The sequence below is a fragment of the Mycoplana sp. 10N416 genome (assembly GCF_056394765.1).
In genome coordinates, this window is sequence record NZ_JBFTIM010000002.1 from 280,544 (window position 1) to 338,214 (window position 57,671).

Annotated in this window: 51 protein-coding genes and 1 tRNA gene (2 of these 52 running past the window's edge); 21 read left to right on the plus strand and 31 right to left on the minus strand. The window is 63.7% G+C overall.

Annotation, left to right across the window (positions count from 1 at the left end; genetic code table 11):
• From AC1DDS_RS05640 to AC1DDS_RS05680, 9 genes are all read right to left on the minus strand, one after another.
• Positions 1–758, minus strand: partial view of a dihydrodipicolinate synthase family protein gene (locus tag AC1DDS_RS05640; protein ID WP_477477985.1) — the 5' portion only. 205 nt of this gene lie to the left of the window's left edge; 758 of the gene's 963 nt are visible here — the first part of the coding sequence; it begins with the start codon at positions 756–758; the stop codon falls past the left edge of the window.
• Between the two features lie 124 nt (positions 759–882).
• The gene (locus tag AC1DDS_RS05645) at positions 883–1,587 is read right to left on the minus strand and encodes a GntR family transcriptional regulator (protein ID WP_477477986.1); all 705 of its coding nucleotides are present in this window, start codon (positions 1,585–1,587) and stop codon (positions 883–885) included.
• A gap of 252 nt (positions 1,588–1,839) precedes the next feature.
• Entirely contained in the window at positions 1,840–2,571 is a 732-nt protein-coding gene (locus AC1DDS_RS05650; protein WP_477477987.1) for an ABC transporter ATP-binding protein, read from the minus strand.
• 2 nt (positions 2,572–2,573) lie between these two features.
• Entirely contained in the window at positions 2,574–3,320 is a 747-nt protein-coding gene (locus AC1DDS_RS05655) for an ABC transporter ATP-binding protein (RefSeq protein WP_477477988.1), read from the minus strand.
• Positions 3,317–4,297: a branched-chain amino acid ABC transporter permease gene (locus tag AC1DDS_RS05660; protein WP_477477989.1), complete on the minus strand. Its 981-nt coding sequence runs from the start codon at positions 4,295–4,297 to the stop codon at positions 3,317–3,319. Before AC1DDS_RS05660 ends, AC1DDS_RS05655 begins: the two co-directional genes overlap by 4 nt.
• Positions 4,297–5,175: a branched-chain amino acid ABC transporter permease gene (locus AC1DDS_RS05665; protein ID WP_477477990.1), complete on the minus strand. Its 879-nt coding sequence runs from the start codon at positions 5,173–5,175 to the stop codon at positions 4,297–4,299. The genes AC1DDS_RS05660 and AC1DDS_RS05665 overlap by 1 nt, the downstream gene beginning before the upstream one ends.
• Positions 5,176–5,231: 56 nt before the next feature.
• Entirely contained in the window at positions 5,232–6,368 is a 1,137-nt protein-coding gene (locus AC1DDS_RS05670) for an ABC transporter substrate-binding protein (protein ID WP_477477991.1), read from the minus strand.
• A 440-nt stretch (positions 6,369–6,808) separates the two neighbouring features.
• Positions 6,809–7,555 carry a DUF5677 domain-containing protein gene (locus AC1DDS_RS05675; RefSeq protein WP_477477992.1) on the minus strand — a complete coding sequence of 249 codons (747 nt, stop codon included), beginning with the start codon at positions 7,553–7,555 and terminating at the stop codon, positions 6,809–6,811.
• 147 nt (positions 7,556–7,702) lie between these two features.
• A tRNA-Gly gene (locus AC1DDS_RS05680) sits at positions 7,703–7,777 on the minus strand.
• A 291-nt stretch (positions 7,778–8,068) separates the two neighbouring features.
• Between AC1DDS_RS05680 and AC1DDS_RS05685 the strand changes: the two genes are divergently transcribed.
• The 5 genes from AC1DDS_RS05685 (at position 8,069) to AC1DDS_RS05705 (ending at position 10,997) form a co-directional block, all read left to right on the plus strand.
• Positions 8,069–8,590, plus strand: coding sequence for a prolyl-tRNA synthetase associated domain-containing protein (locus AC1DDS_RS05685; protein ID WP_477477993.1), 522 nt, complete (start codon positions 8,069–8,071; stop codon positions 8,588–8,590).
• A gap of 59 nt (positions 8,591–8,649) precedes the next feature.
• Positions 8,650–9,603 (plus strand): thioredoxin, encoded by a 954-nt coding sequence (gene trxA / locus AC1DDS_RS05690; protein WP_477477994.1) that lies wholly within the window; start codon positions 8,650–8,652, stop codon positions 9,601–9,603.
• 111 nt (positions 9,604–9,714) lie between these two features.
• Positions 9,715–10,395: an LON peptidase substrate-binding domain-containing protein gene (locus AC1DDS_RS05695; RefSeq protein WP_477477995.1), complete on the plus strand. Its 681-nt coding sequence runs from the start codon at positions 9,715–9,717 to the stop codon at positions 10,393–10,395.
• 9 nt (positions 10,396–10,404) lie between these two features.
• Complete coding sequence (locus AC1DDS_RS05700; protein WP_477477996.1) at positions 10,405–10,593, plus strand: Trm112 family protein; 189 nt, start codon at positions 10,405–10,407, stop codon at positions 10,591–10,593.
• 32 nt (positions 10,594–10,625) lie between these two features.
• Positions 10,626–10,997 (plus strand): nuclear transport factor 2 family protein, encoded by a 372-nt coding sequence (locus AC1DDS_RS05705; RefSeq protein WP_477477997.1) that lies wholly within the window; start codon positions 10,626–10,628, stop codon positions 10,995–10,997.
• A 16-nt stretch (positions 10,998–11,013) separates the two neighbouring features.
• Here AC1DDS_RS05705 and AC1DDS_RS05710 read toward each other — a convergent pair whose 3' ends face one another.
• Entirely contained in the window at positions 11,014–12,234 is a 1,221-nt protein-coding gene (locus AC1DDS_RS05710; RefSeq protein WP_477477998.1) for a ubiquinone biosynthesis hydroxylase, read from the minus strand.
• Positions 12,235–12,318: 84 nt separating this feature from the next.
• Here AC1DDS_RS05710 and tesB point away from each other — a divergent pair, with 84 nt between their 5' ends.
• The 6 genes from tesB to AC1DDS_RS05740 all read left to right on the plus strand — a co-directional run bounded on the left by tesB (position 12,319) and on the right by AC1DDS_RS05740 (position 19,718).
• Complete coding sequence (gene tesB / locus AC1DDS_RS05715; protein WP_477477999.1) at positions 12,319–13,203, plus strand: acyl-CoA thioesterase II; 885 nt, start codon at positions 12,319–12,321, stop codon at positions 13,201–13,203.
• Positions 13,204–13,425: 222 nt separating this feature from the next.
• Positions 13,426–13,764 carry a P-II family nitrogen regulator gene (locus AC1DDS_RS05720; protein ID WP_477478000.1) on the plus strand — a complete coding sequence of 113 codons (339 nt, stop codon included), beginning with the start codon at positions 13,426–13,428 and terminating at the stop codon, positions 13,762–13,764.
• Positions 13,765–13,790: 26 nt separating this feature from the next.
• Positions 13,791–15,152: an ammonium transporter gene (locus AC1DDS_RS05725; protein ID WP_477478001.1), complete on the plus strand. Its 1,362-nt coding sequence runs from the start codon at positions 13,791–13,793 to the stop codon at positions 15,150–15,152.
• 259 nt (positions 15,153–15,411) lie between these two features.
• Entirely contained in the window at positions 15,412–18,051 is a 2,640-nt protein-coding gene (locus AC1DDS_RS05730) for an FtsK/SpoIIIE family DNA translocase (protein ID WP_477478002.1), read from the plus strand.
• A 91-nt stretch (positions 18,052–18,142) separates the two neighbouring features.
• Positions 18,143–18,790: an outer membrane lipoprotein carrier protein LolA gene (locus AC1DDS_RS05735; protein ID WP_477478003.1), complete on the plus strand. Its 648-nt coding sequence runs from the start codon at positions 18,143–18,145 to the stop codon at positions 18,788–18,790.
• A gap of 121 nt (positions 18,791–18,911) precedes the next feature.
• Positions 18,912–19,718: an exodeoxyribonuclease III gene (locus tag AC1DDS_RS05740; protein ID WP_477478004.1), complete on the plus strand. Its 807-nt coding sequence runs from the start codon at positions 18,912–18,914 to the stop codon at positions 19,716–19,718.
• Between the two features lie 17 nt (positions 19,719–19,735).
• Here AC1DDS_RS05740 and AC1DDS_RS05745 read toward each other — a convergent pair whose 3' ends face one another.
• Positions 19,736–20,191, minus strand: a complete 456-nt coding sequence (locus tag AC1DDS_RS05745; RefSeq protein WP_310413508.1) for a cyclic nucleotide-binding domain-containing protein — start codon at positions 20,189–20,191, stop codon at positions 19,736–19,738.
• Between the two features lie 109 nt (positions 20,192–20,300).
• On the minus strand, positions 20,301–20,984 hold the full coding sequence (locus tag AC1DDS_RS05750) for a response regulator transcription factor (protein WP_310413511.1): 684 nt from the start codon (positions 20,982–20,984) through the stop codon (positions 20,301–20,303).
• A gap of 157 nt (positions 20,985–21,141) precedes the next feature.
• On the opposite strand from AC1DDS_RS05750, the gene AC1DDS_RS05755 reads away from it, so the two are divergent.
• Positions 21,142–21,690 (plus strand): L,D-transpeptidase family protein, encoded by a 549-nt coding sequence (locus AC1DDS_RS05755; RefSeq protein WP_477478005.1) that lies wholly within the window; start codon positions 21,142–21,144, stop codon positions 21,688–21,690.
• Between the two features lie 57 nt (positions 21,691–21,747).
• Here AC1DDS_RS05755 and AC1DDS_RS05760 read toward each other — a convergent pair whose 3' ends face one another.
• The 5 genes from AC1DDS_RS05760 to rplS all read right to left on the minus strand — a co-directional run bounded on the left by AC1DDS_RS05760 (position 21,748) and on the right by rplS (position 26,550).
• Complete coding sequence (locus AC1DDS_RS05760; protein WP_477478006.1) at positions 21,748–22,266, minus strand: SixA phosphatase family protein; 519 nt, start codon at positions 22,264–22,266, stop codon at positions 21,748–21,750.
• Between the two features lie 246 nt (positions 22,267–22,512).
• The gene (gene leuC, locus AC1DDS_RS05765) at positions 22,513–23,922 is read right to left on the minus strand and encodes a 3-isopropylmalate dehydratase large subunit (protein WP_477478007.1); all 1,410 of its coding nucleotides are present in this window, start codon (positions 23,920–23,922) and stop codon (positions 22,513–22,515) included.
• 239 nt (positions 23,923–24,161) lie between these two features.
• Positions 24,162–24,983 (minus strand): amino acid ABC transporter permease, encoded by an 822-nt coding sequence (locus tag AC1DDS_RS05770; RefSeq protein ID WP_477478008.1) that lies wholly within the window; start codon positions 24,981–24,983, stop codon positions 24,162–24,164.
• An 8-nt stretch (positions 24,984–24,991) separates the two neighbouring features.
• Positions 24,992–25,789, minus strand: coding sequence for a transporter substrate-binding domain-containing protein (locus AC1DDS_RS05775; protein ID WP_310413527.1), 798 nt, complete (start codon positions 25,787–25,789; stop codon positions 24,992–24,994).
• Between the two features lie 242 nt (positions 25,790–26,031).
• Positions 26,032–26,550, minus strand: a complete 519-nt coding sequence (gene rplS, locus AC1DDS_RS05780) for a 50S ribosomal protein L19 (RefSeq protein WP_310413530.1) — start codon at positions 26,548–26,550, stop codon at positions 26,032–26,034.
• Between the two features lie 293 nt (positions 26,551–26,843).
• Here rplS and AC1DDS_RS05785 point away from each other — a divergent pair, with 293 nt between their 5' ends.
• Complete coding sequence (locus tag AC1DDS_RS05785; protein ID WP_477478009.1) at positions 26,844–27,590, plus strand: sulfite exporter TauE/SafE family protein; 747 nt, start codon at positions 26,844–26,846, stop codon at positions 27,588–27,590.
• Here the strand turns inward: AC1DDS_RS05785 and trmD are convergent.
• The 5 genes from trmD to ffh all read right to left on the minus strand — a co-directional run bounded on the left by trmD (position 27,572) and on the right by ffh (position 31,307).
• Complete coding sequence (gene trmD, locus AC1DDS_RS05790; protein WP_477478249.1) at positions 27,572–28,270, minus strand: tRNA (guanosine(37)-N1)-methyltransferase TrmD; 699 nt, start codon at positions 28,268–28,270, stop codon at positions 27,572–27,574. The genes AC1DDS_RS05785 and trmD overlap by 19 nt on opposite strands.
• A 1-nt stretch (position 28,271) precedes the next feature.
• Positions 28,272–28,844 carry a ribosome maturation factor RimM gene (gene rimM, locus AC1DDS_RS05795; protein WP_477478010.1) on the minus strand — a complete coding sequence of 191 codons (573 nt, stop codon included), beginning with the start codon at positions 28,842–28,844 and terminating at the stop codon, positions 28,272–28,274.
• A gap of 149 nt (positions 28,845–28,993) precedes the next feature.
• The gene (rpsP, locus tag AC1DDS_RS05800) at positions 28,994–29,356 is read right to left on the minus strand and encodes a 30S ribosomal protein S16 (protein WP_477478011.1); all 363 of its coding nucleotides are present in this window, start codon (positions 29,354–29,356) and stop codon (positions 28,994–28,996) included.
• Positions 29,357–29,392: 36 nt separating this feature from the next.
• Positions 29,393–29,716 carry a chorismate mutase gene (locus AC1DDS_RS05805; RefSeq protein WP_477478012.1) on the minus strand — a complete coding sequence of 108 codons (324 nt, stop codon included), beginning with the start codon at positions 29,714–29,716 and terminating at the stop codon, positions 29,393–29,395.
• Positions 29,717–29,729: 13 nt separating this feature from the next.
• The gene (gene ffh, locus AC1DDS_RS05810; RefSeq protein ID WP_477478013.1) at positions 29,730–31,307 is read right to left on the minus strand and encodes a signal recognition particle protein; all 1,578 of its coding nucleotides are present in this window, start codon (positions 31,305–31,307) and stop codon (positions 29,730–29,732) included.
• A 319-nt stretch (positions 31,308–31,626) separates the two neighbouring features.
• Here ffh and dapF point away from each other — a divergent pair, with 319 nt between their 5' ends.
• The 4 genes from dapF to AC1DDS_RS05830 are packed head-to-tail and all read left to right on the plus strand — an operon-like array spanning position 31,627 to position 36,163.
• Entirely contained in the window at positions 31,627–32,544 is a 918-nt protein-coding gene (dapF, locus tag AC1DDS_RS05815; RefSeq protein ID WP_477478014.1) for a diaminopimelate epimerase, read from the plus strand.
• Positions 32,541–33,818, plus strand: a complete 1,278-nt coding sequence (gene mtaB, locus AC1DDS_RS05820) for a tRNA (N(6)-L-threonylcarbamoyladenosine(37)-C(2))-methylthiotransferase MtaB (protein WP_477478015.1) — start codon at positions 32,541–32,543, stop codon at positions 33,816–33,818. Before dapF ends, mtaB begins: the two co-directional genes overlap by 4 nt.
• A 12-nt stretch (positions 33,819–33,830) precedes the next feature.
• On the plus strand, positions 33,831–35,510 hold the full coding sequence (gene ftsY / locus AC1DDS_RS05825; protein ID WP_477478016.1) for a signal recognition particle-docking protein FtsY: 1,680 nt from the start codon (positions 33,831–33,833) through the stop codon (positions 35,508–35,510).
• Positions 35,507–36,163 carry a septation protein A gene (locus AC1DDS_RS05830; RefSeq protein ID WP_477478017.1) on the plus strand — a complete coding sequence of 219 codons (657 nt, stop codon included), beginning with the start codon at positions 35,507–35,509 and terminating at the stop codon, positions 36,161–36,163. The genes ftsY and AC1DDS_RS05830 overlap by 4 nt, the downstream gene beginning before the upstream one ends.
• A 229-nt stretch (positions 36,164–36,392) precedes the next feature.
• On the opposite strand, the gene AC1DDS_RS05835 is transcribed toward AC1DDS_RS05830, so the two are convergent.
• The 5 genes from AC1DDS_RS05835 to ccmA form a co-directional block, all read right to left on the minus strand.
• Entirely contained in the window at positions 36,393–37,004 is a 612-nt protein-coding gene (locus tag AC1DDS_RS05835) for a DsbE family thiol:disulfide interchange protein (RefSeq protein ID WP_477478018.1), read from the minus strand.
• Complete coding sequence (gene ccmD / locus AC1DDS_RS05840; protein WP_477478019.1) at positions 37,001–37,162, minus strand: heme exporter protein CcmD; 162 nt, start codon at positions 37,160–37,162, stop codon at positions 37,001–37,003. The genes AC1DDS_RS05835 and ccmD overlap by 4 nt, the downstream gene beginning before the upstream one ends.
• Entirely contained in the window at positions 37,159–37,935 is a 777-nt protein-coding gene (locus AC1DDS_RS05845; RefSeq protein ID WP_477478020.1) for a heme ABC transporter permease, read from the minus strand. Before AC1DDS_RS05845 ends, ccmD begins: the two co-directional genes overlap by 4 nt.
• Before the next feature lie 60 nt (positions 37,936–37,995).
• Entirely contained in the window at positions 37,996–38,655 is a 660-nt protein-coding gene (gene ccmB, locus AC1DDS_RS05850) for a heme exporter protein CcmB (RefSeq protein WP_477478021.1), read from the minus strand.
• 184 nt (positions 38,656–38,839) lie between these two features.
• Positions 38,840–39,487, minus strand: coding sequence for a heme ABC exporter ATP-binding protein CcmA (gene ccmA, locus AC1DDS_RS05855; protein ID WP_477478250.1), 648 nt, complete (start codon positions 39,485–39,487; stop codon positions 38,840–38,842).
• Positions 39,488–39,754: 267 nt separating this feature from the next.
• Between ccmA and acnA the strand changes: the two genes are divergently transcribed.
• From acnA to AC1DDS_RS05870, 3 genes are all read left to right on the plus strand, one after another.
• Complete coding sequence (acnA, locus tag AC1DDS_RS05860) at positions 39,755–42,448, plus strand: aconitate hydratase AcnA (RefSeq protein ID WP_477478022.1); 2,694 nt, start codon at positions 39,755–39,757, stop codon at positions 42,446–42,448.
• 173 nt (positions 42,449–42,621) lie between these two features.
• Entirely contained in the window at positions 42,622–43,389 is a 768-nt protein-coding gene (locus AC1DDS_RS05865) for a DUF1223 domain-containing protein (protein ID WP_477478023.1), read from the plus strand.
• Positions 43,390–43,887: 498 nt separating this feature from the next.
• Positions 43,888–44,283, plus strand: a complete 396-nt coding sequence (locus AC1DDS_RS05870) for a DUF2794 domain-containing protein (protein ID WP_477478024.1) — start codon at positions 43,888–43,890, stop codon at positions 44,281–44,283.
• Positions 44,284–44,391: 108 nt separating this feature from the next.
• On the opposite strand, the gene AC1DDS_RS05875 is transcribed toward AC1DDS_RS05870, so the two are convergent.
• From AC1DDS_RS05875 to AC1DDS_RS05885, 3 genes are all read right to left on the minus strand, one after another.
• On the minus strand, positions 44,392–44,946 hold the full coding sequence (locus AC1DDS_RS05875; protein ID WP_477478025.1) for an N-acetyltransferase family protein: 555 nt from the start codon (positions 44,944–44,946) through the stop codon (positions 44,392–44,394).
• Between the two features lie 100 nt (positions 44,947–45,046).
• Positions 45,047–48,502 (minus strand): pyruvate carboxylase, encoded by a 3,456-nt coding sequence (gene pyc / locus AC1DDS_RS05880; protein ID WP_477478026.1) that lies wholly within the window; start codon positions 48,500–48,502, stop codon positions 45,047–45,049.
• A 111-nt stretch (positions 48,503–48,613) separates the two neighbouring features.
• Entirely contained in the window at positions 48,614–49,339 is a 726-nt protein-coding gene (locus tag AC1DDS_RS05885) for an autoinducer binding domain-containing protein (protein WP_477478027.1), read from the minus strand.
• Positions 49,340–49,629: 290 nt separating this feature from the next.
• Between AC1DDS_RS05885 and AC1DDS_RS05890 the strand changes: the two genes are divergently transcribed.
• Positions 49,630–51,387, plus strand: a complete 1,758-nt coding sequence (locus tag AC1DDS_RS05890) for a glucan ABC transporter ATP-binding protein/ permease (protein WP_477478028.1) — start codon at positions 49,630–49,632, stop codon at positions 51,385–51,387.
• Between the two features lie 641 nt (positions 51,388–52,028).
• Here the strand turns inward: AC1DDS_RS05890 and AC1DDS_RS05895 are convergent.
• Positions 52,029–57,671: the 3' portion of a glycoside hydrolase family 94 protein gene (locus AC1DDS_RS05895; protein ID WP_477478029.1), read on the minus strand. 2,847 nt of this gene lie beyond the right edge of the window; only the last 5,643 of its 8,490 coding nucleotides appear in the window; the start codon falls outside the window, past its right edge — the gene reads right to left on this strand; it ends in the stop codon at positions 52,029–52,031.

Here is a 57,671-nt window from a genome sequence, read left to right on the forward strand (position 1 = left end):
GAGGAGAGGACGGCGAGCGCCTGTTCCAGCTCCAGCGCGCGCTGGCGGGCTTCCACGTCGCCAGCGGCGGCGGCGCGTGCCAGGTTGCACATGTGCAGGACTTCCTTCGGCAGCACGACGCCGATGCCGGTGATCGCACCGACCGCGCCGCAGTTGACGAAGCCCTGGAACACGCAGGTGTCGACGCCGACCATCAGGATGACGTCGTCATCGCGGCTGGTGATGTGCTCGGCCGCATAGCGCATGTCGGCCGCACCGCCGAACTCCTTGAAGCCGATGAGGTTCGGGTGCTCTTCGCGCAGAGCGAAGAACAGGTCGGCGCGGGTGGCGTAACCGTAATAGGGGCTGTTGTAGATGACCGACGGAAGGTCCGGAGCGGCCGCCAGGATCGCCTTGAAATGGTCCTTCTGGGCGGAGACGATCGAAGCGCGCGACAGGATGCGCGGGATGACCATGAGGCCCTGTGCGCCGACCTTCTGGGCGTGAGCGGCATGCGCCACGGCCGTCGCGGTGTTGACGGCACCCGTGCCGACGACGACCGGAACGCCGGCCTTCACCAGACGCTCGACGCCTTCCATGCGCTGCGCATCGGTCAGCAGCGGCCAGTCACCCATGGAGCCGCAGTAAACGACGGCCGACATGCCCTTTTCGATCAGTTCCTTGCCCTTGCGGACGAGCGCGTCGAAGTCGGGGGTGCGGTCTTCCTTGCAAGGGGTCATCAGCGCGGGGATCACGCCGAAAAAAATCTCGGTCTTCATTGTAAACTCCTCTTTAGGCTGTCGATCGGGCAACTTTGGCGCGCCAATGGCGTCGGTGTCTCATCGCCTTCGACAGGGATAATAGCACTTGTATTTTATTTGTCGACAAGAAATGCACAAAACATCAGAGCGTGATGTTCAGCCGTTCCTTGCGGGTAAAAAGCTTCTGGATTTGAGAGACGATCTGGTCCGCATGTGCCTTCGCCAGGCGGTCGGCAGCCTCCATGTCACGCGCGGCGATCACCGCAATCATCTCGGCATGCTCGTCAATGAAGCGCTGCGGAAATTGCTCTTCGTAGGACTGGTAGTAGAGGCGCAGGATCCGCCGCCCCTCATCCAGCAGCCGGCGGAACAGGCTCGTGAAATAGGGATTGCGGCCCGCATCGGCGATGGCCGAGTGGAAGGCGGCGTTGGTGGCGATCATCGCCAGCGCATCCCTCGCCTCGACCGCCGCGGCATATTCCTCGTGGAAGCCGCGAATCACGACCAGGTCCTCCGGGCGATGGTATTGTGCCGCCAGCCGCGTCGTGACCCGGTACATCAACACCAGCGCATCGAAGAAGGTGTGCATATTGAGGAAGTCGATGTTCGACACCATGGTCGACCGGTTGGGCAGCGTATCGATCAGCCCCTCGCCCGCCAGGCGCACCAGCGCCTCGCGAATCGGCGTGCGCGACATCTCGAAGCGCTCCGCCAACTGCACCTCGTCGATCGGGCTGCCGGGCGGCAGCACGAGATCGAGTATCTCGTCGCGCAAGATGTCGTAGACAAGTTTTACGCCAGATCCGCGCTTGCGTTCCAGGTTTGGTGTCGCCAGTTTTTCAGTCATTTGTCAAACTCTGTGTCGACAAAAGAAATACACACATTGGCTGCGAATTCAACGCCCGCCGCCGGAAACTATTTTCACAGGCTATGCCGGTCACGAGCGCGCCACGGCCCGACGAACAACGGATCCAAGGAGCCGCGCCCCTACCTTGTGGCGCACACCATCGCCGGCTCTGGGAGCCCAAAAGGCCGGGGCAAACACATCCGCCCACCAGGGGCCCGTCCGGCTCCCTTGCACCTGGGCATCCGCCGTAGTTCAGCTCTCGGCAGTCTCCCCACCGACGTGGCCACCAAGGAAAAGCTGTCCTACACGCGGATCGGCAAGTAGCTTTGCCGCCTTGTCGTGCATGCGCGTCTGCCCGAGTTCCAGGACCAGACCGTAATCGGACATCGCCAGCGCCGACTTGGCGTTCTGCTCAACCATCAGAATGGTGACGCCTCGATCACGCAGGCGGATAAGCGTCTGGAAGACTTCCTGGACGAGGTTCGGCGACAAGCCGATCGAAGGTTCGTCGATCAGGATCAGCTTCGGATCGAGCAGCAGCGCGCGCGCCACTTCGAGCTGCTTTTGCTGCCCGCCCGATAGCTCGATCGCCTTGCGGTCGCGAAACTGCCGCAGCATCGGGAACTGGTCCATGACCGTCTCGATGCGCTGACGCACCTGCGCCTGATCCGGCGCGGTGATGCCGCCGAGTTCCAGGTTGTGGTAGACGGACAGTTGAGGCACCACATTGCGTCCCTGCGGCACGTAGGTGACGCCATGGCCGATCATCTGCCGCGGGGTATTTTTCGTCACGTCCTTTCCGTCGAGCAGAACCTGCCCGGACTGGATGTTGAGCAGGCCGAAGATGGCCTTGAAGACGGTGGACTTACCGGCCCCATTCGGTCCGATCACCGTGGTGATGGAGCCCTTCGGGATCGAAAACGACACGCCGTTCAGGATCGTGATCTTGCCGTAACCGCCGTGGACATTCTTCAGTTCAAGCATCGTCAGCCCCCCAGATAGGCGTCGATGACGGTCTGGTTGGCGCGGATTTCCTCCGGCGTGCCTTCCGCGATGATGCTGCCTTCGGCCAGCACGATGATGCGGGTGCAAAGGCTCATGACAAACTCCATGTTGTGCTCGATCACGACAAAAGTCGTGCCATGCTCGGCATTGTAGGCCGTCAGACGCTCCTTCAGACCGGCGAGCATGGTGAGGTTCACGCCGCCCGCCGGCTCATCGAGCAGCACGAGGCTCGGCCCCGCCATGAAGGCCATCGCCGCATCGACCAGCTTCTGTTGGCCATAGGACAGCGAACCGGCCAGCGTGTCGCGGAGATGGGAAAGGCGGAAGAAGGCGATCAACTTCTCGGCCTCGGCGGTCAGGCCGGCATCGCCAGGCCCGAAGAGTCGCGACAACATGCTGCCGTGGTGTTCCTGGCCGGCAAGTATGACGTTGTCGAGGACCGACATCTTCGGGAACACCGACAGCTGCTGGAAGGTCCGACCGACGCCGAGCTTGTTGAGCTCGGAGGCGCGCATCCCGGAAACGTTCTTGCCGTTGACCGCGACGTCGCCGCCATCGGGCGGGAGTTGACCGAGGATGCAGTTGAAAAGTGTCGACTTGCCCGAGCCGTTCGGGCCGATCAGGCCAAGGATTTCCCCCTTGTGCACGTCGAACGAGACACCGTTCACGGCCGTGATGCCGCCGAAGCTCTTCTTGATATCGCGGACGGATAGGACTGGCGCATTCATTTCAGGCCCGCCCCCTCTTTCATGTCGGCCCGAACCTGGTGTCGAGGCCAGAACTTTTCACGCAACCGCCCCCACACGCCGATCAATCCGGAAGGCACGAACACCAGCATCACGATGACGAGCGCCGAGTAGATGATCAGGTAATACCCCTCGGTGAAACGCAGCACCTCCGGCAGCAGGATCACCACGGCCGCGCCCAGGAATGGTCCGAAGAAATAGCCGGAGCCGCCGACCACGACCATCAACAGGATGCGAAGCGAATGGGCAAGTCCGAACGATCCCGGCTCGATGAACTGCACGAGCGGCGCAATCAGGGTGCCGGCCAACCCGCCGAAGGCCGAGCCGATGGCGAAGGCGAGCAGGGTGATGCGTCGCGTATCGACGCCGAGGCTTTCGGCGCGGATGGGGTTTTCCCGCAGCGCCTTGAAGGCGCGTCCCCACGGCGAACGGACGATGCCCCACATTGCCAACGCGGCCAGCACGGTTACGCCCAGCGTGAAGTAGTAGAAGTGCAACTGCTTCATCGTCGAGAACAGGCCGAAATCCGGCCGCGGCATGCCGACGAGCCCATAGGAGCCGCCGGTCAGCCAGTCCTCGTTTCGCAGCACCAGGAAGACCAGCGTGTTGAAGRCGAGCGTGACGAAGGCCAGGAAGTGACCCTTCACCCGCAAGGCCGGGTAACCGAGCAGGAGGCCAACGACGAAACAGGCTATGAGCGCGAGTGGCAGCGTCAGGAGCCAGTGCCAGCCGGCAAGCGTCAGCAGCGACGTCACATAGGCACCGATCGCCATGAACGAGGCCTGTGCCAATGAGATTTGGCCGGCATATCCGAGCGTGAGGTTGAGTCCCATGGCGGCGATGGCAAAAACGAGCCACGAGGTCAGCACGTAGATGATGTAGTTGCCTTGCCCGATTGGCGCCGCGATGGCGAGGGCGAGAAGTCCCAGAATGAAGAGAGTGCGCCTGCGATCGTTCATCAGACAGCCCTGCCTTCCGATGTCCCCATGATCCCTTGTGGCCTGACGAGGATGATGCCGATCAGAAGGACAAGCGGCAGTGCCGCACGATATTCGGCCGTGATGTAGGCTGCGGTGAGATTGTCGAGGACGCCGATCAGCAGGCCGCCCACAAGCGCGCCGCGAATCTGGTTGAAGCCCCCCACGATTGCAGCGATGAAGGCGATCAGGCCAAGTGTCTCGCCGTTCGAGAATTTGGCCAGATAGACCGGGGTGATCAGGAACGAGGCAAGTGCCGCCAGCGCCCCGTTGATCAGGAAGGCGTAGAGGATCATGCGCTTCACATTGACGCCCAGAATTTCGGCGACGGCGGGATTCTGTGCGGTGGCCTGCATGCAACGGCCCGTGCGCGTCCGGTTCAGGAACAACGTCAGCGCCACGACAATCGCAAGCGACAGCACGAGATTGAGGATATCCTGCATCGAGAGGACGGCACCGAAGACATCGATCGGGTCATTCGGAAAGATTGACGGGAACGGCTGTGCTTCCGCGGAGTAGAATTCCTTCACGCTTTCCTTCAGCAGGATGCCGAGGGCCATCGTCGCAATGATCAGCGTAATGCCCCCGTGCGGCAGGATCGGCTCCGCGACGAGCTTCTTGAACATCAGCCCGAGCACCACGACCGAAACAGCAAGACCGAACAGCAATGCGGTCCAAAAAGGCAAGCCGAAAAGGCTCATTCCCGCCAGCACGAAAAAGGCCGGCAGCATGACGAATTCCCCCTGGGCGAAATTCACCGTCTGTGCCGCCTGCCAGACGAGGGTAAAGCCGATCGCGACAAGCGCGTAGATGGAGCCGGTCGCCAAACCGGACAGAAGGACCTGTAGGAACTGGGACATCGCGTCTTCTTCCGAAGGCCGCGGCGAGCGTGCTCGCCGCGGCGGGAAAGGGTTGATCAGTTGGCCGGAACCGTACCGATGACCGCCGGCGCGCCGTCCTTGACCTGAACCATGAAACTCGGACGGGACATTTCGCCCCTGTCATCCCAGCAGGTGTCGAGCAGAATCTTCGGGTGGTCTGCCGCAGTCAGGCAAAGTCCGCGCATCTTTTCGGAGAAGGCCTCGCCGTTGAGGTCACCCACCATCTCGGTGACGTACTTGGTCGTCCAGGCACCGACATAGCCCTTGATGGCATCATGGGTCGGCTTGCGCTTGAAAGTCTCCTCGAACTTCGTCGTGAAGGCCGCAATGCCCGGCACTTCGGTCGCAGTCGCGGTGACGCCGACATGGGCGATTGCGCCGTCGGCGGCGGCCCCCGCCAGTTCCACGACCTTGGCCTCGGTCAACGTGACTTCGCCGACGAGCGGCATGGCCAAGCCCTGCTTCTTCGCCTCGATCAGGAAGCGTGCGGATTCCTCCTGGTTCATGTAGACAAAGACGGCCTCGGGGTTGGCTTCCTTGAGCTTGGCAACGTCGGCGGCATAATCGGTCTGCGCCTGTTCCGAAGCGACGTCGACGACGACCTCGATGCCAACCTTCTTCATTTCTTCAACGAAGACGTCATGACCGCCCTTGCCGAACTCGTTGTTGAGCCAGGCCACGCCCACCTTCTTCGCCTTCAGCGTGTCGGTGAAATAATTCGTCAGCGCCGGAACCCCCTTCTGCGCGCCGGACGACGTGCGGAAGACGAACGGATTGCCCTTCTCCACGATGCTCGGCGCCTCCGAGCCAACGAACTGGGGAATGCTGTTCTGCTGCGCAACCAGCATGTTGACCATCGTCGAGCCGGAATAGATCGTGCCGAGGATCGCATAGGCGCCGTCATCGATCGCCTTCTGGACCATGGCGCGCGAAACCTGCGGATCGGTCTGGGTATCGTATTCGCCGACCTCGACCTGCTTTCCGAGAATGCCGCCCTCGGCGTTGATTTCCTCGGCTGCGATCTTGATACCATCACGCCAGTTGGTGCCGGCGGGCGCGCCTGGTCCGGAAAGTTCGGCAACCATGCCCAGCTTAATCAATTCCTGCGCATGGGCCGCGCTGACAGTTGCCAGAAGCGCGGTCGATGCTGCGAACAAGTATTTGCGGTACATTTAAGTCATCCCCTAAAAATTATGCCTTGGATCTCCGGTGGCTCGGCCTCCTGCCGGAGTCGCCAACGCATTGAAAATACTAGGAGACAAAAGTCAAATTCATCGCTCCCCATCTGCGACGGAATTGGAGGTTTCCACCAATGTTTCCGCTTGGGGCATCGAACTTCCGGCGACCAACATCGCGCAACGACGCGCAGCCAAGTCGTGTCGATAGCGGCGAGAACTGCGGCCCGGAGATGATGCAGGCGACGAACTGCGTCGACCATTGGCCAAATAGCAGTTCGAAAAGCGCTTCCGCCTAAGCAGGTCGCAGAGGGATGGAACCGCATGACTATCGCCCAAGCGCGAGAGAAGGTGTACGGCGTGGACAGCACGTACCCAGAAGACATGCGCGCCGGCATGAGCAGCGGGGAATATTTCTCGCTGGCGACTGTGCGTGGCTAAACCACCAAGTCATCCACCCACGACAATCCCTTCTCCTCGCGATGGCGGCGGTAGCAGTCCATCTCCTCGACTACCTCAGGTTTGGACTTGAAGTAGTCGTGCATAAGCTGGTTCGAGGTGCTCAAGGTGACGATGAACGTGTCAATCGTGGCCGCAAGGTCTTCACGGGTCGGTTTGTCGAATATCACCAAGTCTAGAGTTCCGCCCTCGCGCGGCCGGAAATGCCTGCTGGTAAGCGAACGTAGGTTATTATGGCTGTCGTTGCAAAGGCTGTTGTAGATGGAACGGTACTCATTCTCCATGCCCGCCTTCTGGAATTTCTGAAGGTTCGTCGAGATGTGTACCGTTTTCCTAAGCTTGGCCAGTTCGGCCTTGTGCTCGTCAAGCTTCGCCTGAGCTTCCGGGCTGTCCTTGAAATAGGCAAGGAAGGAGTTCTCGCCGTTCACGCCGTCATCCGCCAGCTTAATCCATTCCTTGTGGTAGGCCGCGAGCATGACGTTCAGATAGTCATCGTCGTTGGCGAGGTTAATGAGGTCAACGTGGGCCTCAATCGCTGAGCGGAGGAGAATGTCCATCCCGGTATAGCCGCCAGCCTCCCTGATTTGCAGGGCAGCGCTCGTCAGTTCGATAATAGAGGAATAGAGTGACACAAGCGTGCGGTGCACCTCGCTGCGCTTGTCGAACTTCAGTTCGGGGAGGTTTTTCACAGTAACGTGGTAAAGCTCGATCAGAAATTCGTACATCTCCACCTCCAGCCGATGGTTGATGACGAATAACAGGCTTGCCCCTTTGACTCCAGTTGACGGTGGCGACAGGGTGGCGACACGAGAAAACCCATTCGAGCTCTCCAAGACATCGCGGCAATAAAGATTGATTTCTTTAGGAGAAAATGGAGCGGGTGAGGCGATTCGAACGCCCGACCCCAACCTTGGCAAGGTTGTGCTCTACCCCTGAGCTACACCCGCTCATCGTCGACGGCCTGGGGTAGTCGGTGGCCGAAGGTCGCTGCGTTGCGGCGACGGGCGGTATATGACCCAAGCGTTTTTCAAATGCAACAGGGAAATGACGAGATTTTCCAGAAATTTTCGATCGGACCGCAGAAGACCTGAAATCCGGCCGCTGCCGCGACGCGTGCCCGGCGCAACGCCCGTTGCCTCTGCTTGCGATAGGTTTTAAGCAACAATACAAGCCAGCCGGTCCATCGCGAGATGCTGAACCGGGCAATGGACAGAAGCGGGACACCAGTGGGATCAGACATGGACATGCAGCGCGACGCACGGCGGCCGAAGACCGAAGAGGAGCTTTTCGCCTTCCTCGACGGCCTCGGCATTAAGCACACGACGAAGAATCATGAACCGGTCTTCACGGTCGCCGAATCGGTGGCGCTGCGCGACGAAATCCCCGGCGGTCACACGAAGAACCTGTTCCTCAAGGACAAGAAGGACAACTTTTTCCTTCTGACTGTGGAGGAGAACGCGACCGTCGACCTGAAGACGATCCATGGCGTCATCGGCGCGGCGAGCCGCGTCTCGTTCGGCAAGCCGGAAAAGCTGATGGAATATCTCGGCGTCATCCCCGGTTCGGTTACCGCCTTTGGCGTCATCAACGACACCGGCCTGAATGTGAAGGTGATCATCGACGCGGACCTGATGGCCTACGACATCATCAACGCGCACCCCTTGCGGAACGACGCGACCACCTCGATCGGATCGAAGGACCTGCTCCGTTTCATCGAGGCGACGGGCCACGAGCCGCTTGTCTTGAAAGTGACCGCCTGACATACGATCTTCTGGCGAAATTCGATTGAAGTCGGGCGATGGTCCGTGAGGAGAAGATGATGAGCGACAATCCCTATGCGACATCGTTCGGCGGACAGATGAACGCGGCCGTCAACTATGGCGGCGCCCCCGCGGCCGACCTGATCAAGGACACGACGACCGCGAATTTCGCTAAGGACGTTATCGATGCCTCGCGCCAGCAGCCGGTGCTCGTCGATTTCTGGGCGCCCTGGTGCGGCCCCTGCAAGCAGTTGACGCCCGTCATCGAGAAGGTGGTCAAGGAAGCCGCCGGCCGCGTGAAGCTCGTCAAGATGAACATCGACGATCACCCGTCGATCGCCGGCCAGCTCGGCATCCAGTCGATTCCCGCCGTGATCGCCTTCGTCGGCGGCCGCCCGGCCGACGGCTTCATGGGTGCCTTGCCGGAAAGTCAGGTGCGCGCCTTCATCGACAAGGTCGCAGGCCCCGCCGGTGCGGATCAGAAGGCGGAGCTGGAAGCCGTTCTCGGCGAGGCAAAAGCGCTTCTGGACCAGAACGACATTGCCGGCGCGGCCGATCTCTTCGGCGCCATCCTGCAGGCGGACCCTGACAGTGCCGCGGCCCTCGCGGGCATGGCCCAGTGCATGATTGCCGCCGGCCAGCACGAAAACGCCCGTCAGGCGCTTGCATCCGCCACCGAGGAAATGGCGAAGGATCCAGCGATCGCCGCCGTGCTGAAGCAGCTCGATCAGATCGAGGAGGCCCGCAAGCTCGGTGACCCGCAAGCCTTGGAGCAAGCGCTTGCCGTCAACCCGGATGACCACGCCGCCCGTCTGAACCTCGCCAAGATCCGCAATGTCGAAGGCGACCGGGAGGCGGCTGCCGACCATCTGCTGATGATCATGAAGCGCGATCGCACCTTCGAGGACGATGCGGCCCGGCGGGAGCTTCTCCAGTTCTTCGAGGTGTGGGGGCCGAAGGATCCGGCGACAATCGCTGCCCGGCGCAAGCTCTCTTCGATCCTGTTTTCCTGATCGATCGCCCCTCGACATCTTGAGAAATCCGCCGCAAACCCCATTTCAAAGGCATCGTGGCTGTCCGGCCCGCACTCCGGACGCCGCAAAATGCAAGGGGAAGGCGAGAAAATGCATGTCGGAAATGCGCGTTATCTGAAACCGGACGACCTGCCCGGGACGATTCCTGTATTTCCGCTCACGGGCGCCCTGCTTCTGCCGGGCGGGCAATTGCCTCTCAACATCTTCGAGCCGCGCTATCTTTCCATGTTTGACGACGCACTTGCCGGCGGTCGGCTGATCGGCATGGTCCAGCCGGTCTTCGGCGACCATGTCGAATCCGATCCGTCGGCGGAGGCGCCAGCGCTTTGCCGGGTCGGCTGCATCGGCCGCATCACCTCCTTCGCCGAGACCGGCGACGGGCGCTACATCACCTCACTGACCGGGGTGTGTCGCTACCGGCTGATCAGCGAAGTGCGCACGACCAAGGCCTACCGCTGCTTCAAGATTGCCCCCTTCATCAGCGATCTTTCCGGGGCCGACGACGAGCGCGGCGTCGACCGCGAGGCGTTGCTTTCCGCCTTTCGTGCCTATCTCGACGCCAACAAGCTGGAGGCGGATTGGGAGAGCGTCGAGCGTGCCAGCAACACGACGCTCGTCAACTCCATGTCGATGATGTCGCCCTACGGCCCCGCCGAGAAGCAGGCACTGCTCGAGGCGCCCGATCTCAAGACCCGCGCCGAAACGCTGATCGCGATCACCGAGATCGTGCTGGCCCGCGATTTCGGCGACGTCGACACACGCCTTCAGTAGGGCCATACCATGGACAACAAGACGCATCACGTCGATCCGAAGCTGCTGGAACTGCTCGTCTGCCCGCTGACGAAGGGACGGCTGTCCTGGAACGCGGAGGCCGGCGAACTGGTCTCCGAGCGGGCGAAACTCGCCTATCCGGTGCGCGACGGCATTCCGATCATGCTCGTGTCGGAGGCACGGGAACTGAAGGATTGACGCCGGACACCCGTAACAGGGAGAGACAGGCGATGGACATTCGATCGACACTGGAGCGACTGTGCGAGGCCTTCAACGCACATGATCTCGACCGGATCATCGCGTTCTTCTCCGACGATTGCGTCCTTGAAATGCCGAGGGGAGACAAGCCCTGGGGCTCTCGTTTCCAAGGCAAGGAACAAGTTGCAGCAGCGCTGGCCACACGCTTCGAAGGCTTGCCGGACGTCCATTATGCCAATGCCGAGCACTTCGTCGATGCGGACGCCGAGACTGGCATCTCCAAATGGCTCCTCACCGGCACCTCCCGCGAGGGACGGCGAACCGAAGTCCATGGCTGCGACTTCTACACGTTTCGCAACGGCAAGGTGATCCGCAAGGATTCCTACTGGAAGATCGTCGAGTAGCTGCCCGAAGGAATGCTCAGATCGGCTGACCGATCAGCATGCGCGGCTGGTCACTGCCGGAAAGCCCTTCGGCCTGGCGGATGAAGAACGATTTCAGCCCCGGAAGGCGATCGACGATCCCGAGCCCGAGATCGCGGACCACCCGCACCGGCGTGATGTCGTTGGAGAAAAGCCGGGTCAGCACATCCGTGGTCACTCCCATGCGGAACGTGTCGAAGCGGCGCCACGTCTCGTAGCGCTCCAGCACCGCGAGCGAACCGATGTCCAGCCCCAGCCTGTCCGCCTCCACGATCGTCTCGGCCAGCGCCGCCACGTCCTTGAAGCCGAGGTTCAAGCCTTGGCCGGAAATCGGATGGATGCCATGCGCGGCATCGCCGGCGAGCGCGAAGCGCGGCGCGATGAAGGAGCGGGCCAGCGTCAGGCCGAGCGGGAAGGCCCTGCGGCCGCCGACGATCTTGAGCGCGCCGAGCTTGTGGCCGAACCGGCGCTCCAGTTCTTCCTCGAAGACCAGGTCGTCGCCTGCGACGAGGCGATTGGCGTCTTCCGTCCGTTCTGTCCAGACGAGCGAAGAGCGGTTGCCCGTCATTGGCAGCGTCGCAAACGGGCCGGACGGCAGGAAATGCTCCTCCGCGGTTCCCTCGTGCGGTCGCTCGTGCTCCACCATGGTCACGATACCGGACTGGCCGTAATCGAAGCGGATGGTCTTGATGCCGGCAATATCGCGCAGCTTCGAGCGGACGCCGTCGCAGGCCACCAGCAGGCGGGTCTCCACGGTCTCGCCGTTGGAAAGGCGCACCTCGGTCGCGTGCGGACCGGTGGAGAAGTCCACCGCCGACGTTGCCCAATGAACCGGCAGAGCCAGCCGATCAGCGGCAGCAAGCAGGCTGCCGGTCACCGCACGATTGGGCACCATGTGGGCGAACGGTGAGCTGTCGTCTTCGGAACCGGTGCCCTCGAAGGTCAGGAACACGGGGCGGACGGGATCGGCGGTGCGCGAATCGGTGATCACCATCCGCCGGATCGGTTCTGCCTCCGGTGCGATCTGGTCCCAGACGCCGAGCACGTCGAGCAGGTTGCGCGCGGCGGCGACGAGCGCCGATGCCCGCTCGTCACGCTTCCAGGCTTCGGCCGGCGCGCCGTCGACGAGCTCGACCCTGAGATGCGGAGCTGCTGTCTTCAGCGCCACGGCCAGTGACAACCCGACATATCCGCCGCCCGCTACAAGAACGTCGATCATTGCGCTTCTCCCTGCCCCTTGAGCAACCCGAGCAGTCTATATAGAGGACGAAACCGTAGTTTCCTACCGTGGGAGAATGCCCAAATGTCACGCTCGGTCGAGACCCGTTCACCGATGGAGGAGTTGCTTTCGACGCTGGATCTGGAACCGCTGGAGGTGAACCTTTTCCGGGGGCGTAGCCCGAAGGTCGGCTGGCAGCGCGTGTTCGGCGGTCAGGTGATCGCGCAGGCGCTGGTGGCGGCCTGCGGGACCGTCGGAAACGACCGCTTCGTCCATTCGCTGCACGCCTATTTCGTCCGCCCCGGCGATCCGACGGTGCCGATCCTGTACGACGTCGACCGCGTTCGCGACGGCGCGGCCTTCACGACGCGGCGCGTCATTGCCGTCCAGCACGGCCGGCCGATCTTCTTCATGACGGCCTCCTTCCACCTCGATGAGGCCGGTTTCGACCACCAGATCCCGATGCCGAACGTGCCGCCGCCGGAGGAGTTGCTTGTCGAGGAGCAGATCCGCGAGCGCTTCCTCGCCCAGGCGCCGAAGAACATCCGCGAGTATTGGGAACGCCCCCGGCCGATCGAGCTAAGGCCGGTGGAACTGACGCATTACCTGTCGCCGGAAAAGCTGCTGCCGACCCAGAATGTCTGGGTGCGCGCAACCGGGCCGGTTCCGGATGCGCGCCACCTCCAGGCGGCGGTTCTCGGCTACCTCTCCGACATGACGCTGCTGGACACGGCGCTGTTTGCGCATGGAACCTCCGTCTTCGACCGGACGCTCCAGGTCGCGAGCCTCGACCACGCCATGTGGTTCCATCGCCCCTGCGCGCTCGACGACTGGCTCCTCTACGCACAGGACAGCCCCTCGGCATCGGGCGCGCGCGGACTGACGCGCGGCAGCCTTTTCAGCCGCTCCGGCGAACTTATCGCCTCGGTGGCGCAGGAGGGCCTGATCCGCAAGAAGGCGGCTGACTAATTTTAGCGCATCCGCACACAATCGCCGTTTTTTTAGGCGTATGCCGCAGCAATTCACTACCGCTCGTCAAGCTCCTTGTAAAAAACGCATATTTATCAAATACCTAAAGTAACCACTCGAATCTGGCACACTCCTTGAATGTGTATGCCCAGCAGCTGTAGCGACATGCTTGCGGCAGCGGGAACGGCTTCGGCCGTGGCAAGCACGAAGGATGGAAACCAGATGAAAATTGTGATGGCGATTATCAAGCCGTTCAAGCTCGATGAGGTGCGAGAAGCTCTCACCGCAGTGGGCATCCAGGGCCTGACCGTGACTGAAGTGAAAGGTTACGGCCGGCAGAAGGGGCACACGGAAATCTATCGCGGCACCGAATATGCGGTGAGTTTTCTCCCCAAGCTGAAGATCGAGGTCGCCGTTCCGACCGAAATTGCCGACAGGACCGTCGAGGCAATCGCCACCGCCGCCAAGACCGGCCAGATCGGCGACGGCAAGATCTTCGTCTACTCGATTGACCACGCCGTGCGCATCCGTACCGGCGAAACCGATTCCGAAGCACTGTAAGCACGGCAGATCAGGGAGCACCGTCAATGTCATCGCATACTCTTTCCAGCATGGTTGCCCGCCTGGGCGCCGCCGCAGCAGCACTTCTCGCCCCTGTCGTCGCCTTCGCACAGGAAACCGCCCCTGCGGCGACGGAAGCCGCAGCGGCCGCCCCGGTTCCGGACAAGGCCGACACCGTGTTCATGTTCCTGTCCACGCTGCTTGTCTTCTTCATGCTGATCCCGGGCCTCGCGCTGTTCTATGGCGGCCTCGTTCGCGCCAAGAACATGCTGTCGCTCCTGATGCAGTGCACGGTCATCGGCGCCATGATGATGATCGTCTGGGTCGCCTACGGCTATTCCTTCGCCTTCGGCGGCTCGACCAGCCCCTATTTCGGCGGCTTCGCCAAGATCTTCCTGGCGGGCATCTCGGTCGACAGCACGGCCGCAACCTTCTCCGACGGCGTCGTCATTCCGGAATACCTCTTCATGCTGTTCCAGATGACGTTTGCGGCGCTGACCCCGGCCCTGATCATCGGCGCCTTCGCCGAGCGCATCAAGTTCTCCGCCGTCATCCTCTTCACGCTGCTCTGGGCCACCTTCGTCTACTTCCCGATCGCCCACATGGTCTGGGACGGCAACGGCCTTATCTTCAACATGGGCGCGCTTGATTTCGCCGGCGGCACCGTCGTGCATATCAACGCCGGGGTGGCGGGCCTGATCGGCGCGATCATGGTCGGCAAGCGCACCGGCTTCGGCAAGGACATGATGGCGCCGCACTCGCTGACGCTGACACTCGTCGGCGCCGCCATGCTGTGGTTCGGCTGGTTCGGCTTCAACGCCGGCTCCAACCTCGAGGCCTCGGGTGGAGCGGTGCTGGCCACCGTCAACACCTTCGTGGCGACCGCAGCCGCCATCCTCGCCTGGTCGCTGGTCGAGAGCTTCACCCGCGGCAGGGCATCGCTGCTCGGTGCTGCTTCAGGCATGATCGCCGGCCTCGTTGTCATCACCCCGGCCGCCGGCTCGGTCGGTCCGATGGGCGCCATCGCGCTCGGGCTGCTCGTTTCGCCGGCCTGCTACTTTTTCGTCGCCGTCGTGAAAAACAAGTTCGGCTATGACGACACCGCCGACGTCTTCGGCGTCCACGGCGTCGGCGGCTTCATCGGCGCGCTTGGTACCGGAATCTTCACGGCACCTTGGCTCGGCGGCACCGGCGGAGCGGATTTTTCGATCACCTCGCAGTTCATGACCCAACTGACCGCCGTGGTGATCACCATCGCCTGGTGCGGGATCGTCTCCGCCATCCTCTACAAGGTCGTGGACGCGGTCGTCGGTCTGCGCGTAACGGTCGAATCGGAACGCCAGGGCCTGGATCTGTCCTCGCACGGCGAGGCCGCCTACCACGCCTGATGGAGTGCTTGCGACGGCGGCCCGGCTGCCGTCGTCGAACGCCCCATGGCGGCGATTGTCCGAATATGCAGTGCTTGGCCCGGGCCGTTGGTTCGGGCCTTTTTGCGTTGTCAGGCGGCAAATACCGAGGAAACGATCGACACGCTCGCCATGGTTAACATGCCATTAACGCTTGACCCGTTAGGGTCGCAACATCATCCACGCTCCCGAACCGGCGGGAAAAGCTCATCCGGACTGACCGCACGACAGGCTGAAACATATGGCGAGAAGCACATCGGCAATGCTGGACAACCGTCCCGAACGGTTCGTCCTATCCGCCTTTCTCTGGCGGCAGATACGGGCCCTCCTCGGCTTCGGCCTGATCCTGGCGCTCGCGCTTGCCGTCGCGGCGCTCTCCACGTGGAACGTGTCCGACCCGAGCCTCTCCTACGCCTCCGGCGGAGAACCGTCCAATGCGCTCGGCTATGGCGGTGCCGTCTTCGCCGACGTCTTCATGCAGTTCTTCGGGCTTGCGAGTGTCATCGCGCTCCTTCCCGTCGTCGCCTGGGCGATCGCGCTCATCAAGAACCGGCGGCTCGCCCGCGTCCTGAAACGCATCGGCGCCTGGTTCGGCGGAGCGGTGCTCGCATCGGCGGCGCTCAGCTGCATTCCCGCGCCGATCACCTGGCCGCTGCCGAACGGGCTTGGCGGCGTTTTCGGCGACATGATCCTGCGGTTTCCGGCCCTCTTCACCGGCACCTATCCGACCGGCACGCTTGCGAGCATCCTCGGCGCCTTGCTGGCGCTTCCCTCGGCCTGGTTGCTGGTGTTCAGTGCAGGCCTGATCGGCAACGACCCGGTAGACGAGGACGAGCTCCCGGCGCCGGCGCCGGTCGAACGGACCCGCACCGTCAGCGATGCCGAGGAAGAAGACGAAGCAGAGGGACCGCTGATGCTGGTAGCCGGCGCCCTGACCCACGCCTGGTACACCAACCAGGCCCGGGTACGGCGCCTGTTCGGCCTGTCCGGCCGGAGCAAGACCCATTCGCGCGCCGTCGAGCAGCCGTACGACTTCAACGACGACGAATTCGGCACCCTGAACGAACCCTCGCGGCCAAAAGCTGCATCAAGGTTCTCCGACCGGGTCGAACCGTCGATGGAGGGTGGTGCCCGCCGCGCCGTAACATCGCCGCCAAGCTCGTCCTTCGATGACGATGAGGACGACGGCGCAGAGCTGCCGCGTCCGGCCGGCATCCTGCCCGACGACGACGATTGGGCACCACGCGCCGCCCCGGCCGGCCCTGCGGGTCTGCGTTCGCGTATCGCCGCCGCCGCGCCGAAGCCCAAGGCCGGCCAGCGGATGGAGCGCGAGGCCCAGTCCTCGCTCGTCGGCCCTGATGGCTTCCAGCTTCCATCGCTGCACCTTCTTGCAGAGCCGCGCAATGTCACGCGCGATGCTTCGCTCTCGGCCGATGCGCTGGAGCAGAACGCCCGTATGCTTGAGGGCGTGCTCGAGGACTTTGGTGTCAAGGGCGAGATCATCCAAGTGCGCCCCGGTCCGGTGGTGACGCTCTACGAACTGGAGCCTGCGCCCGGCATCAAGTCGTCGCGCGTCATCGGGCTCGCCGACGACATCGCCCGCTCGATGAGTGCGATCGCCGCCCGCGTCGCCGTGGTTCCCGGCCGCAACGCGATCGGCATCGAACTGCCGAACCAGAGCCGCGAGACCGTCTATCTGCGCGAGCTGTTGGCCAGCCGCGACTTCGAGACCAGCAAGGCTAAGCTCGCCATGGCGCTCGGCAAGACGATCGGCGGCGAGCCGGTCATCTCCGACATCGCCAAGATGCCGCACCTGCTCGTCGCCGGCACCACCGGCTCGGGTAAGTCGGTGGCGATCAACACGATGATCCTGTCGATCCTCTATCGCCTGAAGCCGGAGCAGTGCCGGCTGATCATGATCGACCCGAAGATGCTGGAACTCTCCGTCTACGACGGCATCCCGCACCTGCTCTCTCCGGTCGTCACCGATCCGAAGAAGGCCGTCGTGGCCCTCAAGTGGACCGTCCGCGAGATGGAGGAGCGCTACAAGAAGATGTCGAAGATCGGCGTGCGCAACATCGACGGCTTCAACAGCCGCGTCGAGCAGGCGATCGCCAAGGGTGAAGCGATCACCCGCACCGTCCAGACCGGCTTCGACCGCCAGACCGGCGAGGCGATGTACGAGACCGAGGAATTCGACCTGCAACCGATGCCCTATATCGTCGTCATCATCGACGAGATGGCCGACCTGATGATGGTCGCCGGCAAGGACATCGAAGGCGCCGTGCAGCGCCTGGCGCAAATGGCGCGCGCCGCCGGCATCCACGTCATCATGGCGACGCAGCGCCCGTCCGTCGACGTCATCACCGGCACGATCAAGGCGAACTTCCCGACCCGCATCTCCTTCCAGGTGACCTCGAAGATCGACAGCCGCACCATCCTCGGCGAGCAGGGCGCGGAGCAACTGCTCGGCATGGGCGACATGCTCTACATGGCCGGCGGCGGGCGCATCCAGCGCGTCCACGGCCCGTTCGTCTCCGATGGTGAGGTCGAGGCCGTCGTCGCCCATCTGAAGACCCAAGGCGCGCCGCAGTATCTCGACGCCATCACCGAGGACGACGACGAGGACACGGACGGCGGCGGCCCGGCCGGCACGTCGAATCTCGAGGACTCGGACGACCCCTACGACCAGGCCGTGGCCGTGGTCCTACGTGACGGCAAGGCCTCAACATCCTATATCCAACGTCGGCTCGGCATCGGCTATAATCGGGCCGCCTCGCTCATCGAACGGATGGAGCAGGAGGGCATCATCGGGGCGGCGAACCACGCGGGCAAGCGCGAGATCCTGGTCCCGACGGAAGATGAAATCACGAGCCGGTAACGTTCCCTGCCGCAGCGCGAACCGGCGCCGGAGATCGCGCCTTGATGGCGCCGTACTTGGCGTACATGAGAGCGACATAAAGGAGATCAACATGAGCGCTGACCAACCGACCGCCGGCATGGGTACCACGCGACGCGGCTTCGTCGGTCTGACGGCGCTGCTGCTCGCAGCCGGACCGTCCATCCTGGCGCCGCGCCCGGCCGCCGCCCAGGCTTCCGGTGCGGCTCAGCGGATCGCCGACCATTTCTCCTCCGTGAAGACGATGATGGGCGAGTTCGTGCAATTCGGCCCGCGCGGCGAGCAGACGGGCGGCAAGTTCTACATCAGCCGCCCCGGCAAGATCCGCTTCAACTACGAGGACCCTTCGCCGATGCGCGTCATTTCCGACGGCCGCACGGTGGTGATCGGCAACCGCAAGCTCAAGACCTGGGACGTCTATCCCCTGTCCAAGACGCCGCTCAATCTGCTGTTGGGCAACCGCATCGATCTCTCGACACGGATGGTGCGCGGCGTGAAGGAGGAAGCCGACCTGACGACGATCGTGCTCGGCGACCGCAACATGTTCGGTGATTCGACGATCACCATGATGTTCGACCCGAAGACCTACGACCTGCGCCAGTGGACGATCCGGGATGCGCAGGGCAAGGACACATCCGTCATGATCTTCAACGTCAAGACCGGCGTGCAGCTCGACGCGAAGATCTTCAGGATCCCCTTTGAGGAGATCCACGGTCGATAACCGTATCCCGTCGGCCCGAAGACATCAAAGCCGCAGAGGTTTCGCCGCTGCGGCTGTTTTCTTCTGTGCAAGACCCGTCTAAGTACCTGGCAAACCTGACGCTGGGAATACGAGGACACCGATGCCGCTTTCGATCGCAACCTGGAACATCAACTCCGTCCGGCTGCGGATCGGCCTTGTCGAGCATTTCCTCAAGACCTACGAACCGGACATCCTGTGCCTTCAGGAAACCAAATGCCCGAATGACCAGTTCCCGTCGAAGCCGCTGAAGGCGCTCGGCTATGAACACATCGTCATGCATGGCCAGAAGGGCTATCACGGGGTCGCGACGATCTCCCGGCTTCCCCTGACCGAACTCGTCGAGCGGCGCGATTATTGCGGCGTCGGCGACGCGCGGCACCTGTCGGTCGTCTTCACACATGGCGGCAAGTCGATCCGCCTGCACAATTTCTATGTGCCGGCCGGCGGTGACGAGCCGGATCGGACGATCAATCCCAAATTCGGCCACAAGCTCGACTTTATCGACGAAATGAAGCTGTTGCATGCGGAAGCCGAGGCCGGCATTTCCTCGATCCTCGTCGGCGATCTCAACATCGCTCCGCTGGAGCACGACGTCTGGTCACACAAGCAGTTGCTCAAGATCGTCAGCCACACGCCGGTCGAGGTTGAAGGGCTGACGGAAGTGATGACAAAAGGCGCATGGGTCGACCTCATGCGCCGCAAGATCCCGGCCGACCAGAAGCTCTACACCTGGTGGAGCTATCGCGCCCAGGACTGGGCCGCGGCCGACCGTGGGCGCCGTCTCGATCATATTTGGTCGTCGGCCGATCTCGACGCGTATCTGTCCGAAATCACTGTCCTGCGCGAAGCGCGCGGCTGGGAGCGCCCCTCCGATCACGTGCCGGTCATCGCGACGTTCGATCTGTAAGTCTGTAGGAGAGAGGTTCAGGCGAAGCGGCCGGCCATGCCCTTCGCGCCGCTGATCATGACTTCCAGATTGGCCCGGATGCGCTCCTGCACCAGCATCGCCACGTCCGGATACTCTTCCAGCATCCTTCGGAACAGCGGACGGTTGATGCGAATGACCTCGCTGTCTTCCGTCGCCGTGGCGGTGAATTTCCGTTCGACGACGGAGATCATCGCAAGCTCCGACAGGAGCGACCCTCGGCCGGCGGCGCCCTCGTCCCGCACCGAGCCGTCGCGCGCGGTGGAATAGAGGCGAAAATTGCCCGAGGCGATCACGAAGCCGCAATCGGCCGACGTGCCTTCGCGGAACAGTGTCTGGCCTTCGACGAGCCGGCGGCGCTCGGCGCCAAAGGCCATCAGCCGCAGCTTGTCTTCCGAAAGTCCGGAAAACAAGGGAACCTGCGCGAAAAGCCTGATATCGTCTATGAGAGCCAAGCGGCGCCTCCGGCATGCTGTCGAGGCTCCGCGAACCGCGAAGCCTTGTCGAATTCTTGGCGAATCCAATATCGGCAACGACCCGCCGCGTCCAGCGGGCGCGGGAGCATCAGGGGACGATCTTGTAGCCGCCGTTCTCGGTGACGAGGATCTCGGCATTTGACGGGTCGCGCTCGATCTTTTGGCGCAGCCGGTATACGTGGGTTTCGAGCGTATGGGTCGTGACGCCGGAGTTGTAGCCCCACACCTCTTCGAGCAGGACATCGCGGGTAACCACCTTCTGGTCCGCCCGATAGAGGTAGCGGATGATCGCCGCTTCCTTCTCGGTGAGACGGATCTTCTGGCCGTTGTCCATCGTCAACAGCTTCTGGCCGGGCTTGAAGGTGTAGGGGCCGACGGTGAAGGTGGCGTCCTCGCTGCTCTCGTGCTGGCGCAGTTGTGCGCGGATGCGGGCGAGAAGCACGGCAAAACGAAACGGCTTCGTGACGTAGTCGTTGGCGCCCGCTTCCAGGCCGAGGATGGTGTCGGAATCGGTGTCGTGCCCGGTCAGCATGATGATCGGCGCCTTGAAGCCGCCCTTGCGCAGGAGCTTGACGGCCTCGCGCCCGTCCATGTCCGGCAGGCCGACATCCATGATCAACAGATCCACCTGGCCCGCGCGCGCGGCCTGCATGCCCTTGGCCGCCGTCGTTTCCTCAAGGATCGTGAACTCCTCGTAAAGCGCAAGCTGCTCGACCAGCGTTTCACGCAGGTCGTTGTCATCATCGACAATGAGGATCGTTCGCGACGTCATCTTTTCCCTTCCGGTATTCGAGATGAACCTAAGCAAAATTGTCCTTTTGACAACCCCGCTTGGGTTATTGGTAAGCTCCGGGTCCCGCAGCCGTGCCAGTGTATTTGCGGAGATTGGCGGACATGACACAACTGCATGAGCACCTACGGGCCGCAGCATGAGACGAATAGCAAAGACAGCACCAGAAAAACACGGCACAATCGTGGTCCGGCGTGCCCCTGCGAAAAAGAGCCGCGCCATTCTGCAATACGGAGGGTTGCGCATTCCGGCGGCGATCGGCCGCAGCGGTACAACTGCCCTCAAGCGCGAAGGCGACGGCGCCACCCCGATCGCATCGATGCGCCTGCTTCACGGCTTCTGGCGGGCGGATCGGCTGAAAGGGCCTGCGACCGGCCTGCCGATGCGACGCATTCGCCCTGGCATGCTGTGGTGCGATGCGCCGGAGAGCCCGTCCTACAACCGGCTCGTGGACGCGCCCTTCCGGGCAAGCCACGAGGAAATGCGGCGTACCGACAGCCTCTATGATGTCTGCCTCGTTCTGGACTGGAACATCACGTCGCGGTGCAGGAACAGGGGATCTGCCATCTTTTTCCACCTCATTCGGCCAGGCTATGAACCGACGGCCGGCTGTGTCGCGGTGAAGGCGGGCGACATGATGCGGCTGCTGCCGTTCCTGCGACGGGGCACCTGGCTTCGCGTGATCTGAAGCGCCGTGCGCACCGGCGACCGCGCGGCAGTCCGCTCCGCTCAAGCGATGGACGTCTCAGGCGATGGACTTCGGCGTCACAAAGCGTTCCAGCGTGCCGGTCCCGGCATGCACATCCGACCAGAACTCCAGCGAGAAATCGAACACCGCCAATGCGGCGGTTGGAAATTTTTCGCCAAGCCGCCTGACGGCATCGGCGTCCCCGGCACCGACGAGGGCGAGCGCAAACTGCTGCAATCCGGGATTATGGCCGACCAGCATCAGGCAGCGCACGGCGGCGTTGGTGTCACGAACCACCTCCACAAGCCGGTTTGGCGGCGCCTCGTAGATCGCGTCGATGTCACGCTTTTTCACGCCCTTTGGCAGATTCGGACCGACCAGGTTCCAGGTCTCCTGCGTCCGCCGGGCCGTCGAGACGAGGACCAGGTCCGGTATCAGGCGCTCCCGCGCCATGTAGGCGCCCATCCGCGGTGCCGCTTTCTGTCCGCGCGGCGCCAGCGGCCGCTTGTCATCCGCGACGTCGTCCGGCCAAGCGGATTTCGCATGGCGCAGCAGAATAAGGCGGCGGTCAGTCATCGTCTGCTCCTCCGAACGCATGAGAGCAATGGATGTTCAAGCCCTCTAAAGAGCGTCGCGATCTTTCAGATTCGCCTGCCACGCTTTAGGTCCTTGCTCCTCCGCATGTCTTCGTCCCGAAACGGTTTCCACTTTCGGGAGACATGCTCTACTACGGCGACCATCCCGGCCCAAATGCAAGAGGCCGCCCTTCGCGGACGGCCCCTTCGATCTGCACATTCGCAGCAATGGCCGCGCGGGCCCGGTTCAGTTGAACTCGCGGATGTCGACGAAATGGCCGGACACGGCAGCCGCCGCCGCCATCGCCGGCGAGACGAGGTGGGTGCGGCCCTTGAAGCCCTGGCGGCCCTCGAAGTTGCGGTTCGAGGTCGAGGCGCAGCGCTCGCCCGGCTTCAGCCGGTCGTCGTTCATGGCGAGGCACATGGAACAACCCGGCTCGCGCCAGTCGAAGCCCGCTTCCTTGAAGACCTTGTCGAGCCCTTCCGCTTCCGCCTGCTCCTTCACCAGGCCCGAGCCCGGAACGATCATCGCACTGACGGTAGAGGCCACCTTCTTGCCCTCGACGACCTTGGCGACTTCGCGCAGGTCCTCGATGCGACCGTTGGTGCACGAACCGATGAAGACGCGGTCGATGGCGATGTCGGTGATCTTGGTCCCCGGCTTCAGGCCCATGTAGTCGAGCGCGCGCCACTTCGAGGCCCGCTTCGTCTCATCGGCAATCTCGTCCGGGTTCGGCACGATGCCCTGCACCGAGACGACGTCCTCCGGCGAGGAGCCCCAGGAAACGATCGGTGGCAGGTTGGCGGCGTCGAGCACGACGACGCGGTCGTAGTGCGCGCCCTCGTCGGTGTGCAGCGTCTTCCAGTAGTCGAGCGCCATGTCCCAGGCCTTGCCCTTCGGCGCGCGCGGCTTGTCCTTGACGTAGGCGAAGGTCGTCTCGTCCGGAGCGATCAGGCCGGCGCGGGCGCCGCCTTCGATCGTCATGTTGCAGACCGTCATACGGCCTTCCATCGACAGCGAGCGGATCGCCTCGCCGGCGAACTCGATGACGTAGCCGGTGCCGCCGGCGGTGCCGATCTCGCCGATGATGGCAAGGATGATGTCCTTGGCTGTGACATGCGGCGGCAGCTGGCCGTCGACGCGCACCAGCATGTTCTTCGCCTTCTTCTGGATCAGCGTCTGGGTGGCGAGCACGTGCTCGACCTCGGACGTGCCGATGCCGTGCGCAAGCGCGCCGAAAGCACCATGCGTGGAGGTGTGGCTGTCGCCGCAGACGATCGTCATGCCCGGCAGCGTGAAGCCCTGCTCCGGACCGACGATGTGGACGATGCCCTGGCGGATGTCATTCTCCGAGTAATATTCGACGCCGAATTCGGCGGCGTTGTTGGCGAGCGCCTCAACCTGGATGCGGCTTTCCTCGTTCTTGATACCGTGCTTGCGGTCAGGCGAGGTCGGCACGTTGTGGTCGACGACGGCGAGCGTCTTTTCCGGATGGCGGACCTTGCGGCCGGCCATGCGCAGCCCCTCGAAGGCCTGCGGGCTCGTCACCTCATGGACGAGGTGCCGGTCGATGTAGAGAAGACAGGTGCCGTCTTCCTGCGTGTTGACGACATGGTCGTCCCAGATCTTGTCGTAGAGGGTACGGGGTGCGCTCATGGCTCTTCATCCGGTTGATGCGATGGAAATGGAAGCGATTGCGGCAGGAGCCGCGGGATCCGAATGGATCAGGCTAGGCGGCTCGTGAGCGCCCCGCGCACGCGCGCGAAGAAGCGTACCGGCAGGCGCTTGTGATCCTGCAGAACGACGATATGCGCGCCAATGCATGCAAACTTGGATTCCATGGGCCGCACATATCAATTTTTCGGCGCCCCGGCAATCGGAGAGATTCGCCGCTATCAGCGCTCAATACCCCGCCGCAGCCGCTGCTCCAGACCGCGCAGTGCCACCGACAGGCCGATCGTCAGGATCAGGTAAACATAGGCGACGATCGAATAGGTCTCGAAGAAGCGGAAGGATCCGGACGCGTAGACCTTGGCCATCTGGGTGATGTCGGAGACGCCGAGCACGGAGACAAGCGAGGAATCCTTGACCATGGCGACGAAGTCGTTGCCGAGCGGCGGCAGGATGACGCGGATCGCCTGCGGAAACACGACGAGGCGGAAGCGCTGGGTGCGCGACAGGCCGAGCGCCTTGGCCGCCTCGACCTGCCCCTTGTCCACCGACTGGATACCGGCCCGGAAGACCTCGCCGATGAAGGCGGAATAGCCGATCATCAGCGCGATGATCGCCCGCCACATCAGCGACACGTCCCGGACGAGCAGCGGTTCGACATAGCCGGCAGCGACCAGCGGCGCGATGACGAGGTTCGCCAGTGCCACGAGGGCCGGCGCACCGACGAAGGCGATGTAGAACAGCAGCACCAGGATCGGCACGCCGCGGATAACCTCGGTGTAGAACCGGGCGACCTGGCGCAGCGGCGCATGGTCGGAAAGTCCGAGCAGCGCCACCCCGAGCCCCAGAAGCGTGGCAAGCACGAAGCCGACCATGGTAACGAAGATCGTCACCCACAGCCCCTTCAGGATGACGCCGAAGACCTGGGCATAGATGTCGTTCGCGGCGATGACGACGGCGATGGCGAGGCCGATCGCAACAAGGGCGACCAGCCACCAGGGATAGTCGCCCTTCGCCGCTCCCGGACGGGGGGATACGGATGCCATGGGGTCGCTTACTGACCCATCTTGTAGTCGAGGAACCATTTCTTGTTCAGCGCGTCCAGCGTTCCGTCCGCCTTCAGTGCGGCGATGGCGGCGTTGATCGGGGCCACGAGGTCGGAGCCCTTCGGGTAGATGAAGCCGAAATCCTCGGTGCCGAGCGGTTCGCCGATCACCTTCAGCTTGCCTTCCGAGGCATCCACATAGCCCTTGGCGGCGACGCTGTCGGTGAGGACGAGATCGACGTCGCCGGCCTTCAGCGCCTGCACCGTCGCACCGAAGGTCTCGAACAGCTTGATGCGCGGGTTCTGCTCATTGCCGTCGAGGATCTCGTAGACGGCCGTGTAGAAGGGCGAGGTGCCCGGCTGCGCGGCGATCAGGCCATCGGCGAAGGCGCCGAAGGTCTTGGCATCGGTGAAGCGGTCCTCGTCGGCGCGCACCAGCATGAACTGCTGCGAGCGCATATAGGGGTCCGAGAAATCGACCTTCTCCTTGCGGTCGTCCTTGATGGTGATGCCGGTCATGCCGACCTGGTACTGACCGTCATGCACCGCCTGGATCATCGCGTCCCAGCTGGTGTTCTGGTACTCGACCTTGAAATTCAGCCGCTTGGCGATCTCGTTCATCGCGTCATATTCCCAGCCGATCTGCTCGCCGGTCTTGGGGTCGACGAATTGCAGCGGCGGATAGGCGTTCTCCGTCACGACGACGACCGTCCGCCCGCCGAGATCGGGGAGATCAGCTGCAGCAGCGGTCAGCGGCATGAGGGCAAGGGCGGAAAGCCCGGCAAGGATTGTGCGGCGGAAAAGCATAGGAATTCTCCTGAAACGTGGCGAGCGAAACCTGTCACAGATCGCGCGGCACTGGCAAGCGAGTTGGTGCCAGATTTCAGGTGCAGGAGGCAAATCCCTTCCGCAAGGGTTGTCTTGGACGTGCGCGGTCACTGACTTTGGCGGCCTGCGGAACTGGCCTCCGCTTGGACACCGACGGATCAAAGCAAAAAGGCCGCCGGGACTAAGCCCCGACGGCCTTTCAGAAAGAATACGCGCCGTTCTTATTCGGCTGCGGCTTCCGCTGCCTTTGCGGCTTCGGCGGCCTCGGCTGCTGCCTTCTCGGCGGCGAGCGCCTGGGCGGCTGCTACCTTCTCGGCTTCCAGACGTGCCTTTTCCTGGGCTACGGCTGCACGCTCGGCGTCGTTCAGCTTGCGTGCGCGGGTGCCGGTGTTCTCGACGATACGGGCTGCCTTGCCGCGACGATCGCGCAGGTAGTAGAGCTTCGCGCGGCGAACCTTACCGCGGCGGATGACTTCGACGCCTTCGACGAGCGGCGAGTAGACGGGGAATACGCGCTCGACGCCTTCGCCGTAGGAGATCTTGCGGACGGTGAAGCTCTCGTTGATGCCGCCGCCGGAGCGGGCGATGCAGACGCCTTCGTAGGCCTGCACGCGGGTGCGGCTGCCTTCCGTCACGCGGACGTTGACGCGCAGCGTGTCGCCCGGGGAGAATTCCGGAAGGGTGCGCTTGGCGGCGATCTTGGCGGCCTGTTCGGCCTCGAGCTGTTGGATGATGTTCATCGGTCTAACCTTTACGTTCTTCTGAAACAGCCAGAGCGCTCGACCTTCTCCCGTCGGAAGACCTCGGGGAAATGCCCGTTGCCGGGCAGGAGCGGATTCGCCATTCTTTGCTTGCGGTTTTCCGGGATGATCCCAAAACCGTGTCGGCCATTACACCAATCGCCAGCGCTTGTCATCCCTGCCGAAACGATAAATCGCCTTTTCCGGCATCGGGGATTGCCGCCCCGGTGCTCGGGGCGATATCAGACGGTCGGTTAAGCCGTTGGCCGGGGGAGGCCAACCGAGGGGGAAACATGCCGATTACCGATGCCGCATTCCTGTTCGTCGCCGGGTTTCTGTCCGGCGTGGTCAACGCGATCGCGGGTGGCGGCACCTTTCTCACCTTCGGCGCCATGACCCTGACTGGGGTCCCGCCCATCGTCGCTAATGCAACCTCATCGATCACCCAGTTTCCCGGCTACGTCACCTCGGCGATGGCCTACTGGCGCGAAATCCGCGCCGACTGGCGGGAAGCGGTGAAGGTCGGCGTCCTCTCGCTGATCGGTGGCGTCAGCGGATCGCTGCTGCTGCTGTCCATGTCGAACCCGGGCTTCCGCACGCTGGTGCCGTGGCTGCTCATGGCGGCGACCGCCATCTTCGCGGCCGGACCCCTGCTGCGGCCCAAGAACCTGCACGCCGAGCAGCCGATCGGTCCGCTTGGCCTCTTCGGCCAGTTCGCGACCTCGATTTACGGCGGCTTCTTCGGTGCGGGCATGGGCATCATGACGCTTGCCGTGCTCGGCCTCTCCAAGGGCGGCGACTACCACAAGCTCAATGCCCTGAAGAATTTCCTCGCCATGCTGATCGCCGCGGTGGCGATCATCGTCTTCGCCAGCGGCGACGTGGTCGGCTGGCCGCAGGCCGCGGTGATGGTGCCGGCCGGCGCGATCGGCGGCTATTCCGGCGTCTGGATCGCCCGCCGCGTGCCGCAGAACCTGATCCGGACGCTGGTCATCGCCGTCGGGGCATTGCTGACGATCTACTATTTCGTGACCGGCTGAGCGCTCAGAAGGTCCGGGCGGCGCTCCTCGGTCAGCCGGCGCGCCTCTCCCAGTCGCCACTTCTCGATCTCGGCATGGTGGCCGGAAGCAAGCACGGCCGGGATCTCCCGACCCTCCCAGACCTGCGGGCGTGTGTAGTGCGGATGCTCCAGCAGTCCGCCCTCGAAGCTCTCGTGTACGCCGGACAGCGCATTGCCCATCACCCCGGGCAGGATGCGGACGATCGCGTCGAGCAGGATCATCGCCGCCGGCTCGCCGCCGGACAGGATGTAATCGCCGATCGACACCTCCTCCAGCCCGCGCGCGTCGATGACCCGCTGGTCGACCCCCTCGAAGCGGCCGCAGACGATGACGGCGCCCTCACCTGCAGCGAGGTCGCGCACGCGGGCCTGCGTCAGCGGCCGGCCGCGCGGGCTCATCAACAGTCGAGGACGCGTATCGCCCTCCGGCGCGGCTTGGTCGATCGCGCTCGCCAGCACGTCCGGTTTCAGCACCATGCCGGCGCCGCCGCCGGCCGGCGTGTCGTCGACGGTGCGGTGGCGGTCGGTGGCGAAGTCGCGGATCTGCACGGTCTCGAGCAACCAGTCGCCACGGCTAAGCGCCTTGCCCGACAGCGATTGGCCGAGCAAGCCCGGAAACATCTCCGGGTAGAGCGTCAGGACGGTGGCGCGGAAAGCCACGTCATTCCCCATCTTGCGGCGGACGGCGCCGGCGGCTGCCAGGACCGTCCTCTTCGCCGCCATCGATGCCAGCGGCAACCGGATCGATCAGCAGCTTGCCGTTTTCGAAATCCACCTCGATCACGGCGGCCTCGGAAAACGGGATCAGCACCGGCCGCTTGCCGGGACCCTTCAGTTCCAAGAGGTCGCCGGCGCCGAAGTCGAAGATGCCCGTGACCGTGCCATGGCTGCGCCCGGTCGCGTCAACGGCCTCCAGCCCTTCGAGATCGGCATAGAAGAACTCATCGTCTTCCAGTTCCTCGTCCGGCAGCTTGTCGCGCTCGATGAAGAGATCCAGCCCCTTCAAGGCCTCGGCCGCGTTGCGGTCGTTGACGCCGCGAAAGCGGACGACGACCACATTCTTCGCTTCGCGGATCTCCAGCACCTCGAACAGCCGCCCGTCCTCGCTATGGAGGCTGCCGTAGTCGCCAAACGAAGTCGGATCAAGCGTGTAGGCCTTGACGCGGACCTCGCCACGCAAGCCCTGCGCTGCGCCGATCGTGCCCATCAGGACAGGGTTTTCGAGTTTGCTCATCGTTTTCGATCCGCTCGCGCACGGACCGTGCGCAGATATGTTCTACCGCTCCATTACGCCTCGATGTGCGTGCGGAGCAAGCATGCTCACAAACGAAAGCGGGCGGCATGAGACACGCCGCCCGCTCCGAACCTGGGTTCCGGCCGGAATTATTCCGCAGCAGCGGCAGCGGCGTCTTCGGCCTTCTGCTTCTTCTCGGCGGCGCGCTCGAGCGCCTTCTTGCCCGGCTTGCCCTTATCCGGGTTGCTGCGGGCGTCGCGCTTGGCAATGCCGGCTTCGTTCAGGAAGCGCAGGACGCGGTCGGTCGGCTGGGCGCCCTTGGCGAGCCATTCCTTGATGCGTTCTTCGTTCAGTTCGATGCGCTTGGCGTCTTCCTTGCCGAGCATCGGGTTCCACGCGCCGACGCGGTCGAGGAAGCGGCCGTCGCGCGGCGAGCGGGCGTCGGCAACGACGATCTGGTAGTACGGGCGCTTCTTGGAACCACCACGGGCGAGACGGATCTTCAGGGACATTTCATTTCTCCTTCGGGATATGGCTGGCCGCTTCTTTCAAGCGGTATGCTGATTGTTCGAGCCGCTGTAGTCGGCGGCGATGGCTTCATGATGCCGGATCACCTCGCGGATGATGAAGTTCAGGAACTTCTCCGCGAAATCCGGATCCAGATTGGCGTCCTTCGCCAGGCGACGGAGGCGTTCGATCTGGTATTCCTCGCGCGCCGGGTCCGCCGGCGGCAATTCGTGGGTGGCCTTGAGCACGCCGACTGCCTGGGTGCAGCGGAAACGCTCGGCCAGGATATGGACCAGTGCCGCGTCGATGTTGTCGATCGACTGACGGTATTCGGCCAGCTGCTTCTTGATTTCGGGGTCGACCATTGCTCGCCCTACCTCACTTCTTCTTGGACAACCCGGGAAGGCCCGGGAACCCGCCGCCTAGGCCGGGCAGCTTCGCCCCGCCAAGGCCAGGGAGCCCACCGCCGCCGAGGCCCGGCATGCCGCCACCCGGCTTGATGCCGGCAGCTTCCGCCTGCTTCTGCAGGGCTTCCAACTGCTTCGGGTCGAGCTTCGACAGGTCAGGCATACCGCCCATGCCCCCGCCCATTCCGCCACCGAGGCCCATCTTGCCGGCCAGGCCGCCCATCATCTGCTTCATCAGGCCGCCGCCCTTCTTGCCGCCCATCATCTTCATCATGTCGGCCATCTGGCGGTGCATCTTCAGAAGCTTGTTGATGTCGGCGGCGTCGGTGCCGGAACCGCTCGCAATGCGCTTCTTGCGCGAATGCTTCAAGAGGTCCGGATTGGCGCGCTCGGCCTTCGTCATCGACGAGATGATGGCAAGCTGACGGCCGAACATTTTGTCGTCGAGGCCGGCTGCGGCCATCTTGTCCTTCATGCCGGCCATGCCGGGCATCAGCCCCATGATGCCGCCCATGCCGCCCATCTTCTGCATCTGCCGCAGCTGGTCGGCGAGGTCGTTCAGGTCGAACTTGCCCTTGGCCATCTTGGCGGCCATGGCGGCCGCCTTCTCGGCGTCGATGTTTTCCGCCGCCTTTTCGACGAGGCTGATGATGTCGCCCATGCCGAGGATGCGGTCGGCGACACGGCGGGGATGGAATTCCTCCAGCTCGCCCATCTTCTCGCCGACGCCGATCAGCTTGATCGGCTTGCCGGTGACGGCGCGCATCGAGAGCGCTGCGCCGCCGCGGCCGTCGCCGTCCATGCGGGTGAGCACGAGGCCGGTGATGCCGACGCGGTCATCGAAGTTGCGGGCGAGGTTGACGGCGTCCTGACCGGTCAGCGCGTCGGCGACGAGCAGGATCTCGTGCGGATTGGACTTCCGCTTGATCTCCGCCATCTCGATCATCAGCGGCTCGTCGATATGGGTGCGGCCGGCGGTGTCGAGGATGACGACGTCATGGCCGCCGAGTTTCGCGGCCTGCACGGCGCGCGCGGCGATATCGGTCGGCGACTGGCCGGCGATGATCGGCAGCGTGTCGATGCCGGTCTGCACGCCCAACTGGCGCAACTGCTCCTGCGCGGCCGGACGACGCGTGTCGAGCGAGGCCATCAGGACCTTCTTCTTGTCGCGCGTCTTCAGCCGGTTGGCGATCTTGCCCGACGTCGTCGTCTTGCCCGAGCCCTGCAGGCCCACCATCATAATAACGACCGGCGCCGGGGCATTGAGGTCGATCGAAACGCCCTCGGAGCCGAGCATCGAGATCAGTTCGTCATGGACGATTTTGACGACCATCTGGCCCGGCTTGATCGACTTCAGGATCTCCGCACCAACGGCCTTTTCGCGCACCGCTTCGGTGAAGGAGCGCACCACTTCCAGCGCCACGTCCGCTTCGAGAAGCGCACGACGGACCTCGCGCAGCGCCGCCGAGACATCGGCTTCCGAAAGCGCGCCACGGCCTGTCAGTCCATTCAGAATGGAGCCAAGGCGGTCCTGGAGTGTTTCAAACATCGTTTCGTCCTTCTTGTTTCCGCATCGGTCGGAAACGTCGGTGCAATCAGCGACAAAAACAAGACGCAAAGCCAAAAACCACCCGAGGGCGCATCGCGCTGTCGGGTGTTGACCTCCGGGATCTCTTTATACCTTTTCGGGTCCCGGTCGGCGGCTTCAAGTGTCGTTACTTGTCGCAGATGGCGGGCTTAAACAGGAAAGAGGGCGGAAAGTCAAGACGACCGCAAATTGGCGACCACTGGTAATTCGTGCGTTTTTCCGCCATATACGGCGGAAAATGACGCAATTCCCGGAAGCCCGGGCTCGCCGGATAGCCGACATGACCGCCAACGTTCCATTCGCCCGCATGAACGGACTGGGAAACCAGATCCTCGTCGTCGACATGCGCGGCCGCGCCGATCGCGTGAGCGCGGAAGCTGCCGTGGCCCTCGCGGCCAACGCCGAGACCGCCTTCGACCAGATCATGGCGATCCACGATCCGAAGGCAAGCGGCACCGACGCCTATATCGACATCCTCAACTGCGACGGCAGCAAGGCGCAGGCCTGCGGCAACGGCACGCGCTGCGTCGTGCAGGCGCTCGCCGCCGAGACCGGCAAGAAGGCCTTCACCTTCCAGACGGTCGCCGGCATCCTGAACGCGGTCGAACATGAGGACGGGACGATCTCCGTCGACATGGGCAAGCCCGTGTTCGAGTGGAACCGGATTCCGCTTGCCGAAGAATTTCACGACACCCGCCGGATCGAACTGCAGATCGGCCCGATCGACGATCCGGTCCTGCATTCGCCATCGGCCATGTCGATGGGCAACCCGCATGCCGTCTTTTGGGTTGATCGCGACGTGATGTCCTATGATCTTGCCCGGTTTGGACCGCTTCTGGAAAACCATCCGATCTTTCCGGAGCGGGCCAACATCACGCTGGCGCAGGTCACCGCGCGCACCGCGATGACGACGCGCACCTGGGAACGCGGCGCCGGCCTGACGCTTGCTTGCGGCTCGGCCGCCTGTGCCGCTGCCGTCAGCGCCGCCCGCACCGGCCGCACCGGCCGCAAGGTCGACGTCCACGTCGCCTCGGCCAATCCGCCCGGGATTCTCACCATTGAATGGCGCGAAAGCGACGATCACGTCGTCATGACCGGCCCGGCCGAGTGGGAGTGGTCTGGCACGCTCGATCCATCGAGCGGCGCGTGGCAGCGCGACGCGGACACTGCCGGCAGCAACGGAGTGGCGGCGCCTTGAGCGGCGTCGAGGTCATAACCTTCGGCTGCCGCCTCAATACCTATGAATCCGAAGTGATGCGCGGCGAAGCCGAGAAGGCGGGGCTGAACAACGCCATCCTCGTCAACACCTGTGCCGTGACCGGCGAAGCCGTGCGCCAGGCACGCCAGGCGATCCGCCGCGCCCGACGCGACAACCCGCATGCCCGCATCATCGTCACCGGCTGCGCCGCGCAGACCGAGAAGGACACCTTTGCCGAGATGCCGGAGGTGGACGCCGTGCTCGGCAACGAGGAGAAGCTGCGGAGCGCCTCCTATCGCGGCCTTCCCGATTTCGGCGTCTCGGCGGAAGAAAAAGTCCGCGTCAACGACATCATGAGCGTCCGGGAAACCGCCCCGCAATTGGTAAAGTCGATCGACGGGCACGTGCGCGCCTTCATTCAGGTCCAGAACGGCTGCGACCATCGCTGCACCTTCTGCATCATCCCCTTCGGCCGTGGCAATTCCCGCTCGGTGCCGATGGGAGCGATCGTCGACCAGGCACGAAAGCTCGTCGAAGCTGGATATCGCGAGATTGTGCTGACCGGCGTTGATGCCACCAGCTACGGCGACGACCTGCCCGGCAAGCCTAGCCTCGGCCTTCTCGCAAAGACCCTTTTGAAGCAGGTCCCGGAGATCCTGCGGCTGCGCCTTTCCTCGATCGACGGCATCGAGGCAGACCGGCATCTGTGGGACCTGATTGCCGACGAGGTGCGCTTCATGCCGCACCTGCACCTGTCGCTCCAGCATGGCGACGACCTGATCCTGAAACGCATGAAGCGCCGTCATCTGCGCGACGACGCCATTGCGTTCTGTCACGAGGCGCGGCGGTTGCGACCGGACATCAGCTTCGGCGCCGACATGATTGCCGGCTTCCCGACGGAAACGGAGGCGATGGCGGCCAACAGCGCCAGCCTCGCGGAGGCGTGCGGCATCGCCCACCTCCACGTCTTTCCCTACAGCCCCCGCCCCGGCACGCCCGCGGCGCGGATGCCGCAGCTCGATCGGGCGCTCGTCAAGGAACGGGCGGCGCAACTGCGCGAAACAGGACGGCGCCTCCATCTGTCCCATCTCGCTTCGATGGTCGACAGCCGGCAAATGATCCTTGTCGAAAACAACGGACTGGCGCATACGGAAAACTTCACGCTGGTCGAGGCGGATGGCCTTGCGCCGCGCGACCTTGTGCCGGTGACCGTCACCGGCCACAATGGCAAGCATTTGACCGTGCAGGCAGACCCCGTATTACCTCGTAGCTAGCGGATTTCGTTCATGGCCCTCGGCTTCATCAAGAAGATCTTCTCCTTCGGCAAGGACACCGTGCCCGCAGCCGAAACGCAGCAGGAGAGCACGCCCGAGGCGTTTGTGAGCGAGGTAGAGGGGGCTCATGTCGAGGGTCTGGTCGAGGAGCCGCACGCCGCCGAAGAACCCGCCGGCGAGGCGCGCGACCTGCTTCTGGAGGAAGCCGAAGCCGCGAACCCGGATGCGGACCTGCATCGCCTTGAACTGCAGCCCGACATCTACCCCCTTCCGCCGCTCATTCACCCGGTCCAACCCACCGACGGAGACGACACTCCAGCCGTCGAACCCGCTGGTGCCGCCTCTCCGGCCGCCGGGGAAGCAAGTGACGTCGTCCCAGACGTCAGCGTCGCCGGCTTGTCGCCCGAGACCGAAACCACCCGCGCGGCCGAGCTCATCAACCTCGGCATGGGAGGCGTGGAACACGCCCACGAGGAACTCGCCGCCAGGGAGGCGGCCGCCACCGGCCCGCTTATCGAAGAGGCGCCCGTCGACATGCCTGCCGGAGAGGCTGCGCCTGAGGCGATCATGAGCGCTGCGGAGGCTACGTCCGCCGAAAGCCCTGAGGTCGCCGTTCCGGCTCCGATTGCGCCTGCGAAAACGAAGCCAGCCAAGGCAAAGAAAGAGCCGGTCGAGTCCGTCGAGGAAGGTACGCCGGCGCCGATCCTGCCCAAGGGCTTTTCCTCCGCCGACCAGCGGCCGAGGGAAACGGAAGCGCCCAAGCCCGCACCGAAGCGGAGCTGGTTCCAGCGGCTGCGCGCAGGCCTTGCCCGTACCTCCGCCCATCTCACCGGCCAGATCACCAGCCTCTTCACCAAGCGCAAGCTCGACGACGCGACGCTGCAGGACCTCGAAGACCTGCTGATCCAGGCCGATCTCGGCGTTGAGACCGCCCTTCGCATCACCGATACGCTTGCCGCCGAGCGCTATGGCAAGGAAGTCACCGGCGAGGACGTGGCGAACATCATGGCCGCCGAAATCACCAAGGTTCTGGAACCGGTGGCAAGACCCCTTGAGCTCGACCTGTCCCACAAGCCGCACGTGATCCTCGTCGTCGGCGTCAACGGCACCGGCAAGACGACGACGATCGGCAAGCTCGCGGCAAAACTCTCCGGCGCTGGCCTGAAGGTGATGATGGCGGCCGGCGACACGTTCCGGGCCGCCGCCATCGAGCAGCTTCACATCTGGGCCGAACGGACCGGCTCCGACATCGTCTCCTCCAAGCTCGGCGCCGACGCGGCCGGTCTCGCCTACGAGGCCTACGAGCAGGCGCGGGAGAAGAAGAGCGACGTGCTGATCATCGATACCGCCGGCCGGCTGCAGAACAAGACGGAGCTGATGGCGGAACTGGAGAAGATCGTTCGCGTGCTCGGCAAGCTCGACCCGGACGCGCCGCACACCGTCTTGCAGACGCTCGATGCCACCACCGGCCAGAACGCGATGAACCAGGTGGAGATTTTTCGCAACATCGCCGGCGTCAGCGGCCTGATCATGACAAAATTGGACGGTACAGCCCGCGGCGGCATCCTGGTGGCGATCGCCGCCAAGCACAAGCTGCCGGTCTATTTCATCGGCGTCGGCGAAGGGATCGACGATCTCGAGCCGTTCGAGGCCAAGGATTTCGCGCAGGCGATCGCAGGGGTTGAGGCATGAGCGAAGACAGGATCATCGAGACGCTGGAGGATGCCGGCAAGCCGAAGGTCAGCCCGCTCCTCAAGCTGGTGCTGGAACTGGGGCCCCTCGTCGTCTTCTTCTTCGCCAATTCGCGCGGCGAGTGGCTGGCCGGGCATTTCCCGGTCCTTACCGAACTTGGCGGGCCGATCTTCATCGCCACCGGCCTGTTCATGGCGGCGACGGCGGCCGCACTCATCGTCTCCTGGGTGCTGACGCGGACGCTGCCGATGATGCCGCTCGTCTCCGGCATCGTCGTCTTCGTCTTCGGCGCGCTGACGCTCTATTTGCAGAACGACACCTTCATCAAGATGAAGCCGACGATCGTCAACACGCTGTTCGGCGCCATCCTGCTCGGCGGCCTTGCCTTCGGCAAGCCGCTGCTCGGCTATGTCTTCAACGCCGCCTTCAGGCTGACGGAGGAGGGCTGGCGCAAGCTGACGCTGCGCTGGGGCCTGTTCTTCCTGGTGCTGGCCGTGCTGAACGAGATTGTCTGGCGGCAGTTCTCGACGGATTTCTGGGTGGCGTTCAAGGTTTGGGGCACGATGCCGATCACGATCCTCTTCACCCTGTCGCAGATGCCGCTGATCATGAAGTATTCGGTGGAAACGTCTGAAGAGAGCAAAGCGCCCTAAGGCGTGAAGGACAAGCCAACCGACTGTCGGCTGGCTGCTCGTATGACGCCAGCCACCCCCTCTCCCGTCATCCCTGCCCCGAGCCGGGATTCAGCCGACGCGCGTCCGCGCGGCGAAAGAATGCTTTTCCTTACAGGCGGCTGAGCGGATCTTCTGGCGCCGTAGACGCGGCGCTGCTGGATGCTGGGTCAAGTCCGGCATGACGGAAGGGTGGGCGCCGAGTAAGTCGTCAGCCAGCCGGAGCCGGTTGAGCCAGTGCCTTCTCGATCGCCGGCATAAGCCCTGTCTTCACGCTGTTCTCGTCGAACGGGCCGACCTTCTTGTAGAGGATCGTACCGTCCGGACCGACGAGATAGGATTCTGGAATGCCGTAGACACCCCAGTCGATCGCCATCTTGCCGTTCGGATCGATGCCGATCGCCGCGTAGGGATTGCCGAGTTCGCCGAGGAAGCGCAGCGCGTTTTCGGTACCGTCCTTGTAGTTCACGCCGACGATCGTCAGCCGCGGATCATGCGACAAGGCGAGGATGACCGGATGCTCCTGCCGGCAGGGCACGCACCAGGACGCCCAGAAATTGACGAGGGTAAGCTTGCCCTTGGCCGTCTCGGCAGTCAGCGCGGGCATTGCCGCCCCATTGCGGGTCGCACCCTCGAGCGGTGCAAGGTTGTGGAAGGGCGCCTTGGTGCCGATCAGGGCGGAGGGGATCTCGGAAACATCGCGCCCCGAACTCAATTGTAGGAAGAAGATCGCAGCGAGCGTTGCGAATATGACCAACGGTGTCAGGGCGAGCAGGATGCGCGTCCGCGATCCGGCGGGTCTTTCATCGGCGGACTGGTTCATTTCGTCTCCACTGCGGAACGGCGGCGAATGCCGGCCGCCTCGAGGATCGCCAGTTCCCGCCGGCGCGCGCGCCCGTCGAGCCAGACCCAGAGGACGAGGCCGATTACGGTCGCGGCAGTGGCGAGATAGGCCGACAGGACATAGGCGAAATGCGTCATCGGCGAGCCCCCTGGCGTTCCGTCCCGGCACTGCGCGCCGCCAGCCTGCGCAATGTCGCCACGCGCCGGCGCAGGATCTCGTTGCGCATCGCCAGAATGTGCAGCGTAAAGAACAGAAGCGTGAATGCGGCCGCCATGACAAGCAGCGGGCGCAGGAATTCCGAATCGATCGTCGGTCCGTCCAACCGGATGACGCTCGCCGGCTGGTGCAGCGTGTTCCACCACTCGACGGAAAACTTGATGATCGGAATATTGACGAAACCGACCAGGATCAGGATGGCGCCGACCTTTGCGGCGCGTGCCGGATCATCCATGGAACGGTTCAGAGCGATCAGGCCGAGATACATCAAGAAGAGCACGAAGACGGAGGTCAGCCGCGCGTCCCAGACCCACCAGGTGCCCCACATCGGCTTGCCCCAGAGCGAGCCGGTGAGGAGTGCGATGAAGGTGAAACAGGCGCCGATCGGTGCCGCCGTCTTGGCCGAAACGTCGGCGAGCGGGTGACGCCAGACGAGCGTACCGAGCGCCGACATCGCCATCACCGAATAGCACATCATCGAAAGCCAGGCGGCGGGCACGTGGATATACATGATCCGCACCGTGTCGCCCTGCTGGTAGTCGCCGACCGTGGAGAAGGAGAGATACAGGCCGACGGCGAAAAGCACTGCAGCCGCAGCCGCCATCCACGGCCACAGCATGCTGCTCAGCGCGAGAAACCGCGTCGGATTGGCAAGGTCGGAAAATTTGCGGATCGCCAGGCTCTGTTCGCTCATATGCGCCTTTTAACGCTTTCGCCCCACGGCTTCAATTGACGCGCATCAATCACATTTGCGTCAATCCGTCGATGCGCGAAGTGCCGCGGCTGCCGCGACCGGACCGATCACGGCGAAGACGAGCGTCAGCGCCGTCAGGATCAGGAAGGGCGGCAGGAACGGCGCGGGGTCCTGCACGGCCGCATAGACGGCGCTGACGCCGAAGATCAGAACGGGAATCGCAAGCGGCAGCACGAGGATCGACACCAGCAGTCCGCCGCGCGGCAGGACGACGGCAATCGCAGCCCCCGCCGCGCCGATGAAGGTGATCGCCGGCGTGCCGACGAGCAGCGTCAGCATCGTGGCCCCGATCGCCGGAACCTCCATGTTCATGAACAGCGACAGCAGCGGCGAGGCGATCACCAGCGGCAGGCCGGTGGCAATCCAGTGCGCCAAGCACTTCGTCAGCACCGTCAGCACCAGCGGCGTATCCTGCATCAGCAGAAGATCGAGCGATCCGTCCTCGCGCTCTGCCTGGAACAGCCTGTCGAGGCCGAGAAGCGCAGCGAGCAGCGCCCCGATCCACAGGATCGCCGGGCCGATGCGGGCAAGCAGGTTCAAATCCGGACCGACACCGAACGGGATGACGGCGACCACTGTCATGAAGAACAGCACGCCGATCATCGCGCCGCCCCCGGCGCGCACGGACAGCTTCAGGTCGCGAAGCAGGAGCGCGGTCATACCAACGCCTCGCGAGTGCAGAGCCGCGGAATGCTCATCCACCCGCCGGCACCTTCTCCTCGCAAGCGGGGCGAAAGACCAATGCCGAAACGCCTTGCGTCCCCTCTCCCCGCCTGCGCGGAGAGGGCTAGGGCGAGGGGCAGACTGCGCTGTCTCGACCGGGTCAGACCGGAAATTTGGACCCTCACCCCCATACCTCCGCCATTGCGCCGTCGAATCCCGTCATGTGCAACTCCGTCATTTCGCCGAGCCCTAGCGGCTGGTGCGTCGCCGCAAGCGCAATTCCGCCGCGCTGGAGATGCTCCTTGACCAGTCCGGCAAACATCATCTCGGCTGCCGTATCCAGTGCCGCCGTCGGCTCGTCGAGGATCCACACGTGCCGCCAGGCAACGAGCAGCTTGGCCATCGCCATTCGCCGCTGCTGGCCGGCGGAGAGATAGCCGAACGGCAGGTGCACGATGCCGCCGAGGCCGACGGCCTCCGCCGCCCCTTCGACGTCCATCCCGTTGCCGCCAGCCGAATCACCGAAAAAGGCCTTCCAGAAGCGCAGGTTCTCCACAACCGTCAGTTCGCGCTTCATCGCATTGCGATGGCCGAGATAGTGGCAGGCGGCGGCGACGGTTTCGATATCCTGCGACCCTTCGCCGCTAAAACGAACCTTGCCCGATTCGCGCGGCAGAAGACCGGCAACGACGCGCAGCAGCGTCGACTTGCCGGAGCCGTTCGGCCCCTTCACGACCAGGGCCCTGCCGGCTTCGATCTCGAAGGAGACGTCCCGGAATATCAGGTCTTCGCCTCGTTTCGCACTCAGGCCCTCGGCAACGAGACGTATCACTTTTCACTTCCCCTTTACGACCTTGGTCGCAATGCAAAAAAATTCTCCCGATCCGCGGGCAGGCGCTCTGGATCGTTCCTTAGAAATTATCTATAAGGCCGGCAACACGCCAGCGGTCGGCGTGATTTTCATCCTAGCGCCGAACACGGAATGATTTCCGCGTACGGACAGCGGAAATGACCGCACCCGCATCCCAATTCGCGCCTCTCCGGCGCACGGGCGTTCGTACGTCAAGCTTTGGCGATCAGCGGAACGGGGTATCCAGTGTCCAAGTCCCTTGACAGCTTTAACTGTCGCTCGACCCTCACTGTCGACGGCGTCGACTATGTCTACTACAGCCTTCCGAAGGCCGAAGCGAACGGCCTTCCGGGTGTGTCGAAGTTGCCCTATTCGATGAAGGTGCTGCTCGAGAACCTGCTGCGCAACGAAGACGGCCGCTCGGTCACCAAGAAGGACATTGAAAGCGTCGCCGCCTGGCTTTCCAACAAGGGCCTCGTCGAGAGCGAGATCGCCTATCGCCCGGCACGCGTGCTGATGCAGGACTTCACCGGCGTCCCCGCCGTCGTCGACCTGGCAGCGATGCGCGACGGCATCAAGGCGCTCGGCGGTGATCCGGAGAAGATCAACCCGCTCGTGCCCGTCGACCTCGTCATCGACCACTCCGTCATCGTCGACGAGTTCGGCACCGCGACCGCCTTTGCCCGCAACGTGGAGCTTGAATACGAGCGCAACGGCGAGCGCTACCGCTTCCTGAAATGGGGCCAGCAGGCGTTCGAGAACTTCCGCGTCGTTCCGCCCGGCACCGGCATCTGTCACCAGGTCAACCTCGAATACCTCGGCCAGACCGTCTGGACGAAGGAAGAGGACGGCGAGACGATCGCCTATCCGGACACCTGCGTCGGCACGGACTCTCACACTACCATGATCAACGGCCTGGGCGTTCTCGGCTGGGGCGTCGGCGGCATCGAGGCGGAGGCGGCCATGCTCGGCCAGCCGGTTTCCATGCTGCTGCCGGAAGTCATCGGCTTCAAGCTGACCGGCAAGCTGAAGGAAGGCGTCACCGCCACCGACCTCGTGCTCACCGTCGTGCAGATGCTGCGCAAGAAGGGCGTCGTCTCCAAGTTCGTCGAATTCTTCGGCCCCGGCCTCGACAACATGACGCTCGCCGACCGTGCCACCATCGGCAACATGGGCCCGGAATACGGCGCCACCTGCGGCTTCTTCCCGGTAGACTCCGAGACCATCAACTACCTGACCATGTCCGGTCGCGAGGAGCAGCGGATCGCGCTCGTCGAAGCCTATTCCAAGGCGCAGGGCATGTGGCGCGATGGTGACGGCTCTGACCTCGTCTTCACCGACACCCTCGAACTCGACCTCGGCGATGTCGTGCCCTCGATGGCCGGCCCGAAGCGTCCGGAAGGCCGCCTGCCCCTCGAGACGATCGCGCCGAACTTCGCCGCCGCTCTCGACGCCGACTACAAGAAGCCCGGCCAGCTCTCCAACCGCTACGCGGTCGAAGGCACCGACTTCGATCTCGGCCATGGCGACGTGGCGATTGCCGCCATCACGTCCTGCACCAACACCTCCAACCCGTCGGTGCTGATCGCCGCCGGCCTGCTGGCCCGCAACGCGGTCGCCAAGGGCCTGAAGACGAAGCCGTGGGTCAAGACCTCGCTGGCCCCCGGATCGCAGGTGGTCGGTGAATACCTGGCCAAGTCCGGCCTGCAGAAGGACCTTGACGCGCTCGGCTTCAACCTCGTCGGCTTCGGCTGCACGACCTGCATCGGCAACTCCGGCCCGCTGCCGGGTCCGATCTCGAAGACCATCAACGACAAGGGCCTGATCGCCGCCGGCGTTCTCTCCGGCAACCGCAACTTCGAGGGCCGCATCTCGCCGGACGTCCAGGCCAACTACCTGGCCTCGCCGCCGCTCGTTGTCGCCTATGCGCTCGCAGGTTCGGTCCAGAAGGATCTGACGAAGGAGCCGATCGGCGAGGACCAGAACGGCCAGCCGGTCTACCTGAAGGACATCTGGCCCTCCTCCAAGGAGATCCAGGACTTCATCATGAAGTATGTCACCCGCGAACTCTACGCGTCCAAGTACGCCGACGTGTTCAAGGGCGACGCCAACTGGCAGGCGGTGCAGGTTCCGGCCGGGCAGACCTATGCCTGGGACGACAAGTCGACCTACGTGCAGAACCCGCCCTACTTCGTCGGCATGGGCAAGAAGGGCTCGGGCCTGAAGAACATCAAGGGCGCGCGCGTCCTCGGTCTCTTCGGCGACAAGATCACCACCGACCACATCTCGCCGGCCGGTTCGATCAAGGCGGCTTCGCCGGCCGGTGCCTATCTTCTGGAGAACGGCGTCGGCGTTGCCGACTTCAACCAGTACGGCACGCGCCGCGGCAACCATGAAGTGATGATGCGCGGCACCTTTGCCAACATCCGCATCCGCAACCACATGCTCGGCCCGAACGGCAAGGAAGGTGGCTACACCATCCACTATCCGTCCAAGGAAGAGATGTCGATCTACGACGCGGCCATGAAGTACAAGGAAGAGGGCGTTCCGCTCGTCATCTTCGCCGGTGTCGAATACGGCAACGGCTCGTCGCGCGACTGGGCGGCGAAGGGCACCAACCTTCTCGGCGTCAAGGCCGTGATCGCGCAGTCCTTCGAGCGCATCCACCGCTCGAACCTCGTTGGCATGGGCGTCGTGCCCTTCGTCTTCGAGGAGGGCACGACCTGGGCCAGCCTCAACCTCAAGGGCGACGAGCTCGTCGAAATCGACGGCCTCGAGGGCGAGATAAAGCCGCGCGAGAAGAAGGTTGCCAAGATCACCTACGGCGACGGCTCGGTGAAGGAGGTTCCGATCCTCTGCCGCATCGACACGCTCGACGAGGTCACCTACATGAACAACGGCGGCATCCTGCAGACGGTTCTGCGCGATCTCGCCGCCTGATTTCGACTGAATCTTCAGCCAATACGGTGCCGGGGCCGATGCCCCGGCATTTTATTTTCCGGAACACTCTCCAATCGTATGACTTTCACTCCATCGTGACTTCCTGTTGACTGGGCAAGCGGGTATGACGGTGGCCGACAAGCGGCCGTTCGCTGCATCTCCTGGAAAGATTCATGCCCAGACTGGTCATTCTTGGTTGCCTCTCGTGCCTGCTTGCCGTTTCCACAGCAGGCACGGCCGCCGTGGCAGACGACAAGCCCAAAGGCGTGGTCGAGCTCTTCACCAGCCAGGGCTGCTCATCCTGCCCGAAGGCGGACAAGGCGCTGGAGACATTGATCCGCGAGGGCGACGTCGTGGCGCTGGCCTACCACGTCGATTACTGGAACTATCTCGGCTGGACCGACACGATGTCGACCAAGGAGAACACCGAGCGGCAATATTCCTATGCGCGGATGTTTGGCCGCGGTAGCGTCTACACCCCGCAGGCCGTAATCAACGGACGCGAACACGTCAATGGCGGCGATCTCACGCAAATTCGCAATCAGTTGCAATCGCTAAGCACGCAAGGACACGGCCTGTCGGTCGACGTATCCGCCGACATCGTCCAGGACGAAATGCGAATCCGCATCGGCAGCGGCGAGGGCAAGGCGAACGTCGTAATTGCCTACTTCGACGGCGAGAAGGCGGTCGACATCGAGGACGGCGAAAACCGGGGACGACGGGTCGACTACTGGCACGCGGTAACCAACATCGAAACGGTCGGCATGTGGGAGGGGAAGGAAACGAGCCTGGTGCTGCCGGCCAGCCTTCTGAACCGCATGGGCAACGGCGGTTGCGCCATCTTGCTGCAGCGGATGAAGACGGCCGATACGCCCGGCGCAATCCTTGGCGCCACCGTCGTGACGAACGGTCCGGTGTCGGAGACTGCAAGTCACCGCTGAGCTTCACGATTTTGGAGCGGTCCGGCCGGGTTCTTCGAGGGGCTGGGGCTTGAGGGTTCGAAGACACGCCGGACCGGACCTTGACGAAGCTTCCGGCAACGGAATACAGGAACAGCTTCGACGCACACCCCCAGTGGCCGGCCGATTTCCCGCACATGCAAAGCGGCTCGGCTGCGGGGCAGCGATTCGACTTTCCCCGATAATTTAGGCGCGGTTTTGTCTGAAATGCGGCATCTTCGATTTTTGCGCCGCCGCAGTTGTTAACACGGATGGACGGCGTGACACGGCCTGATTGAACCGACCGCGACCGATCACGCAGCGAGCGCAGCGAACCCTGCAGGTGGATTTGCGCAGCCGCAGGGTTGTGCCTCCGGCGCGGCAAGGCAAGCTGCGAGCGAAGGCGCGCCGTCTCGGCCCAGGCAAACGGCTTAAACGCTTGCATTTCGGTTCAGGTAGGGCACACTGTCATCGACTTGTCGCAGTCGAGGCGGAGACTCGATGACTGATCAGCCGGATTCGTCGCCGGGAGAGACCGGTGCCCAGGGGTCGAACGTAGTCGTCGACCTCCGGGAATACCGCAGCAACAAAGACCCTGTCCCGGTCACCTTTCATCGCAGGGAACTGGACGCGATCCTCAGGATTTACGGGCGTATGGTCGGTGAGGGCGATTGGCGCGACTATGCGATCGACCACACCCATGAGAAGGCAATTTTCTCCATCTTCAAGCGCTCCGGCGAGATGCCGCTTTATCGCGTCGAGAAGAACCCCAAGCTTGCCGCCAAGCAGGGCGCCTACTGCGTGCTCAACGCCCACGGAATGATCCTCAAGCGCGGCCACGAGCTTGAACAGGTTCTCAGGGTTTTCGACAAGGCACTGAAGCTCATCAAGACTTAAAGCAAGTCTCCCGAAGGGAACCGGTTTCGGGACAATGACATGCGAAAGATCAACGACCTGAAGCGCGGCAAGCGAACCTGAAGGATTGCGGCGCGCTCTAGACGCTGTTCATTTCCCGATCATGGCTGGATGAACGTCCGATGCGGGATGGCTCGACGCCCCCTCGCCGAGCGCAAGCTGCATGATCACCGTATCAAGCCAGCGGCCGTGCTTGAACCCGGACGCCTTCATCAGGCCGCCGTGCTCGAATCCGGCCGTCCGGTGGACGGCGATCGAAGCGGGATGGGCGCCTCCGATCACGGCGACCATCTGCCGGAATCCAAGTGCCGTGCAGCGCGCGATCAGTTCGGCAAGCAGAGCCTTGCCAATGCCTCGCCCGCGCGCTTCCGGTGCCAGGTAAATCGAATCCTCGACCAGCCAACTGTAGGCCGCGCGCGTGCGGAAGGCCGACGCGTAGGCATAGCCGAGAACCCGGCCCTGCCGATCGGCGGCAACCATATAGGGATACCCGTGGCCGGTAATGGCGGAAAAGCGGGCGTGCATCTCCTCAGGCGGCGGCGGATCGATTTCGTAGGTGGCGACACCGTGCAGCACCGATTCGCGATAGATCTCGTTGATGGCGGGAAGATCGCCGACGTCTGCGGTGCGGATCGTATAATTCATCTGCCATGAACCCACTGGTTTGCACGAGGAGACGCAGCGTTGGTCGCCTCGCACGGTTGAAAGGGAAAGCGGGGACAGCGGCGGGGCTGCCCCCTGCCGGTCATCCGAACACGACCAGCAAATCCTTGGCGTCGATCTGGTCGCCGGCACGCACGAGCACCTCGGCGATCACGCCGTCCTTTTCGGCGTGCAGCGCCGTTTCCATCTTCATCGCCTCGATCGACAGGAGCACATCGCCGGCCTTGACCGACTGGCCCGCAGCGACCGCCACGGTCGAGACGACGCCCGGCATCGGCGCGCCAAGATGCGCGGCGTTGCCCGCCTCCGCCTTCCGGCGGACGGCGCTCGATGCGCCGCGGTTGCGGTCCGGCACCTTGATCGGGCGCGGCTGGCCGTTCAGCTCGAAGAACACCTTGACCATGCCCTTCTCGTCGACGTCGCCCTGTGTCTGGTTGAGGATGACGAGCGTCTTGCCCTTCTCGATGTCGGCGAAGAGTTCCTCACCCGACGCCATGCCGTAAAAGTAGGCGTGCGTCGGCAAGACACTGACCGGACCGTAGGTCTCGGCGACCTGCGCATAGTCAGTGAAGACCTTCGGATACATCAGGTAGGAGGCGAACTCGAAATCGGTGACCTTGCGCTCGAGCTTGGTCTCGATCGCCTTGCGTTCGGCGTCGAGGTCGGCGGCCGGCAGCAGCGAGCCCGGGCGCTCGGTGTAGGCAGCCTCGCCCTTCAGCACCTTGTTCTGCAGCGCCTGCGGCCAGCCGCCCGGGGGCTGGCCGAGATCGCCTTTCAGCATGGACACGACCGATTCGGGGAAGGAGACGTCCTTGCCGGGGTTTTCCACGTCGGCGACGGTCAGGTCCTGGCTGACCATCATCAGCGCCATGTCGCCCACCACCTTCGACGACGGCGTCACCTTGACGATGTCGCCGAACATGCGGTTGGCGTCGGCATAGCCCTGCGCCACCTCGTGCCAGCGGGTCTCCAGCCCCAGCGAGCGCGCCTGCTCCTTGAGGTTGGTGAACTGGCCGCCCGGCATCTCGTGCAGATAGACTTCGGATGCCGGCCCTTTCAGGTCGCTCTCGAAAGCCGCGTACTGGTGGCGCACCGCTTCCCAGTAGAACGAGATGCGGCGGATCCATTCCGGATCCAGGCCGGAGTCGCGCTCCGAGCCGCGCAGCGCCTCGACGATCGAGCCCAGGCAGGGCTGCGAGGTGTTGCCGGACAGCGCGTCCATCGCCGCATCGACCACGTCGACGCCGGAGTCGACGGCCGCAAGCACCGTGGCGGCGGCAATGCCCGAGGTGTCGTGGGTGTGGAAGTGGAGCGGCAGGTCGGTCGCCTCGCGCAGCGCCTTGAACAGCACGCGGGCGGCGGCCGGCTTCAAAAGGCCGGCCATGTCCTTCACGGCGATGATGTGCGCCCCCGCCTTTTCCAATTCGCCCGCAAGGGCCACGTAGTACTTCAGGTCGTACTTTGGCCGGGCGGCGTTGAGGATGTCGCCGGTATAGCAGATCGCCGCCTCGCAGATCTTGTTCTCCTCGACCACCGCGTCCATCGACACGCGCATGTTCTCCACCCAGTTCAGGCAGTCGAAGACGCGGAAGACGTCGATCCCGCCCCTTGCCGCCTGGCGGACGAAGTATTTTACGACATTGTCCGGGTAGTTCTTGTAGCCGACGCCATTGGCGCCGCGCAGAAGCATCTGCAAGAGCAGGTTCGGCGCGCCCTCTCGAACCTTGGCGAGGCGCTCCCAGGGGTCTTCGGTGAGGAAGCGCATGGCGACATCGAAGGTCGCCCCACCCCAGCATTCGAGCGAGAACAGCTGCGGCAGCGTGCGCGCATAGGTCTCGGCGATGCGGACGATGTCATAGGTCCGCATGCGGGTCGCCAGCAACGACTGGTGCGCGTCGCGCATCGTCGTGTCGGTCATCAGCACCTGGGGCTGAGCGCGCACCCATTCGGAAAATTTCCGCGGTCCGAGTTCATCGAGCTTCTGCTTCGTGCCCGCGGCGATCGGCCCCTCGGAGAAGGGCACGACCGGGCGGGCTACGTCGCCCGGCGGCCTCGGCCGGCCCTTGGTCTCCGGATGACCGTTGATGGTCACGTCGGCCAGATAGGTCAAAAGCTTCGTCGCACGGTCCTGGCGGCGAACCTGCTGGAACAGTTCCGGTGTCGAATCGATGAACCGCGTCGTATAGCTGTTTTCGCGGAACCGCGGATGGCCGATGATGGCTTCGAGGAAGGTCAGGTTGGTCGCCACGCCGCGGATGCGGAACTCGCGCAACGCCCGGTTCATGCGCCGGATCGCCTCGTCGGCGGTCGGCGCCCAGGTCGTCACCTTTTCCAGCAGCGGGTCGTAGAAGCGGGTAATCACCGCACCGGAATAGGCGGTACCGCCGTCGAGGCGAATGCCGAAGCCGGTGGCGCCGCGATAGGCGGTGATGCGGCCGTAGTCGGGAATGAAGTTCTGCTCCGGATCCTCGGTGGTGATGCGGCACTGCAGCGCGTGGCCGTTGAGGCGGATGTCCTGTTGCTTCGGCACGCCGGATTCCGGCGTGCCGATCGCAAAGCCGTCGAGGATGTGGATCTGCGCCTTGACGATGTCGATGCCGGTCACCTCCTCGGTGACGGTGTGCTCGACCTGGATGCGCGGGTTGACCTCGATGAAGTAGAACTTGCCGGTGTCGGCGTCCATCAGGTACTCGACGGTGCCGGCGCCGACATAGTTGGTCGCCTCGGCGATCTTCAGCGAATAGGCGGCGACTTCCTGCCGCTGCGCCTCGCTGAGATAGGGGGCCGGGGCCCGTTCGACGACCTTCTGGTTGCGCCGCTGGATCGAGCAGTCGCGTTCGAACAGGTGTACGACGTTGCCGTGCGTGTCGCCGAGGATCTGGCTCTCGACGTGACGCGCCCGCTCGAGCAGCTTTTCCAGATAGACCTCGTCCTTGCCGAAGGCGGCCTTCGCCTCGCGCTTGGCCTCGGTGACCTCGCGAGCGAGATCCTTCGGATCGCGGATGGCCCGCATGCCGCGCCCGCCGCCACCCCAGGACGCCTTCAGCATGACCGGATAGCCGATCTCTTCGGCCATGCGGGCGACTTCGTCCATATCGTCGGGCAACGGATCGGTCGCCGGAACCACGGGAACGCCGACCGCAATCGCCAGATTGCGGGCGGCCACCTTGTTGCCGAGCTGGCGCATCGTTTCCGGCTTCGGACCGATGAAGGTGATGCCGTTTGCGGCGCATGCCTCGGCAAATTCCGGGCTCTCCGACAGCAGGCCGTAACCCGGATGGATGGCATCAGCGCCGGACAGCTTGGCGACACGGATCACCTCGTCGATCGACAGATAGCTCTCGATCGGGCCGAGGTCGCGGACAAGGTGTGGCCCGCGACCGACCTGATAGCTTTCATCCGCCTTGAAGCGGTGCAGTGCGAGCTTGTCCTCCTCGGCCCATATCGCCACCGTTTTAAGCCCCAGTTCATTGGCCGCGCGGAACACGCGGATGGCGATTTCAGAACGGTTGGCGACCAGGATCTTCGAGATGGGCAAGTCGGACTCCTCATAGACTTGAACACAGGAATGCTGCGCCTGCGAAGAAAATCACCAGCGCGTCCAAAATAAAAGCCCAAATTTGATATCGCCACCTGACGATTTGCGACGTCAGGAGATCAGACCCAACCGGAATGACAGCGCAACCGCATGATGACGGTTCTTGGCATTCAGTTTCTCCTGAATGCCGGTCATGTACCAGTCGACCGTGTGGTTCGAGATCGAAAGCACGCGGGCAATCTCATGCGATGTCATGCCGTCGGCTAGATGACCTAGCGCCTCCATCTCACGCCGCGTCAAGTTAACATCGACGTCAGGCTTCTCGGTGCCATCGGCATTCTGCAGCTTCCAGAACATTTTCTTCGCCACGCAGTCGAACAGGCCCATCTCGATGGGATGCAGATCCACCGGCTTTCCGCCAAGCGTGATGTTGCCGACCAGGCCACGGCGGGCATGCACCGGAAAGATGTAGCCGTCCTCCAGCCCATGGTTGCGAGCGTCGACGATCATCCGCTCCATCCGCTTTCGGTGCGGGTTGGTCCGAAAGGCCGCGACTGTATCGCGCCAGCGGAATCCACCGCGGGCTTGGCCCATGTAAAGGATCGTCGGGTCGATGATGATGTACTTCTTGCTAATATAGATCTCGGGCCACCGATCCGGCCAACGCCCGGAAAGAACGAGATCCATCGGGTCGTCGCTTAGCCGAACCTGTCGGATCACCCCATAGTACTCGAAGCCGTAGAGCTCAATTAGCCTTTCGAACTCTGCTATGAGTTCATTCCGATGCGTAAGTTCATCGATCAATCCGATGAACTGAACGAGAAGATTGATGTTCATTATGAAATTGACCGGCCACGCGGCCCCTCCCAATACATATGTACCATAATATCGTGGCCCGCAGCGCGAGCTTCATCGGACAAAACGTCCGCCACCCTCCTCGTTTATCAAGATAAACCGATTTGGCAACGGACCGTTCAGCGTCCATTCATCGACAGGCACATAGCATCCCGCAATCGCTGGAAATGTCCCCGGGGTGACTGCCGTCCAGGGACCAGGGCCGTACCGCGTCGCGCGCGTCGAACGAACGACGAAACGGCGCCCAATCAGGACCGCGAAAGGGTTTCGAAGTGTCATTGTTTCAGGTTTACGCGCGGGCGCTCAGCTATCTGTCCGTCTACAGACTTCGCGTGTCCTCTATCGTCGTTGCCAACGTCGTGCTGGCGGTGATCGCCATTGCCGAACCAATCCTGTTCGGCAAGATCATCGACGCCATATCGAACAAGGGCAATGTCACCCCGATGCTCCTGATGTGGGCCGGCTTCGGCGTTTTCAACACGATTGCCTTCGTCCTTGTCGCGCGTGAGGCCGACCGCCTGGCGCACGGCCGGCGGGCAAGCCTCCTGACCGAGGCTTTCGGCCGGATCATTTCGATGCCGCTCTCCTGGCACAGCCAGCGCGGCACCTCCAACGCATTGCATACGCTCCTGCGCGCCTGCGAAACGCTGTTCGGCCTGTGGCTGGAGTTCATGCGCACGCATCTGGCAACGGCGGTGGCGCTGGTGCTGCTGGTCCCGACCGCATTTGTCATGGACTATCGGCTGTCGCTGGTCCTGGTGGTGCTGGGCGCAGCCTATGTCTTCATCGGCAAGGTGGTGATGGACCGGACGCGTGAGGGCCAGACCTCCGTTGAGGGTCACTATCACACCGTCTTCTCCCACGTTTCCGACGCGATTGGCAATGTCTCGGTCGTGCACAGCTACAACCGCATCGAGGCAGAAACCAAGCAGTTGAAGCAGTTCGCGCAGCAACTGATCAACGCCCAGTTTCCCGTGCTCGACTGGTGGGCACTGGCAAGCGCACTGAACCGGATAGCCTCGACCATCTCGATGATGACCATTCTCGTGATTGGCACCATCCTGGTGCAGCGCGGGGAACTGCGTGTCGGCGACGTCATCGCCTTCATCGGCTTTGCCGGCCTTCTGATCGGCCGCCTCGACCAGATGAAGCAGTTTGCCACGCAAATCTTCGAGGCGCGCGCCAAGCTGGAGGATTTTTTCTCGCTTGAGGACGCCGTCAAGGACCGCGAAGAGCCGTCCAACGCCGGTGAACTCACCGACGTCCGCGGCAAGGTGGAATTCCGCAATATCAGCTTCGACTTCGCCAACGCGACGCAGGGCGTGCGCGACATCTCGTTCACAGCCGAAGCCGGCCAGACAGTTGCGATCGTTGGCCCGACCGGGGCCGGCAAGACGACGCTCGTCAACCTGCTCCAGCGCGTCTACGACCCGCAGAAGGGTGAAATCCTGATCGACGGCGTCGACATCTCGACGGTGACGCGCAAGTCGCTGCGCCGCTCGATCGCGACCGTCTTCCAGGATGCCGGCCTTCTCAACCGCTCGATCTCCGACAACATCCGGCTCGGCCGGGACGGCGCAACGCTGGAAGAGGTGATGGAAGCTGCGGAAGCGGCGGCAGCAGGCGATTTCATCCGGACACGCCAGGCTGGCTACGACACCCATGTCGGCGAGCGCGGCAACCGGCTTTCCGGCGGTGAGCGCCAGCGCATCGCCATCGCGCGTGCCATCCTCAAGGATGCACCAATCCTGGTGCTGGACGAGGCAACCAGCGCGCTCGACGTCGAGACCGAGGCGCGCGTGAAGGCGGCGATCGACAATTTGCGCAAGAACCGCACGACCTTCATCATCGCGCACCGCCTTTCCACGGTCCGGGAAGCCGACATGGTGCTCTTCCTCGACCACGGCCAAATTGCCGAGATGGGCAGCTTCCAGGATCTCAGCCAGAGCAACGGCCGGTTTGCCGCCCTGCTGCGGGCGAGCGGCATCCTGACCGACGAAGACGTCCGCAAGAGCTACACGGCCGCCTGATCGACCCGCGAAACTGCGAACTTCGGCCGGCGCACGTCACCCAGACGTGCGCCGGCTTCGTTCGTGGCAATACGCGTCGATCGATTCGACGGGTCGGCAGCTTCCCGGCATTCGTTGCAACCAGTGTCAGGCTGGAGCCGCAAGGCGGAACCCGTATCGGCCGACCGCCTTCCGCAATGGCGATCGGCAAAGACGGTGCGCTGGATCGTATCGGTGCCACATCCAAGCGGGCGGACGAAGCTGGCATCGCAAGCAGGTGTACCTTTCCGGCTGGCAAGGTTGGATTCGACAGCAGGAGTGCCTTCTGGTCGCAAAATGCCGGCCGATCTGTTCCATCTGAACCCTGGCCGCGAAGGGCAGGGGCTCCCATGCAACGCGCCTCCGATGGGGACAAAGATCCGACAAAACGGCATGGATGTTCTGGAATGCGATCGTCAGAGGCGTCGGCAATTCGGCAACTCTGCACTTGTCTCAGCAAATGGACCGCGACCAAGAGGGTGCGAACACGTCTGCAGAGGCGGGATCTGCTCGGAGACAAGTCGTCTATGACAACCAGCGCGGCCAATTGATCCGAAGGATCGCGACGCAGGAAGCCGCCTGCGCGGCTTTCTGCACGTTTGGACTGCGGTCGGGACCTGGCCTTACGCCGTAACCTCGACTTCCTCCGTCGGCACGGGCGTCTCGTCAATGTGCGCGACGACCTTGCCATCCGCCGTTCGCTCGACACGGATCCGGTGCTCGGTGCCGTCGCAACGCACCACCGCCGAGAAGCCCGGCCAGTCGGACGGCAGGACCGGTTCGACGACCAAGCGGCCGGCTCGCTTGCGGATGCCTAGAATTCCTTCCACGGCCACGCGATACAGCCAGCCGGCCGAGCCGGTGTACCAGGTCCAGCCCCCCCTGCCCTTGAGATCGCCTTCGCCATAAACGTCGGCGGCAACGACATAGGGTTCTACTCGGTACAGGTCGGCAGCCTCGCGGCTCGCGGAGTGATTGACCGGATTGAGCATGTCCAGGCAGTTCCAGGCGTCATCCGCCCGCCCTTGCATCGCCAGCGCCATCACCACCCAGGTTGCCGCGTGGGTGTATTGACCGCCGTTCTCGCGTACACCCGGCGGGTAGCCCTTGATGTAGCCGGGATCCGGCACCCCCTTTATGAAGGGCGGCGTGAAGAGCTTGATGATGCCGGTCTGCTCGTCCGCCAGTTTCCCGAGCACGGCATCCATGGCCAGTTGGGCCCGCTCCTTGTCGCCCTCGCCGGAGAGCACGCTCCAGGACTGGGCAATCGAATCGATCCTGCACTCGGCGTTGCCGTCGGCACCAAGCGGGCTTCCATCGTCGAAATAGCCGCGGCGATAATGCGCACCATCCCACCCGACTGCCTCCAGCGCCGCCTTGAGGCCTGCAAGGTGGCCGAGCCACTTGCGAGCGCGCGTGGCGTCCCCCCGCTCGCGCGCAATGGCGGCGAAGGCTGGCAGCGTCCCTGCGAGGAACCAGCCGAGCCAGACGCTGGTCCCCTTGCCGGCCTCGCCGACCCGGTTCATCCCGTCATTCCAGTCGCCGCCGAGCATCAGCGGCAGGTCGTTTTCGCCGGTCCGCTGGATCGCCAGGTCGAGCGCACGCGCACAATGTTCGTAGAGATCTGCCGACCCGACCGACCGACTGGGCTTGAAGAACGCATCGTGCTGCCCCTCCGCGAGCGGCGGCCCTTCAATGAAGGTCAGCTTCTCATCCAGGATGTCGTGCTGGCCGGTCGAGTTGCAGTACTGAACGACCGCATAGGCGAGCCAGACGACATCGTCCGAAATCATCGTGCGCACACCGGCGCCGGTTTCCGGCAGCCACCAGTGCTGCACATCGCCCTCCTGGAACTGGCGGGAGGCCGCATTGAGGATCTGCTTGCGGGCGAGGTCCGGCCGATGCGTGAGAAAAGCCAGCGAATCCTGCAACTGATCGCGGAAGCCGAATGCGCCGCTCGCCTGGTAGAATGCCGCCCGTGCAATCAACCGGCATCCGAGACTTTGATAGGGCAACCAGGTATTCACCATCAGGTTCAACGCCGGATCCGGCGTTTCGACCTGCAAGGCGCCGGTGAAATCGCCCCAGAAGGTGCGGATCTTGGCAAGCGCTGTATCGATCGTCACCGAAGCGGCGTCGGAAACGAGCGCCCTCGCGGCTTCGACGTCATCGCAATCACCGAGCAGGAAGACGATCTCCTGCTCCTCGCCCGGCGCCAGTTCAAGCTCACTCATCAGCGCCGCGCACGGCGCTCCGAGGCTTTCCATCGTGCCGGACAGTGCTGCGCCGCTGGCGAGCACACCGGGAAGGACGATGTCGCCCTCCTGGCCGATGAACTCCCGCCGGCTCGCGGTTGCGCCGGCGAGTTTCGCAGTCGTCGCAAAGAACGCAACGCGGCCCGAGTAATCCAGGCTGTAGGGATTGGTGGCGAATATCGCCCCGCTCGCCTCGTCCTGGCTGCACAGCACGAATGGGGCGGTCTTGGCCGGATTGTTGCCGAGCACCCACTCCACGTAGCCATAGACAGACAGGCTGCGGGCGGCCGGCCCCTTGTTACGGACGATCAGGCGCGAATACTTGACCGGACGCTCCACATCCACCGTCTGGACCAGATCGAGCTCCAGCCCACCGGACGTGCTGCGGAAGGCGGAATAGCCAAGGCCATGCCAGGTCTCGAACAGCACTGAAGGGTCGCGCGACAGCCCGGCGAACGGCACGAGGACGGCGCCGCTGTCGCGATCCTTCACGTAGAACGCCTCGCTCGGCCGGTTGATCACCGGGTCGTTGGTCCAGTGGGTGAGCTGATAGTCGCGCGAATTGCGGCTCCAGGTATAGGCCCCGCCCTCGGCGGCGACATGGAAACCGAAACGTTCGTTGGCAATCACGTTGATCCACGGGTGCGGCGTTCCCTCGCCGCCCCTGAGCTTCACCGCGTACTCGCGGCGCTCGACGTTGAAGCCACCATAACCGTTCCAGAAGGCCAGCGAACCGCCGTCGATCTGCACCGGCTCCGGCGTCCGCGGCATCTTGGCCGCCGGGGCGGAGTGGCGGACATCGGCCTGCTCGGATGGAACGGGCGTCGCAAACAGCGAGACCGCCCGTTCGATCTGGTCGGCAAGCGTGCCGTTGCGGGCATGGAAGACGGCCCGCGCGGTCGCCAGCAGCGCCTGCCAGGTGGTCACCTCCATCAGGTCGCGGCGGACGGCGAAGATGTGCTGGCGCGTGCCGTCGGGCTGGCTGCGTATACGCAGGTTCTCGCACATCTGTTCGAGCGTGTGCTGCATGTCCTGGGCGTAGGACGACGCCTTCTCGTTGAGAATGACGAGATCGGCCAACACGCCGCGATGGCGCAGGTACTCCTGGGCGCGCAGGGCCTCGCGGGCAATTCCGAGATCGGCATCGTCGTTGATGCGCAACACGAAGATCGGGAAGTCCCCGGAAATGGCGAGCGGCCACAGGGCCGATTGCACAGTCAGGCCCGCCTGGACCGTTGCCGCGTCGGCACGCAGATGCATGTCGGGATAGACGAGGTAGCGCCCGAGCGCCTGGAAGCTCGCAGCCTCCTGCGACGTGACACCGATGTGCCGCAGATGCACCTGCGAGCGGGTCCAGGCATGGATGAGCTCGTGGTTGAACGCATCGGGATGCCGGTAGCGATCGATGGCGCGGTCGAGTTCCTCGCGGCTGGGCGCGGCGACCGTCCAGAAGATGACCTTGACCTTCTTGCCGGCAGGCACGCGCACGACGCGACGCAAGGCCACGATCGGATCGAGCGTAAATCCGTCAGTGCCGACAAGCTGCGTGTCCGGATCGAAGGCAGCAGCCGTGGCAAGGCTCCGGCCCCGACCGATGAAATTGCGCCGGTCCGTCTCGACTTCCGTGCGGCGTACGCCGGCATTGTCGACGATCAGGTGCGCGACGCACATGTCCGGCTCGTTCGGGTCGCGCTTGTTGCGCAGCACGCGAACCGCGTCGCCGTTGCGATCAATCTCGGTCTTGAGGAACATCCGCGCAAACAGCGGGTGGGCGCTGTCGACGTCATCCGTCGTGACCACCGGCTCGGCATAGGAGGTCACCTCGATGAAGCGATCCTCGGTGCCGGTGTTCAACAGCGTCAGGCGACGGCCTTCCGCATCGTGCTCGCTCGCGACGATGCACTCGACCTCGCTGAAGAGCGAACCAACCGACTTGAAGAACACGGCCTTGTCGTCGCTGAACTGCGCCTTGACCTCTTCGCCTTCAGCACGCTTGGGCGCCGCTGTCGCCGACCACCATTCGTTGGTCGCCGTGTCGCGCAGGAAAATGAAGGTGCCCCAGCGATCCTCCGCCGGATCGGGCCGGAAGCGGGTCACCGACTGGCCGTTCCAATGCGAGTAGCCCGACCCCGTCGCCGTCAGCATCACCGAGTAATGGCCATTGGAGAGGAATACCGCCTCGCGGTCCTCGTTCATCGGATCCTCAATCTCGCGCACTTCCGGGCGAAGCAGGTCGGCCTGCGTGCTGCCCACCGTTTCCGGCTCGCGCTTGGTGTTGATGATCGGGATGTCGCGTGGCGCCTTTTCCTGCAGCAGCAGTTCGGCGGCCTCGATCACCGGATCGGCATGGAACCGCGCCCTGAGCGCGCCGTTGAAGACGACGTTGGCGACAGCTGCAATCGACATGCCGTGGTGATGGGCCATGTAGTTGCGCACCACCGCGCAGCGCTTGCCCTCGGGCACGCGCGTCGGCGTGAAATCCACCGCATCGTGGAAGCCGTAGACGCCAAGCGCGCCGAGCCTGCGCAACTCCTCGAGGTTTGCCAGTGCCGCTTTCGGCGCGTACTGGCTTGCAAGCAGCGAGGCGTACGGCGCAATCACCGCGTTCTGGCCGAGCCCGCGCTTCAGGCCGAGCGTCGGCACGCCGAAGTTGGTGTACTGGTAGTTCATCTCATGGTCGCGGGCGTTGAAGGCCGCCTCCGAGATGCCCCAGGGGGTGCCAAGCCGTTTGCCGTGGTTCTGCTGCTCCTTGACGATCAGATTATTCGTCTGGTTGAGAATGCCGCCCTGCGGCTCCTGCATGACGAGCGGCGGCATCAGGTACTCGAACATCGAGCCGGACCATGAGACCAGCGCGCCGCGCGAACCGATCGCCACGATCGGACGGCCGAGCTTGTACCAGTGCTCGGTCGCAAGGTCGCCCTTGGCGATCGCAAACAGGCTGGTCAGGCGCGCCTCCGACGCCAGGAGGTCGTAGCAGGCCTCGTCGAGCTCGTTCGTCTCGACGCGGTAGCCGATCGACAGCAGGCGGCGTTCTGGGCGGAAGAGGAACCCGAAGTCCATCGAGAAGGCGATGTCGCGGGTGCGGTCACGCAGCACGATCAGGCGCTGGCGCAGCGCCTCGATGCTGCCGAGGTCGAAGACGCTGTCGGCGATGTGCGCCTCGCAGGTCGCAACAAGGGCATTCGCCCACTTGACCACCTCGCCGCTCTGGGCGCTCTTGATCTCGTGATCGAGGTTGGCAATGAGCTTGTTGGCGTCGCGCGCCAGCACAGCGAGGTTGATCACCCGGATCGAGGCGAACTCGTGCTCGCGCTTCACCGCGGCGAGCGCGTTGTGAAAACCGGTGATCCGCTCCTCGATCAGGCGACGCAGCGGGCGCACCGTCTTGCGGTCGTCCGGCAGGTCCGCAAGCGTCTCCGACAGGATCGAAGCGACGTCGCCGATGCCGTCGAGGCTCCCATGCAGATGCGCCGACGGCGCTTCCGCCCACTCGCGGCAAAGCGAGGACACGGCGATCAGGTGGCCGGCAAGGTTGCCGCTGTCGACGGCCGAAACGTAGCGCGGCCCGAGCGTTTCCAGCGTATTGGTGCGATACCAGTTGTAAAGGTGGCCGCGGAACTTCGGCATGCCGTCGATCGTCGAAACGGTCTCCTCGAGGCGCCGCACGGTTTCTTCGAACCCGATCCAGCCGAAATCGCGCGCCGAGATCACCGACAGCAGATAGACGCCGATATTGGTCGGCGAGGTACGCTCGGCCAGCACCGGATGTGGTGATTCCTGGAAATTGTCCGGTGGGAGGAAGTGCTGCTCGGCGGTGACGAACTCCTCGAAGTAGCGCCAGGTCCGGCGGGCGATCTTGCGCAACTCTACGACCACCTCTTCGGGCGCGACCAGTTGGTCCTCCGTCTCCGCGGTCTGGCTGACATACCAGGCAATCGCCGGCGACAGCGCCCAGATCGCCGCAAACGGGATGGCGATGAAGGGCAGTCCCGTATCGGAAAACAGGGC

Coding starts and splice junctions, on each gene's coding strand:
- AC1DDS_RS05645 (WP_477477986.1), bottom strand. CDS start 1,587: ATGACTGAAAAACTGGCGACACCAAACCTGGAACGCAAGCGCGGATCT.
- AC1DDS_RS05650 (WP_477477987.1), bottom strand. CDS start 2,571: ATGCTTGAACTGAAGAATGTCCACGGCGGTTACGGCAAGATCACGATC.
- AC1DDS_RS05655 (WP_477477988.1), bottom strand. CDS start 3,320: ATGAATGCGCCAGTCCTATCCGTCCGCGATATCAAGAAGAGCTTCGGC.
- AC1DDS_RS05665 (WP_477477990.1), bottom strand. CDS start 5,175: ATGTCCCAGTTCCTACAGGTCCTTCTGTCCGGTTTGGCGACCGGCTCC.
- AC1DDS_RS05670 (WP_477477991.1), bottom strand. CDS start 6,368: ATGTACCGCAAATACTTGTTCGCAGCATCGACCGCGCTTCTGGCAACT.
- AC1DDS_RS05675 (WP_477477992.1), bottom strand. CDS start 7,555: ATGTACGAATTTCTGATCGAGCTTTACCACGTTACTGTGAAAAACCTC.
- AC1DDS_RS05685 (WP_477477993.1), top strand. CDS start 8,069: ATGGACATGCAGCGCGACGCACGGCGGCCGAAGACCGAAGAGGAGCTT.
- trxA (WP_477477994.1), top strand. CDS start 8,650: ATGAGCGACAATCCCTATGCGACATCGTTCGGCGGACAGATGAACGCG.
- AC1DDS_RS05695 (WP_477477995.1), top strand. CDS start 9,715: ATGCATGTCGGAAATGCGCGTTATCTGAAACCGGACGACCTGCCCGGG.
- AC1DDS_RS05700 (WP_477477996.1), top strand. CDS start 10,405: ATGGACAACAAGACGCATCACGTCGATCCGAAGCTGCTGGAACTGCTC.
- AC1DDS_RS05705 (WP_477477997.1), top strand. CDS start 10,626: ATGGACATTCGATCGACACTGGAGCGACTGTGCGAGGCCTTCAACGCA.
- AC1DDS_RS05710 (WP_477477998.1), bottom strand. CDS start 12,234: ATGATCGACGTTCTTGTAGCGGGCGGCGGATATGTCGGGTTGTCACTG.
- tesB (WP_477477999.1), top strand. CDS start 12,319: ATGTCACGCTCGGTCGAGACCCGTTCACCGATGGAGGAGTTGCTTTCG.
- AC1DDS_RS05720 (WP_477478000.1), top strand. CDS start 13,426: ATGAAAATTGTGATGGCGATTATCAAGCCGTTCAAGCTCGATGAGGTG.
- AC1DDS_RS05725 (WP_477478001.1), top strand. CDS start 13,791: ATGTCATCGCATACTCTTTCCAGCATGGTTGCCCGCCTGGGCGCCGCC.
- AC1DDS_RS05730 (WP_477478002.1), top strand. CDS start 15,412: ATGGCGAGAAGCACATCGGCAATGCTGGACAACCGTCCCGAACGGTTC.
- AC1DDS_RS05735 (WP_477478003.1), top strand. CDS start 18,143: ATGAGCGCTGACCAACCGACCGCCGGCATGGGTACCACGCGACGCGGC.
- AC1DDS_RS05740 (WP_477478004.1), top strand. CDS start 18,912: ATGCCGCTTTCGATCGCAACCTGGAACATCAACTCCGTCCGGCTGCGG.
- AC1DDS_RS05750 (WP_310413511.1), bottom strand. CDS start 20,984: ATGACGTCGCGAACGATCCTCATTGTCGATGATGACAACGACCTGCGT.
- AC1DDS_RS05755 (WP_477478005.1), top strand. CDS start 21,142: ATGAGACGAATAGCAAAGACAGCACCAGAAAAACACGGCACAATCGTG.
- AC1DDS_RS05760 (WP_477478006.1), bottom strand. CDS start 22,266: ATGACTGACCGCCGCCTTATTCTGCTGCGCCATGCGAAATCCGCTTGG.
- leuC (WP_477478007.1), bottom strand. CDS start 23,922: ATGAGCGCACCCCGTACCCTCTACGACAAGATCTGGGACGACCATGTC.
- AC1DDS_RS05770 (WP_477478008.1), bottom strand. CDS start 24,983: ATGGCATCCGTATCCCCCCGTCCGGGAGCGGCGAAGGGCGACTATCCC.
- AC1DDS_RS05775 (WP_310413527.1), bottom strand. CDS start 25,789: ATGCTTTTCCGCCGCACAATCCTTGCCGGGCTTTCCGCCCTTGCCCTC.
- rplS (WP_310413530.1), bottom strand. CDS start 26,550: ATGAACATCATCCAACAGCTCGAGGCCGAACAGGCCGCCAAGATCGCC.
- AC1DDS_RS05785 (WP_477478009.1), top strand. CDS start 26,844: ATGCCGATTACCGATGCCGCATTCCTGTTCGTCGCCGGGTTTCTGTCC.
- rimM (WP_477478010.1), bottom strand. CDS start 28,844: ATGAGCAAACTCGAAAACCCTGTCCTGATGGGCACGATCGGCGCAGCG.
- rpsP (WP_477478011.1), bottom strand. CDS start 29,356: ATGTCCCTGAAGATCCGTCTCGCCCGTGGTGGTTCCAAGAAGCGCCCG.
- AC1DDS_RS05805 (WP_477478012.1), bottom strand. CDS start 29,716: ATGGTCGACCCCGAAATCAAGAAGCAGCTGGCCGAATACCGTCAGTCG.
- ffh (WP_477478013.1), bottom strand. CDS start 31,307: ATGTTTGAAACACTCCAGGACCGCCTTGGCTCCATTCTGAATGGACTG.
- dapF (WP_477478014.1), top strand. CDS start 31,627: ATGACCGCCAACGTTCCATTCGCCCGCATGAACGGACTGGGAAACCAG.
- ftsY (WP_477478016.1), top strand. CDS start 33,831: ATGGCCCTCGGCTTCATCAAGAAGATCTTCTCCTTCGGCAAGGACACC.
- AC1DDS_RS05830 (WP_477478017.1), top strand. CDS start 35,507: ATGAGCGAAGACAGGATCATCGAGACGCTGGAGGATGCCGGCAAGCCG.
- AC1DDS_RS05835 (WP_477478018.1), bottom strand. CDS start 37,004: ATGAACCAGTCCGCCGATGAAAGACCCGCCGGATCGCGGACGCGCATC.
- ccmD (WP_477478019.1), bottom strand. CDS start 37,162: ATGACGCATTTCGCCTATGTCCTGTCGGCCTATCTCGCCACTGCCGCG.
- AC1DDS_RS05845 (WP_477478020.1), bottom strand. CDS start 37,935: ATGAGCGAACAGAGCCTGGCGATCCGCAAATTTTCCGACCTTGCCAAT.
- ccmB (WP_477478021.1), bottom strand. CDS start 38,655: ATGACCGCGCTCCTGCTTCGCGACCTGAAGCTGTCCGTGCGCGCCGGG.
- AC1DDS_RS05865 (WP_477478023.1), top strand. CDS start 42,622: ATGCCCAGACTGGTCATTCTTGGTTGCCTCTCGTGCCTGCTTGCCGTT.
- AC1DDS_RS05870 (WP_477478024.1), top strand. CDS start 43,888: ATGACTGATCAGCCGGATTCGTCGCCGGGAGAGACCGGTGCCCAGGGG.
- AC1DDS_RS05875 (WP_477478025.1), bottom strand. CDS start 44,946: ATGAATTATACGATCCGCACCGCAGACGTCGGCGATCTTCCCGCCATC.
- AC1DDS_RS05885 (WP_477478027.1), bottom strand. CDS start 49,339: ATGAACATCAATCTTCTCGTTCAGTTCATCGGATTGATCGATGAACTT.